The sequence below is a fragment of the Leucobacter sp. 7(1) genome, from assembly GCF_900163635.1.
Lineage (GTDB): Bacteria > Actinomycetota > Actinomycetes > Actinomycetales > Microbacteriaceae > Leucobacter.
The window spans coordinates 1-57,372 of record NZ_FUID01000004.1 but is presented as its reverse complement, the minus strand read 5'-3'; the positions used below and the strand labels follow the sequence as shown (position 1 = coordinate 57,372).

52 protein-coding genes and 7 tRNA genes (1 of these 59 only partly in view) are annotated in these 57,372 nt (G+C 65.0%); 40 read left to right on the top strand and 19 right to left on the bottom strand.

The window, feature by feature from the left end; genetic code table 11:
- On the top strand, positions 1–238 hold the 3' portion of the coding sequence (locus FM113_RS01160; RefSeq protein WP_254908808.1) for an AAA family ATPase. 257 nt of this gene lie to the left of the window's left edge; 238 of the gene's 495 nt are visible here — the last part of the coding sequence; the start codon falls outside the window, past its left edge; its stop codon occupies positions 236–238.
- A 361-nt stretch (positions 239–599) separates the two neighbouring features.
- On the opposite strand, the gene FM113_RS01155 is transcribed toward FM113_RS01160, so the two are convergent.
- The 3 genes from FM113_RS01155 to FM113_RS01145 all read right to left on the bottom strand — a co-directional run bounded on the left by FM113_RS01155 (position 600) and on the right by FM113_RS01145 (position 897).
- Positions 600–671 (bottom strand) — tRNA-Val (locus FM113_RS01155).
- A 26-nt stretch (positions 672–697) separates the two neighbouring features.
- Positions 698–768: transfer RNA gene (locus tag FM113_RS01150), tRNA-Cys, on the bottom strand.
- A 57-nt stretch (positions 769–825) separates the two neighbouring features.
- Positions 826–897: transfer RNA gene (locus FM113_RS01145), tRNA-Gly, on the bottom strand.
- Positions 898–1,067: 170 nt separating this feature from the next.
- Between FM113_RS01145 and FM113_RS01140 the strand changes: the two genes are divergently transcribed.
- The 7 genes from FM113_RS01140 (at position 1,068) to ruvC (ending at position 6,834) form a co-directional block, all read left to right on the top strand.
- Positions 1,068–2,087: a hypothetical protein gene (locus FM113_RS01140; protein ID WP_087010633.1), complete on the top strand. Its 1,020-nt coding sequence runs from the start codon at positions 1,068–1,070 to the stop codon at positions 2,085–2,087.
- A gap of 72 nt (positions 2,088–2,159) precedes the next feature.
- Positions 2,160–2,232, top strand: a tRNA-Val gene (locus tag FM113_RS01135).
- A 98-nt stretch (positions 2,233–2,330) separates the two neighbouring features.
- A complete protein-coding gene (locus FM113_RS01130; RefSeq protein WP_217895932.1) occupies positions 2,331–2,774 on the top strand; it encodes a DUF6713 family protein in 444 nt (147 codons plus the stop codon).
- 104 nt (positions 2,775–2,878) lie between these two features.
- Positions 2,879–4,846, top strand: a complete 1,968-nt coding sequence (gene thrS / locus FM113_RS01125; protein WP_087010632.1) for a threonine--tRNA ligase — start codon at positions 2,879–2,881, stop codon at positions 4,844–4,846.
- Between the two features lie 41 nt (positions 4,847–4,887).
- Entirely contained in the window at positions 4,888–5,391 is a 504-nt protein-coding gene (locus FM113_RS01120; RefSeq protein WP_087010767.1) for an HIT domain-containing protein, read from the top strand.
- 55 nt (positions 5,392–5,446) lie between these two features.
- Positions 5,447–6,211, top strand: coding sequence for a YebC/PmpR family DNA-binding transcriptional regulator (locus tag FM113_RS01115; RefSeq protein ID WP_087010629.1), 765 nt, complete (start codon positions 5,447–5,449; stop codon positions 6,209–6,211).
- A gap of 29 nt (positions 6,212–6,240) precedes the next feature.
- The gene (gene ruvC, locus FM113_RS01110; RefSeq protein ID WP_087010627.1) at positions 6,241–6,834 is read left to right on the top strand and encodes a crossover junction endodeoxyribonuclease RuvC; all 594 of its coding nucleotides are present in this window, start codon (positions 6,241–6,243) and stop codon (positions 6,832–6,834) included.
- Here the strand turns inward: ruvC and FM113_RS01105 are convergent.
- Complete coding sequence (locus FM113_RS01105; protein WP_369676678.1) at positions 6,831–7,751, bottom strand: trimeric intracellular cation channel family protein; 921 nt, start codon at positions 7,749–7,751, stop codon at positions 6,831–6,833. The two genes, ruvC and FM113_RS01105, sit on opposite strands and share 4 nt — an antisense overlap.
- A gap of 52 nt (positions 7,752–7,803) precedes the next feature.
- Here FM113_RS01105 and recO point away from each other — a divergent pair, with 52 nt between their 5' ends.
- The 14 genes from recO (at position 7,804) to clpX (ending at position 20,363) form a co-directional block, all read left to right on the top strand.
- On the top strand, positions 7,804–8,526 hold the full coding sequence (gene recO, locus FM113_RS01100; protein ID WP_087010625.1) for a DNA repair protein RecO: 723 nt from the start codon (positions 7,804–7,806) through the stop codon (positions 8,524–8,526).
- Between the two features lie 10 nt (positions 8,527–8,536).
- Complete coding sequence (locus FM113_RS01095; RefSeq protein ID WP_087010623.1) at positions 8,537–9,331, top strand: isoprenyl transferase; 795 nt, start codon at positions 8,537–8,539, stop codon at positions 9,329–9,331.
- A 29-nt stretch (positions 9,332–9,360) separates the two neighbouring features.
- Complete coding sequence (dusB, locus tag FM113_RS01090; protein WP_087010621.1) at positions 9,361–10,548, top strand: tRNA dihydrouridine synthase DusB; 1,188 nt, start codon at positions 9,361–9,363, stop codon at positions 10,546–10,548.
- Positions 10,541–11,800 (top strand): deoxyguanosinetriphosphate triphosphohydrolase, encoded by a 1,260-nt coding sequence (locus tag FM113_RS01085; protein ID WP_087010619.1) that lies wholly within the window; start codon positions 10,541–10,543, stop codon positions 11,798–11,800. The genes dusB and FM113_RS01085 overlap by 8 nt, the downstream gene beginning before the upstream one ends.
- A 45-nt stretch (positions 11,801–11,845) precedes the next feature.
- Entirely contained in the window at positions 11,846–13,714 is a 1,869-nt protein-coding gene (gene dnaG / locus FM113_RS01080; RefSeq protein ID WP_087010617.1) for a DNA primase, read from the top strand.
- Positions 13,715–13,819: 105 nt separating this feature from the next.
- Positions 13,820–14,668 carry an ATP-binding cassette domain-containing protein gene (locus FM113_RS01075; RefSeq protein WP_087010615.1) on the top strand — a complete coding sequence of 283 codons (849 nt, stop codon included), beginning with the start codon at positions 13,820–13,822 and terminating at the stop codon, positions 14,666–14,668.
- An 80-nt stretch (positions 14,669–14,748) separates the two neighbouring features.
- Positions 14,749–14,821 (top strand) — tRNA-Asn (locus FM113_RS01070).
- A 56-nt stretch (positions 14,822–14,877) separates the two neighbouring features.
- Positions 14,878–15,480 (top strand): gamma carbonic anhydrase family protein, encoded by a 603-nt coding sequence (locus FM113_RS01065; RefSeq protein WP_087010613.1) that lies wholly within the window; start codon positions 14,878–14,880, stop codon positions 15,478–15,480.
- Positions 15,481–15,505: 25 nt separating this feature from the next.
- Positions 15,506–15,579 (top strand) — tRNA-Gly (locus FM113_RS01060).
- Between the two features lie 312 nt (positions 15,580–15,891).
- A tRNA-Pro gene (locus tag FM113_RS01055) sits at positions 15,892–15,969 on the top strand.
- A gap of 59 nt (positions 15,970–16,028) precedes the next feature.
- Positions 16,029–17,537 (top strand): trigger factor, encoded by a 1,509-nt coding sequence (gene tig, locus FM113_RS01050; protein ID WP_087010611.1) that lies wholly within the window; start codon positions 16,029–16,031, stop codon positions 17,535–17,537.
- A gap of 128 nt (positions 17,538–17,665) precedes the next feature.
- Positions 17,666–18,277, top strand: coding sequence for an ATP-dependent Clp protease proteolytic subunit (locus FM113_RS01045; RefSeq protein ID WP_254908812.1), 612 nt, complete (start codon positions 17,666–17,668; stop codon positions 18,275–18,277).
- 27 nt (positions 18,278–18,304) lie between these two features.
- The gene (locus FM113_RS01040) at positions 18,305–18,976 is read left to right on the top strand and encodes an ATP-dependent Clp protease proteolytic subunit (RefSeq protein ID WP_254908807.1); all 672 of its coding nucleotides are present in this window, start codon (positions 18,305–18,307) and stop codon (positions 18,974–18,976) included.
- A 115-nt stretch (positions 18,977–19,091) separates the two neighbouring features.
- Complete coding sequence (gene clpX / locus FM113_RS01035) at positions 19,092–20,363, top strand: ATP-dependent Clp protease ATP-binding subunit ClpX (protein ID WP_087010607.1); 1,272 nt, start codon at positions 19,092–19,094, stop codon at positions 20,361–20,363.
- A 31-nt stretch (positions 20,364–20,394) separates the two neighbouring features.
- On the opposite strand, the gene FM113_RS01030 is transcribed toward clpX, so the two are convergent.
- The 7 genes from FM113_RS01030 to FM113_RS01000 form a co-directional block, all read right to left on the bottom strand.
- Entirely contained in the window at positions 20,395–20,733 is a 339-nt protein-coding gene (locus FM113_RS01030) for a Fe-S oxidoreductase (RefSeq protein ID WP_087010605.1), read from the bottom strand.
- A gap of 2 nt (positions 20,734–20,735) precedes the next feature.
- Complete coding sequence (valS, locus tag FM113_RS01025) at positions 20,736–23,339, bottom strand: valine--tRNA ligase (RefSeq protein ID WP_087010603.1); 2,604 nt, start codon at positions 23,337–23,339, stop codon at positions 20,736–20,738.
- A gap of 130 nt (positions 23,340–23,469) precedes the next feature.
- Positions 23,470–23,955 (bottom strand): GyrI-like domain-containing protein, encoded by a 486-nt coding sequence (locus FM113_RS01020; protein ID WP_087010601.1) that lies wholly within the window; start codon positions 23,953–23,955, stop codon positions 23,470–23,472.
- Between the two features lie 54 nt (positions 23,956–24,009).
- Positions 24,010–24,909 carry a glycine betaine ABC transporter substrate-binding protein gene (locus FM113_RS01015; protein WP_087010599.1) on the bottom strand — a complete coding sequence of 300 codons (900 nt, stop codon included), beginning with the start codon at positions 24,907–24,909 and terminating at the stop codon, positions 24,010–24,012.
- Positions 24,910–25,030: 121 nt separating this feature from the next.
- A complete protein-coding gene (locus FM113_RS01010) occupies positions 25,031–25,921 on the bottom strand; it encodes a glycine betaine ABC transporter substrate-binding protein (RefSeq protein WP_087010597.1) in 891 nt (296 codons plus the stop codon).
- Positions 25,922–25,998: 77 nt separating this feature from the next.
- On the bottom strand, positions 25,999–26,883 hold the full coding sequence (locus FM113_RS01005) for a proline/glycine betaine ABC transporter permease (protein ID WP_087010595.1): 885 nt from the start codon (positions 26,881–26,883) through the stop codon (positions 25,999–26,001).
- Positions 26,880–28,181 carry a glycine betaine/L-proline ABC transporter ATP-binding protein gene (locus tag FM113_RS01000; RefSeq protein WP_087010763.1) on the bottom strand — a complete coding sequence of 434 codons (1,302 nt, stop codon included), beginning with the start codon at positions 28,179–28,181 and terminating at the stop codon, positions 26,880–26,882. The genes FM113_RS01005 and FM113_RS01000 overlap by 4 nt, the downstream gene beginning before the upstream one ends.
- A gap of 744 nt (positions 28,182–28,925) precedes the next feature.
- Between FM113_RS01000 and ileS the strand changes: the two genes are divergently transcribed.
- From ileS to FM113_RS00985, 3 genes are read left to right on the top strand one after another with little or no spacing between them, the layout of a single operon-like run.
- Entirely contained in the window at positions 28,926–32,327 is a 3,402-nt protein-coding gene (gene ileS, locus FM113_RS00995) for an isoleucine--tRNA ligase (protein WP_087010593.1), read from the top strand.
- A complete protein-coding gene (locus FM113_RS00990; RefSeq protein WP_087010591.1) occupies positions 32,324–33,670 on the top strand; it encodes a folylpolyglutamate synthase/dihydrofolate synthase family protein in 1,347 nt (448 codons plus the stop codon). Before ileS ends, FM113_RS00990 begins: the two co-directional genes overlap by 4 nt.
- On the top strand, positions 33,667–34,140 hold the full coding sequence (locus FM113_RS00985; protein WP_254908806.1) for a DUF4233 domain-containing protein: 474 nt from the start codon (positions 33,667–33,669) through the stop codon (positions 34,138–34,140). Before FM113_RS00990 ends, FM113_RS00985 begins: the two co-directional genes overlap by 4 nt.
- A 40-nt stretch (positions 34,141–34,180) precedes the next feature.
- On the opposite strand, the gene FM113_RS00980 is transcribed toward FM113_RS00985, so the two are convergent.
- A complete protein-coding gene (locus FM113_RS00980) occupies positions 34,181–35,218 on the bottom strand; it encodes a magnesium and cobalt transport protein CorA (RefSeq protein WP_254908805.1) in 1,038 nt (345 codons plus the stop codon).
- A 112-nt stretch (positions 35,219–35,330) separates the two neighbouring features.
- On the opposite strand from FM113_RS00980, the gene ndk reads away from it, so the two are divergent.
- Entirely contained in the window at positions 35,331–35,747 is a 417-nt protein-coding gene (ndk, locus tag FM113_RS00975) for a nucleoside-diphosphate kinase (protein ID WP_087010587.1), read from the top strand.
- Between the two features lie 21 nt (positions 35,748–35,768).
- Positions 35,769–36,983 carry a winged helix-turn-helix domain-containing protein gene (locus FM113_RS00970; protein WP_087010585.1) on the top strand — a complete coding sequence of 405 codons (1,215 nt, stop codon included), beginning with the start codon at positions 35,769–35,771 and terminating at the stop codon, positions 36,981–36,983.
- Between the two features lie 10 nt (positions 36,984–36,993).
- Here the strand turns inward: FM113_RS00970 and FM113_RS00965 are convergent, their stop codons facing one another.
- The 4 genes from FM113_RS00965 to dctP are packed head-to-tail and all read right to left on the bottom strand — an operon-like array spanning position 36,994 to position 41,805.
- The gene (locus FM113_RS00965; RefSeq protein WP_087010583.1) at positions 36,994–38,898 is read right to left on the bottom strand and encodes an FAD-dependent monooxygenase; all 1,905 of its coding nucleotides are present in this window, start codon (positions 38,896–38,898) and stop codon (positions 36,994–36,996) included.
- Positions 38,899–38,951: 53 nt separating this feature from the next.
- Positions 38,952–40,241: a TRAP transporter large permease gene (locus FM113_RS00960; RefSeq protein ID WP_140393258.1), complete on the bottom strand. Its 1,290-nt coding sequence runs from the start codon at positions 40,239–40,241 to the stop codon at positions 38,952–38,954.
- A complete protein-coding gene (locus tag FM113_RS00955) occupies positions 40,238–40,762 on the bottom strand; it encodes a TRAP transporter small permease (RefSeq protein WP_087010579.1) in 525 nt (174 codons plus the stop codon). Before FM113_RS00955 ends, FM113_RS00960 begins: the two co-directional genes overlap by 4 nt.
- 8 nt (positions 40,763–40,770) lie before the next feature.
- Positions 40,771–41,805, bottom strand: a complete 1,035-nt coding sequence (dctP, locus tag FM113_RS00950; protein WP_176387029.1) for a TRAP transporter substrate-binding protein DctP — start codon at positions 41,803–41,805, stop codon at positions 40,771–40,773.
- A gap of 324 nt (positions 41,806–42,129) precedes the next feature.
- On the opposite strand from dctP, the gene FM113_RS00945 reads away from it, so the two are divergent.
- Positions 42,130–43,065: a LysR substrate-binding domain-containing protein gene (locus FM113_RS00945; RefSeq protein ID WP_176387028.1), complete on the top strand. Its 936-nt coding sequence runs from the start codon at positions 42,130–42,132 to the stop codon at positions 43,063–43,065.
- On the opposite strand, the gene FM113_RS00940 is transcribed toward FM113_RS00945, so the two are convergent.
- A complete protein-coding gene (locus tag FM113_RS00940; protein ID WP_087010573.1) occupies positions 43,062–43,766 on the bottom strand; it encodes a GntR family transcriptional regulator in 705 nt (234 codons plus the stop codon). The genes FM113_RS00945 and FM113_RS00940 overlap by 4 nt on opposite strands.
- Positions 43,767–44,204: 438 nt before the next feature.
- On the opposite strand from FM113_RS00940, the gene FM113_RS00935 reads away from it, so the two are divergent.
- From FM113_RS00935 to FM113_RS18045, 10 genes are all read left to right on the top strand, one after another.
- Entirely contained in the window at positions 44,205–44,456 is a 252-nt protein-coding gene (locus FM113_RS00935) for a hypothetical protein (protein ID WP_087010570.1), read from the top strand.
- Positions 44,456–45,301: a hypothetical protein gene (locus tag FM113_RS00930; protein ID WP_087010564.1), complete on the top strand. Its 846-nt coding sequence runs from the start codon at positions 44,456–44,458 to the stop codon at positions 45,299–45,301. Before FM113_RS00935 ends, FM113_RS00930 begins: the two co-directional genes overlap by 1 nt.
- Before the next feature lie 72 nt (positions 45,302–45,373).
- On the top strand, positions 45,374–46,426 hold the full coding sequence (locus FM113_RS00925; RefSeq protein ID WP_087010562.1) for a dihydrodipicolinate synthase family protein: 1,053 nt from the start codon (positions 45,374–45,376) through the stop codon (positions 46,424–46,426).
- A complete protein-coding gene (locus tag FM113_RS00920; RefSeq protein ID WP_087010560.1) occupies positions 46,423–47,007 on the top strand; it encodes an amino acid synthesis family protein in 585 nt (194 codons plus the stop codon). The genes FM113_RS00925 and FM113_RS00920 overlap by 4 nt, the downstream gene beginning before the upstream one ends.
- Positions 47,004–48,206 (top strand): amidohydrolase family protein, encoded by a 1,203-nt coding sequence (locus FM113_RS00915; protein ID WP_087010558.1) that lies wholly within the window; start codon positions 47,004–47,006, stop codon positions 48,204–48,206. The genes FM113_RS00920 and FM113_RS00915 overlap by 4 nt, the downstream gene beginning before the upstream one ends.
- Before the next feature lie 66 nt (positions 48,207–48,272).
- Positions 48,273–49,409 (top strand): S9 family peptidase, encoded by a 1,137-nt coding sequence (locus FM113_RS00910; protein ID WP_087010556.1) that lies wholly within the window; start codon positions 48,273–48,275, stop codon positions 49,407–49,409.
- A 65-nt stretch (positions 49,410–49,474) separates the two neighbouring features.
- Positions 49,475–50,089: a hypothetical protein gene (locus FM113_RS00905; RefSeq protein ID WP_087010554.1), complete on the top strand. Its 615-nt coding sequence runs from the start codon at positions 49,475–49,477 to the stop codon at positions 50,087–50,089.
- Positions 50,086–50,325, top strand: a complete 240-nt coding sequence (locus FM113_RS00900; RefSeq protein WP_087010552.1) for a helix-turn-helix transcriptional regulator — start codon at positions 50,086–50,088, stop codon at positions 50,323–50,325. The genes FM113_RS00905 and FM113_RS00900 overlap by 4 nt, the downstream gene beginning before the upstream one ends.
- A gap of 466 nt (positions 50,326–50,791) precedes the next feature.
- A complete protein-coding gene (locus FM113_RS00895; protein WP_087010550.1) occupies positions 50,792–52,573 on the top strand; it encodes a sodium:solute symporter family protein in 1,782 nt (593 codons plus the stop codon).
- A gap of 22 nt (positions 52,574–52,595) precedes the next feature.
- Positions 52,596–52,733 (top strand): putative transporter small subunit, encoded by a 138-nt coding sequence (locus FM113_RS18045; RefSeq protein ID WP_176387027.1) that lies wholly within the window; start codon positions 52,596–52,598, stop codon positions 52,731–52,733.
- Positions 52,734–52,775: 42 nt separating this feature from the next.
- Here the strand turns inward: FM113_RS18045 and FM113_RS00890 are convergent, their stop codons facing one another.
- Positions 52,776–53,621, bottom strand: a complete 846-nt coding sequence (locus FM113_RS00890; protein ID WP_087010548.1) for an SDR family NAD(P)-dependent oxidoreductase — start codon at positions 53,619–53,621, stop codon at positions 52,776–52,778.
- Between the two features lie 111 nt (positions 53,622–53,732).
- Here FM113_RS00890 and uvrB point away from each other — a divergent pair, with 111 nt between their 5' ends.
- Entirely contained in the window at positions 53,733–55,823 is a 2,091-nt protein-coding gene (gene uvrB, locus FM113_RS00885; protein WP_087010760.1) for an excinuclease ABC subunit UvrB, read from the top strand.
- 17 nt (positions 55,824–55,840) lie between these two features.
- The gene (locus FM113_RS00880) at positions 55,841–56,620 is read left to right on the top strand and encodes a helix-turn-helix transcriptional regulator (protein WP_087010546.1); all 780 of its coding nucleotides are present in this window, start codon (positions 55,841–55,843) and stop codon (positions 56,618–56,620) included.
- A 1-nt stretch (position 56,621) separates the two neighbouring features.
- On the opposite strand, the gene FM113_RS00875 is transcribed toward FM113_RS00880, so the two are convergent.
- Positions 56,622–57,026: a VOC family protein gene (locus FM113_RS00875; protein ID WP_087010758.1), complete on the bottom strand. Its 405-nt coding sequence runs from the start codon at positions 57,024–57,026 to the stop codon at positions 56,622–56,624.
- Positions 57,027–57,372 lie beyond the last annotated feature (346 nt).

The following is a 57,372-nucleotide window of genomic DNA, read 5'->3' as shown; positions in this document are numbered from 1 at the left end:
ACGCAGTTTTGCCCGGAAGTCGCTGTGGAACGGGAACCGAGAGGGGAGTGTGTGGCGCATGTTCTCGCGCAACCCCGAGCGGAACATCCTCGCCTGGCAGACCAAGACGATGCACTCCTGGCGCGCCAAAATGCCGGCTGCCCTCGCCCGCAACCCGCACCTCACCGTGGTGCGGCTGCGTACCCCGAGGGAGGCGCGGAACTGGCTAGCGGGTCTCCCCATTCGTGACCCACGGTGAATCTGCAGCGTTCGCGAGTGCCGCGAGGCCACTGGGTCAGGTCTGCTCCTTGGGGGAATGAAAAAGACCCGGCCTGGGCCGGGTCTTTGGGAGTGCGCGATACTGGGATCGAACCAGCGTGGCACTCTCGGGGCGGACGCGAAGCGTTCGCGAGAGCCGCGAGGTCACTGGGTCAGATCTTCTCCTGGGGGAATGAAAAAGACCCGGCCTGGGCCGGGTCTTCGGGAGTGCGCGATACTGGGATCGAACCAGCGTGGCACTCTGGGGCGGACGCGAAGCGTTCGCGAGTGCCGCGAGGTCACTGGCTCAGAGCTCTCCTGGGGGAATGAAAAAGACCCGGCCTGGGCCGGGTCTTCGGGAGTGCGCGATACTGGGATCGAACCAGTGACCTCTTCCGTGTCAGGGAAGCGCGCTACCGCTGCGCCAATCGCGCCTACATGAGGCTATTCATTTATTGAGAGGTGGCGACGGGATTCGAACCCGTGTATACGGCTTTGCAGGCCGCTGCCTCGCCTCTCGGCCACGCCACCGTATGGTGTTGCCACCTATTCATATTGCAAGGCAGTTGGCCAGAAGCCTACTCCCAGAGCGGATGACGAGATTCGAACTCGCGACCCTCACCTTGGCAAGGTGATGCGCTACCGCTGCGCTACATCCGCACGTTCACGTTGCCGTGTACTTGAATGACTATAGGGGGTGCCCGGTAGCCCACGCAAATTCTGATCAAGCGCCCGGGCGTGCCGGGTTCGGGACGCCCGGAATTTCCCCTTTTTCCCGCCGATCCGCATTTTTTGGCCCGAGTGTCGGTGGTGCCGGTTACTGTGGACGCATGGTGAAGAACGCCCGCTCCACGCTCTGTCGGGGCCTGTGGATCGCGTTCTTTGGGGTGCTCATTGTCGCGGTCTGCCTGGCGGTGAGCTTCCGGCAGCACATCAAGGATCACTTTGCGGCGATTGCGTTCGAACCGAGTTCGCGCGTCTCCGAGGTCCTTGATGACCTCCGGTTGTCAGAGGCGGGGGAGCGCGTGTTCCTGGCGACGCATCCCACGGTGGACGGCAGTCAGCACTTCAATGCCCAGTGTGCGGGCGTTGATCATTCGGAGCAGGGCCATGTGCTCGGCTGCTTTACGCAGGATCGAATCCACCTGTACGACGTCACGGATGAGCGGGTGACGGGCATTGTGGAGGTGACGGCCGCCCACGAGTTGCTGCATGCGACCTTTGCGCGTCTCGGGGAGGGGGATCGTGCCGCCCTGACCGCGAAGCTCCGGCAGGAGTACGACCGCCTCAGCGTTGACGACGCGGAGTTGCGCGAGCGCATGTCGGTGTACGAGCACCTCTCCGATAGTGCATTTGCAAATGAGCTGCACTCCGTGCTGGGGACTGAGGTTGCGGCACTGTCGGAGGATCTTGAGGCTCACTACGCGAAGTGGTTCCAGGATCGCGGGGCGATTGCGGATACGTTCGCGAGGTATCACGCCGTCTTCGTGGACCTGCAGCGGCAGGCGGACGGGATCCAGGATGAGATGACGACCCTGCGTGAAGACGTGGAACGCCGCAAGGTTGAGTACGGCACTGCCGTCGAACAGTTCAACGCCGATGCCGCTGACTTCAGTGCGCGGAACGAACGCTTCGAGTTCTCTGATTCGCCGTCCGCGTTCGAACAGGTGCGTGCCGATCTCGAGTGGCGTCGCACTGAGCTTGAGGCCACGTTGACTGCGCTCCAAGGGGACATTGATCGCTATAACGCGCTCCGTGATCAGCTCACCGCGTTGAGCGAGGTGAGCTCCGCATTAGATCAGCACCTCAACAGTGATCTGGCCCCTGTGACGACACGCCCGACAGAGTAGTGGCGTCACGTGGCGTGATCAATCCGTGTACTATCGGTCAGGTTGGCGCAGCACGGAAACGAGCAGCGAAACGGGCGATTGGCGCAGTTGGTAGCGCGCTTCCTTCACACGGAAGAGGTCATCAGTTCGAGTCTGGTATCGCCCACACAGAGAAACCCTCGGCTCACCTAGCCGGGGGTTTCGTCGTTCTCCCGCGATCAGTTCGGTTTCTCCGGGGCAGCATCGATGCGAGATACTGACGCCATGCCTCCCAGCGACAGTTCCCTCCCCGCACACTCCGAAGCGCAACACGCCACACAACGTGTTTCTGCGGGGACAAGCCACTGGTACGCGGTGACGATGCTGTTGCTCGTGGTGCACCAGATCGACGCAGCCTACTGGCAGGAGTGGGCCATGTTTGGTGTGCCCGGGGGAGTCCAAGGGTTCCTTGTGTTCAATGCGCTTGCAGTTGGCGTACTGATTCTCGGGTATCGGGAAGTTCTCATGGGTGGGCGCCGCGCGGCACTCAGCGTGGCGGTGTGCGGTGGGCTCGGCATTGTCACGGCGATGCTGCATCTTGGCTTTGCACTGTTCGGCCGCGAAGAATTTCACCTCCCACTCTCGATCGTCGTGATCGTGGGCTGCGGGATCGCCGGCGTGGTGCTCGCCTGTCGATTGCCGCGCCTGGTTTCCGCGGCCCGCCCGTAAATAGCGGGGTGTTTCCAGGACTCTGGGGCATGGTGCCATCTCGGGACGCGCTCCCGCGATAGAATTGCGGGGTCCGTGTCACCGTATTGAAGGAGTGTGCCCCTGTGGCCGATGGCTTCTCCCTGTTTACCGATCGCTCGATTGTCGCAATGCGACTCAATGGCGAGCTCCGCGACCTGGCAACGGAGGTCACGGAAACGGACACGGTTGAGCCCGTTTCGGTCGATTCCGAGGACGGGCTGAGTATCCTGCGTCACTCCGCGGCGCACGTGCTCGCGCAGGCAGTGCAGCGAATTGACCCGGAGACTACGCTCGGCATCGGGCCGCCCATCACCGATGGCTTCTACTATGACTTCGATCCCGCTGAGCCGTTTACGCCAGAGGACCTGAAGGCGATCTCCAGTGAGATGCAGAAGATCGTGAAGCAGGGCCAACGCTTTGTGCGTCGAGTTGTGACCGAGGATGAGGCACGCGCAGAACTCGCGAACGAGCCCTACAAGCTCGAACTGATTGGCCTCAAGGGCGGTGCCGCCGAGGGCGGCGACAACGAGAGCGTTGAGGTCGGCGGTGCCGAGCTCACGATCTACGACAACGTCGACCCCAAAACAGGCGAAGTCTGCTGGAAGGATCTGTGCCGCGGCCCGCACGTGCCGAGCACTCGCGTCATTGGCAACGGCTGGGCTCTGATGCGCAGCGCCGGGGCATACTGGCGCGGCAGCGAGGCGAACCCGATGCTGCAGCGCATCTACGGCACCGCCTGGCCGACAAAGGACGAGCTGCGCGCCTACCAAACGCGCCTCGAGGAGGCCGCGAAGCGCGACCACCGCAAGCTGGGCGTCGAGATGGATCTGTTTAGCTTCCCCGACGAGATCGGTTCGGGCCTCGCGGTGTTCCATCCGCGTGGCGGCATCATCCGCCATGAAATCGAAAACTTCATGCGTACGGAGCTGCTGAAAAACGGCTACGAGGTCGTGAACAGCCCGCACATCACCAAGGGCTCACTGTTTGAAACCAGCCAGCACCTCAACTGGTACAAGGACGGTATGTTCCCGGCCATGCACCTCGATGAGGTCGTGGACGCAGAGGGCAACGTCACAAAGCAGGGCCAGGACTACTACCTGAAGCCCATGAACTGCCCGTTCCATAACCTGATCTTCCGTGCCCGCTCGCGCAGCTACCGCGAGCTTCCCCTTCGCCTGGCCGAGTTTGGCACGGTGTATCGCTACGAGAAGTCGGGCACCCTGTCTGGCCTGACCCGAGTGCGCGGCCTGACGCAGGACGACGCACACATTTACGTCACCGACGAGCAGGTCAAGGGCGAGATCAAGACTCAGCTCGAGTTCGTGTTCGAGACGCTGCGCGCCTACGGCCTGAATGATTTCTACCTGGAGCTCTCGACGCGTGACTCCGAGAAGTCGGTGGGCACGGCGGAGCAGTGGGCTGAGGCCGAACAGACGTTGCGCGAGGTCGGCGAGGAGTCCGGGCTCGAGCTCGTCGCGGATCCGGGGGGCGCTGCGTTCTACGGCCCGAAGATTTCGGTGCAGGCGCGCGACGCAATCGGCCGCACCTGGCAGCTGTCGACCGTGCAGCTCGACTTCAATCAGCCCGAGTTGTTCGAGCTTGAGTACGCTGCAGCGGACGGGACCCGGAAGCAGCCGGTCATGATTCACCGCGCCCTGCTGGGCTCGGTCGAGCGGTTCTTTGCGATCCTGCTTGAGCACTACGCCGGCGCCTTCCCGGTCTGGCTGTCGCCGACTCAGGTTGTTGGGATCCCGGTCGCCGAGCAGTACGGCGAGTACCTGGACGGCGTGATCGCGCAGCTGCGGGCCCAGGGCGTTCGTGCCGAGGTTGATCACAGTGACGACCGGATGCCGAAGAAGATCCGCAACCACACCAAAGCAAAGGTGCCGTTCCAGCTCATTGCGGGCGAGGATGATCGCGCGGCGAACGCCGTGTCGTTCCGCTTCCGCGACGGCACACAGCTGAACGGTGTTCCGGTTGCCGAAGCCATCGAACGCATTACCGGTGCGATCGCGGCGCACGAACAGGTGTCGACGGCGTGGACCGCATAGAAGATCTCAGCTCCACCGCTGCGGTGGGCACCCCGGACGATATGGAGCGTCTGTGGGTGCCGCACCGTATGGTGTACGTCAAAGATCATCACCAGCCTGATCACCGGGACTGCCCGTTCTGCGAGGCTCCCACGAAGTCCGACGAGGACGCGTTGATTGTGGCGCGTGGCACGACGGCGTATGTGATCCTGAATCTGTTCCCCTATAACACTGGGCACATGCTTGTATGCCCGTATCGGCATATCGCCGGCTACGACGAGGCGAACCCGGAAGAGGTCGCCGAGATCGGTGCCCTCACCCAGCGGGCGATGCGGATCGCTCGCGAGGTGATGGGCTGCGACGGTTTTAACCTCGGGATGAACCAGGGCGCGATCGCCGGGGCCGGGGTCGCCGCGCACCTGCACCAACACATCGTGCCCCGGTGGGGCTCGGATGCAAACTTTTTCCCGATTATCGCGAAGACGAAGGCGCTGCCGCAGCTCCTTGGAGAGGTGCGCGAGAAGCTGGCGACGGCCTGGGCTGACCCCCCGGATTCCGCCGAGTAGCGCCACGTACCTATCCTGAAATTCACCGCAGTATTTTCATCGAGAAGGAGTCCCCATGTCCGGACACTCCAAGTGGGCGACCACGAAGCACAAGAAGGCAATCCTCGACTCGCGTCGCGCGAAAGCGTTCGCGAAGTACATTAAGGTCATCGAGGTTGCTGCCCGCATCGGCGGACCCGATATGCAGGGCAACCCGGCGCTTGTGGACGCTGTACAGAAGGCAAAGAAGAACTCCGTTCCCGGAGACAACATCGATCGCGCGATCAAGCGAGGCGCCGGACTCGATGGCGAGGCCGTCGAGTACACGACGATCATGTACGAAGGCTACGGCCCGAATGGCGTCGCGCTGATGATCGAGTGCCTCACCGATAACAAGAATCGCGCGGCCGCCGAGGTGCGGACGGCGTTGAACCGCAACGGTGGAACCCTGGCCGATCCCGGCTCGGTTGCATACAACTTCGCGCGGAAGGGTGTGCTCACGGTTCCGGCTGAGGGCACGACCGAGGACGATGTGCTCATGGCTGTGCTTGAGGCCGGCGCAGAAGAGGTCACCCCGACGCCCAACGGTGAAGCCTTTGAAGTGTTGACGGACCCGTCTGAGCTCGTGGCGGCTCGCACCGCGCTCGTCGAGGCCGGAATTGATTACGATTCCGCTGACGCGGAGTTCGTGCCGAACGTGAAGATCGAGATCGATGCGGACACTGCCCGCTCCGTGTTCCGACTCATCGACGCGCTCGAGGACAGCGACGATGTACAGAACGTCTACTCGAACTTCGACCTGACCCCCGAGGTTCAGGCCGAGCTCGCGAACGACGAATAGTCGACACGGACGCGTTCCGCGGAGCCGACGTGCGCATCATCGGGATCGACCCGGGTCTCACCCGCTGTGGCATCGGTATTGTCACAGCGGGTGCCGGGCGGCGCGTGGAGTTTCAGCACGTTGAGGTTCTGGGGAGCCCGGCTGGAGCACCGCTTCCGGCCCGGCTGCATCAACTGGGATCCAGCATCAAGCGCTTGCTCGATGGTGAGCGCCCTGACGGGATCGCGCTCGAACGCGTCTTCGCGCAACAGAACGTGGCGAGTGTTATGGGTGTCGCACAGATTAGCGGGGTTGTCATGTACCTGGCTGAAGAGCGCGGGATCCCCGTCGCGATGTACACCCCGAACGAGGTGAAGTCCCAGGTCACCGGGTATGGTGCCGCGGACAAGGCTCAGGTGACCACAATGGTGACCCGCCTCCTGGGGCTCGCCGCTCCGCCCAAGCCCGCGGACGCTGCGGATGCGCTTGCGCTCGCGATCACGCACGCATGGCACCTTGGCCGTGGTGGTGCCGCCGACAGGCAGAACGCTGCCGCCGCACCGGCCGGAGAAACACCCGCTCAGCGCGCCTGGCGTGAAGCCGAGGCGAAGGTCGGCCGCCGACGGAGCGGTCCGCGCGGCTAAGCCTCGGGATCCCGGGCCGGCGGCGTATCGTCCGCCGGATTCGGCCGCATGTTCCACAGCGGATCCGGATGCACGTCTGGGCTGCGTCGCTGACCAGAACCAGAACCCGAGACAGCGGTGCCGGATCCTGCGCTCCCAGCCCGTGGCCCCTCCGCCTCACGCGTCGAGAAGTCGTCGTCCTCGCCGAGATCTTCCAGATGGGCCAGGTCGATGGGCAGCGTGATCGCTCCCGTGTGCAGAGCCTCCTCGATGACCTGCTCCACCTGGCGTTGGCGGCGCAGTCGAATCCGACTGAGCGCACGCTGTTCGGGCAGGCTCCAGCCAAAGCGGACGGCAAGCAGGCGAAGTACTGCGGTGACGATCACGCACACGATGCCTGCGATCAGGACCGGAACTCCGAGGGCCACGAGCGTCGCGAGTGTGGCGACACCGACGAGGCTTGCCACCGCGTAGAGCGAGCCAACGTGCATGAGGGCGATCGGGATGTTGAGCATCACGTCGCGCAGCACACCGCCGCCGACGGCGGACACTGTCCCGATGAACAGGGCGGGAATTACCGGCATGCCCATGGCAAGTGCTTTGGTTGTTCCGATCGCCCCAAACATGCCGATGCTGAGCGCATCGAGGACGGTGATGACCGGATCCACTTTCTGGAGCAACCGGGGGAGGAGCATGCCAATGAACGCCGCACCGGTCGCCACGACAAGGTACAGATTGTCCGAGAACGCGGCCGGGGTGACGCCGAGCAGGATATCGCGTAGGAAGCCGCCGCCGATGCCGGAGGCGATACCGATGATCGCGACTCCGAGGAGATCGATTCGTTTGAATCCGGCGGCGAACATCGCACCCTGCAGACTGCCCACGCCGACGGCCACGAGGTCGAGTGGGAGTGGGGTTTGGAACGTCTCGTCAATCACCTCGCTATTGTCCCATCCGACGCGGGATCTGGAGATGCGGGATACTAGGGGGGTGCCTCTCTATCGTGACCAAGGTGTGGTGCTCCGCACACACAAGCTGGGCGAGGCCGATCGCATTGTGACGTTCTTTACTCGCGGTCGGGGGCTCCTCCGCGCGGTTGCGAAGGGGGTGCGCCGCACCTCGTCGAAGTTTGGGGCTCGCCTCGAGCCGTTCATGGTTGCGGACATCCAGTGCTTTGAAGGCCGAACGCTTGACACAGTGACGCAGGCCGAAACGCTGGGCGCGTACGGGCCTGCGATCAGTGCAGACTACGAACGCTACCGCTCTGGCTCGGTCATTGTGGAAACCGCGGAGCGCCTGGCGGAGGGCGACCCCAGCCCCGCCCAGTACTCGCTCCTCGTGGGTGCCCTGCGCACACTCGCCGCGGCGAAAATCCCGGCCGAGCTTGTGCGCGATGGCTACCTCCTCCGTGCGATGTCGGTTGCGGGCTGGACGCCTGGACTCGTGGACTGTGTGCGCTGCGGCGCGCCCGGTCCGCACACCGCCGTCAACGTGCAGCTCGGCGGCGTGACTTGCGAAGCCTGCCGCGCGCCCGGATCTCCGCGGTTGGATCCGGGCAGCGTGCTTCTGCTGCGGGCGTTGCTCGCCGGCGACTGGGATGACGCGCTGGCCGCGTCGGAACGGGAGCGCGGTCAGGCGGCGGGGATTACGGCGGCGTACACGCAGTGGCACCTGGAGCGCGGGCTGCGCTCGTTCAGCACCCCGCGGCTTTAGACTGCTGGGTATGCGCGCTGCCCCCGATACTCTCGTCCCGGTCAACTGGACGGGCGAAACGCCGCCACGGTTCGCGGGCCCCGTGCCGAAACACGTCGCGATAGTGATGGACGGGAACGGGCGCTGGGCAAATCAGCGGGGCCTCACTCGGGTCGAGGGGCACCGGGCGGGCGAGCAGGCGCTGCTCGACGTCGTCGCCGGCGCGATCCAGGCGGGCGTCACCCACCTCTCCGTGTACGCGTTCTCCACTGAGAACTGGCGCCGGTCGCCCGACGAGGTGCGCTTCCTCATGGGCTTCAACCGCGACGTGCTGCGACGCCGACGGGCACAGCTCCACGCCTGGAACGTCCGGATGCGCTGGGCCGGCCGCAAGCCAAAACTCTGGGGCTCCGTGATCAACGAGTTGCGCGCCTCGGAGCGGGTGACTGCGGCAAACACAGGCCTGACGCTCACGATGTGCGTGAACTACGGGGGCCGCAATGAGCTCGTGGACGCTGTGCGAGCGATTGCCGCCGACATTGAGTCGGGTCGGCTCACCCCTATGGGGATCACCGAGCGCACGATCGAACGCCACCTGTACGTGCCGGAACTGCCCGACGTCGATCTGTTCCTGCGAAGCTCAGGGGAGCAGCGCACAAGCAACTTCATGCTGTGGCAATCCGCGTACTCCGAAATGGTGTTCCTTGACACCCTCTGGCCGGACTTCAGCCGGCAGGAATTATGGCGCGCCATTCAGGTCTACCATGATCGGGATCGGCGCTTTGGTGGGGCCACCGACGCGCCCACGCCGGGCACCGCGAAGTAGTCCGCGCCGCATGAGAGAATGGGAGCGATATGACTTCCCAGACTCTCCGCGATTCCCGGCTGCGGATCGGGCCGCTCGAGCTCGACGTGCCGGTGGTGTTGGCCCCCATGGCGGGCATTACGAATACGGCGTTCCGTCGCCTGTGCCGTGAGTACGGCGCTGGTGTATACGTGAGCGAGATGATTACGAGCCGCGCGCTCGTAGAACGCACGCCCGCGTCGCTGCGCCTGATCAAGCACCACGAGAGCGAAACGCCGCGCTCGATCCAGCTCTACGGTGTCGACCCCAAGACAGTGTCGGAGGCGGTGAAATTCCTTGTTGATGAGGATCTCGCCGATCACATCGACCTGAACTTCGGCTGTCCCGTCCCGAAAGTGACTCGCAAGGGCGGCGGATCAGCCCTGCCTTGGAAGAGCGACCTGTTCGAGGCGATCGTCTCGGGCGCGGTGCGCGCGGCGGGGGACATCCCCCTCACGATAAAAATGCGCAAGGGCATCGACGAGGATCACCTCACCTATTTGGACGCGGCGCGTGCCGCGGAAGGTGCTGGCGTCGCCGCCATTGCCCTCCACGGGCGCACCGCGAACGAGTTCTACTCGGGCCACGCCGACTGGTCGGCGATCGCGACGCTCAAGGAAACGATCACGAGTGTGCCGATCCTCGGCAACGGCGACATCTGGGCCGCGGATGACGCGATCCGCATGATGCGAGAGACGGGCTGCGACGGTGTCGTGGTGGGCCGCGGTTGCTTGGGTCGTCCGTGGCTGTTCGGCGATCTCGCCGCTGCGTTCCGGGCCGAGGCTGGGGAAATCAGCGCCGCCGAGGCTGAAGCAGCGATCGCGCGGCCGCCGCTTGGCTTCGTGATGGCCGCGATGCGCCGACACACGGAACTCCTCGTTGAGTTTTTCGACGGCGAGGAGGATCGCGCCTGCCGCGACATCCGCAAGCACGTCGCTTGGTACTACAAGGGCTATGGTGTCGGCGGCGATACCCGTCGCGCCCTGGCCGCGGTGGAGTCACTCGAGCAGATGGATGAGATCTTCGCGACGATGGACGGCTCGATCCCGTACCCCGGTGAGGGCGCCGAGGGGCAGCGCGGCCGCGCAGGATCACCGAAGCGGGTGCACCTGCCGGACGGCTGGCTGAACAGCCGCACAAGCGACAGCATCAACTACGCGGACTTGGCCGAGGCCGAGCGAGACGATTCCGGTGGGTAACCTCGGGCTGCCGCCGGGCTATGGCCCCGCGGACGCCGAACGCTTTGCCTCAGAGACTCACAGTGGCGTGCGCAGCGACTTCGCACGCGATCGCGCCCGAGTGCTGCACTCGAGCGGCTGGCGCCGCTTAGCGGCGAAGACGCAGGTACTGAGTCCTACTGCGGGGATCGATTTCGCGCGAAATCGCCTCACTCACTCGCTCGAGGTCGCGCAGATCGGCCGGGAACTTGCGGTGACTCTGGGCCTCGCCCAGGATGTTGTCGACACGGCATGCCTGGCCCATGATCTCGGGCACCCGCCGTTTGGGCACAACGGCGAGAAGGCACTCAATGAGTGGGCGGCTGACGCGGGGGGATTCGAGGGGAACGCGCAGACACTGCGCGTGCTGACGCGACTCGAACCCAAGCGCGTCGCGCCTGACGGATCAAGTCTGGGGCTCAACCTCACACGGGCCACGCTCGATGCAAGTTGCAAGTACCCGTGGAGCCTGCCAGAGGCGGTGCCCGGGAGCATGAAGTTTGGGTACTTCGCGGACGACGAGCCTGTATTTGCGTGGCTGCGCGCGGGCGCTCCGGACCGGGTCAAGTGCGCTGAAGCTCAGGTGATGGACCTGTCGGACGACATCGCCTATTCGGTGCATGACTTTGAGGACGCGATCGTCAGCGAATTCATCGACCCGGAGATCCTCACGGCGCGTTCCGGTCACGACTCGCTGATCCGTGCGGTTGCGGAGTGGGCTGGCGGCGACTTTTCCGGAGACGATCTCGGTGCCGCCTATGACCGGATCTCCGAGACCCAGACCTGGTTGACGCGGTGGGACGCTTCACGCGGCCACCAGGCCCAACTGAAGAATTTCACGAGTGACATGATCGGCCGCTTCGCCCGCGCTTCCGTCGCCGCGACGCTCGAATCTGCTGATGGCACACCGCTTGCCCGCTACGGGGCGCCGATCGTGGTGCCCGCGGAGATCCGCGCGGAGATTGCAGTGCTCAAGGGCATCGTCGCAGCGTTCGTGATGTCGAGCGGCCGTCGTCAACCGACCTATCGGCGTCAGCGTGAGTTGCTTTCCGAGCTGCTCGAGGCGCTCTGGGCCGCTGGTGCGGAGGGCTTGGAACCGGCGTTTGCCGCCGACTTCCGGGCGGCTGCAGATGAGGCGGGGGCGCGGCGCGCGGTTGTCGATCAGGTGGCCTCGCTCACCGACCAGTCGGCGATCGCTTGGCACAAGCAGTTCTGCGACATTCCGCTCGTCTAGGCGGCTGTGCGTGGTCACCGGGCCCGCGGCGCTAAGCTGGCGGGTATGGCAGGCCGGATCCGCGCGAGCGACGTAGAGGAAGTGAAACGACGCACCAACCTGGGCGACCTCGTGGGCGACTACGTCACTCTGAAGAACGCGGGAATCGACTCGATGAAGGGGCTCTGCCCATTCCACGACGAACGCAGCCCGAGCTTTCACGTCCGCCCGGCGCTGGGGTATTACCACTGCTTCGGCTGTGGTGAATCCGGTGACGCCTTCACGTTTTTGCAGCGGATGGACCACCTCACTTTCGCGGAGTCGGTGGAGCGCCTGGCCGCACGGATCCACTACGGTCTGACCTATGAGGAGGGCGGCTACGCGCGTGAGGAGGGCCCCAACCGCGCGCGTCTGCTCGCGGCGAATCAGGCTGCCGCAGCGTTCTATGTGGGGCAGCTCGCCGGCGAAGAGGGCACCGCTGGCCGTACCTTCCTTGAACAGCGAGGTTTCGACGCCGCCGCAATCGAACGCTTCGGTGTGGGCTACGCACCGCGCGGCTGGAACGGCCTGACGGACTATCTGAAGTCTCAGGGCTACACGCCGGCCGAACTCACCCAGGCGGGCTTGGTATCGGAGGGGCAGCGCGGGGTGTACGACCGCTTCCGCGGGCGTGTGGTGTGGCCGATCCGGGACACGAGCGGCCAGACGCTCGGCTTCGGTGCGCGGAAGCTCTACGAGGACGATAGCGGCCCCAAGTACCTCAACACACCCGAGTCGCCGGTGTATCACAAGTCGCAGGTGCTCTACGGGCTCGACCTCGCTAAGAAGGCGATCTCCCGCGGCAAGCGCGCGGTCGTCGTGGAAGGGTACACCGACGTGATGGCCTGCCACCTCGCGGGCATCGACACCGCCGTTGCAACCTGTGGCACCGCCTTCGGGAAGGATCACATTTCGATCCTTCGTCGGATCATGGGTGACGATTCTGCCGCCGAGGTCGTGTTCACCTTTGACCCCGACGAGGCCGGCCAAAAGGCCGCATTGCGCGCATTTAGCGAAGAAAAGCGGTTCACTGCCCAGACCTACGTGGCGGTCGCCCCGGAGGGCTTCGATCCGGCGGATCTCCGCCTGCACCGGGGTGACGAGGCCGTGCGCGAGTTGTTCACCCGGAAACAGCCGCTGTTCGAGTTCGCGCTGCGTCAGGCGGTCGCCCGCTTTGATCTGAATTCAGTTGAGGGACGTGTGTCGGCACTGCGCACCGCGGCCCCCATCGTTGCTGAGATCAAGGATCCCTCGCTGCGGCCCGGGTATGCGCGCGAGCTCGCGCGCATGCTCGGCGTCGAGCTTGCAGAGGTGCAACAGGCGGTGCGCACTGCGGAACGTGATCCGCGGAGCACGCGCGAACTGCCGCCAGAACCGCCGCGGTCGAGTGGCGCGCCCGGGGCGGCAGCGCCACCTGGCCCGGTACTTGGCCTCTCGGCGCTCCGCAACAGCGCCACGACTCGACTCGAGCGTGACGCGCTCATGGCGATGCTGCAGCAGGGCGATGCTGTCGGCCTCGAGCTCGTGCACCAGGCGGTGACCGCGCAGGTGTTCGAGCCGAACCTCCGGGTCGTCCGGGACGCGCTCGGGGCGGCGCTGCCTGCGCTAGGGACCCCATCCTGGGTGGATCAGGTTGTCGCGGCAACCCCGGAGTCGCACCAAGGACTGGTGCGCGAACTCGCGGTGGTCCCCATGCCCGAACGACGCGCGGATCAGCTCGCCGTCTACGCGAAGGACGTGATTGTGTCTCTCCTCGACCGGGATCTGGTGGGCCTGAAACAGGAGCTCCTGGCGCGGATGCAGCGCATTGGGGACTCCTCGGATCCGTCCTCCCGCAGGCTGCAAGAACAGCTCGTGGCCCTCGAAGCCGCGCGACGCGGACTCCGCGACGAATAGTGCGGCATACCGGCGCACACCCCGACAGCGGACTCGGCGGTCGATAGTGTGGGCACACGCGGAAACGCGTGACCCCGATTCGCCACACCCCGAGGAGCAAGTCATATGGCTCACCCCGACCTCGACACGGACACTGCAATCCGTGTTTCTGACCTTTCGCTGTCATACCCCGCTCACGCCGGTGGTCGGGAGTTCGAGGCCGTCGAGGGAGTGAGCTTCGATGTGCCCCGGGGCGAGGTCGTGGCGCTGCTGGGAGAGAGCGGCTCCGGAAAGTCGACCCTTGCGCGGTTCCTCGCAGGGCGCGCGGCTGACACGGGGGAGAAGTCCGCACGAATCAAGTTGACGGGTGGGGCGGCAACAGTGTTTGACGTGCCGATGCGTCGTCTCGGCCGACGCGCCCGTTCCCAGCTCACCGCCTATGTGGGACACCTCTCGCAGGATGCGGGGGCGAAGCTCACCCCGGAACTGAACGTCGGCGACATTCTGTTCGAACCCATCGTCGAGCGGAGCAAGCACTTCGACCGCGAAGAACTCGGCGAGCGCATCGCGGAGATGATGGACATCGTCGCGCTGCCGCTCGCGAAGCTGCAGGAGTACCCCTACGAACTCTCAAAGGGACAGCGGCAACGGGTCGCCGTCATGCGCTCGCTCATGCTCGATCCGGCGCTGCTTGTCGCCGACGAGCCCACGCTGGGCGTTGATGCGAACAACCGGCCCCGGATCGTGGAGCTTCTGCGCTGGTACCGGGAGCGGACCTCCGCGACGATGCTGCTCATCAGCCACGACATCGGCATGCTCGAAGCGCTCGTGCAAGACGTTCTCGTGATGCAGGAGGGGCACCTCGTCGGGCATGGTGAGATCAACGAGATTTTCCGGAACGCCGACCACGGCTACGTGCAGCGACTCGCCCAGGCGCTTCGGGCGACCGCGTACGACGAGATCGCCGAGGAGTAGGGCGGCGCGCCCGGACGGGCGACTCGGATTTGCACCGGCTTCCGCGGAGTTGGTACAGTAAACGAGTTGCAACGCAATGATCCCCTGTAGCTCAGTTGGCAGAGCGCTTGACTGTTAATCAGGATGTCGCTGGTTCGAGCCCAGCCGGGGGAGCGAACAAAACCCCCACCGAATCGGTGGGGGTTTTTCGTTTCTCAGGAGGGTGTCAGATGAACGCACAGCAGGGACAGGGCTCCGGCGGGCCGCAGGGGCTGGTGATCGCCCTCGACGCGGAGCGCACGCCAGTCGTGGCCGAGAGCGCCTGGCTAGCCCCCGGGTCCGTTGTGGTGGGCGCCGTGCGCATCGCTGAGGATGCGAGCGTTTGGTATCACTCTGTGTTGCGTGGCGATTCGGATGCGATCGAAATTGGCGCGCGTGCGAACCTGCAGGACGGTGTCGTGATCCACACGCACCGCGGCGGGCACCCTGCAATTATCGGCGCAGACGTTTCGATCGGCCACAACGCCGTGGTCCACGGTGCCACCATCGAGGACGGCTGCCTGATCGGGATGAGTGCCACCGTCCTGAACGGTGCCACCGTGGGCACCGGATCGCTCGTCGCCGCGGGGGCACTGGTGCCGCAGGGGGTTGTAATCCCGCCTCACTCCCTCGTCGCCGGTCTCCCAGCCCGAGTCGTGCGGGAACTGAGTTCGGACGAGCGCGACTCGCTCGCGGAGAATGCCGCGGCCTATCTCGGTTACACCGAGCTGCACCGGGCCGCGACACGCGGCACGAGCGACGAGATGGAAGCGGCCGCACCCGATGCACTATGATCGGTGAGGTGCGAAACGCACACACGGGGATGTAGCTCAATGGTAGAGCCTCTGTCTTCCAAACAGATTACGCGGGTTCGATTCCCGTCATCCCCTCCATGTACAGGGCCTCGCAGACGCGGGGCCCTGTGGTGTTTCACCCTCTGCTTGTCACATTCTCTGCTCACCCCTCTTTCCTCCGAGACCGCAGTATTGTGCGTTGCTGGGGGACAAACGGTGCGAGAGTGCGGAGTCGGTGCCTATAGACGGGCAGGGCCCGGCAAGGGCCCGCAAGGAACAGCCCGCAACGCTCCGGAGTTCTTGGCGAGATCCACGCCGAGCCGCGCCTGTGTGCACCGAACAGTCGATTTCAGCTAGACTTGCTCAGGTTGCGCGCGGAGACGTGCGTTTCGCAGAGGAACCTGACGGTTTCGGGGCGTAGCTCAGCTTGGCTAGAGCGCCCGCTTTGGGAGCGGGAGGTCGCAGGTTCGAATCCTGTCGCCCCGACCAGGGTCACCCGACCCGACGAGCTGGTATTGCAGCACGATTTCGATCATTGAGAGGCCAAATTGCCGAAGACGACAGCTGAGAAGCTCACTCCGACCCGCGCCAAGTTCAGCGTGGAGGTCACGCTCGACGAGCTGGAGCCCTACCTCAAGCAGGCGTACAAGACGATCTCCGAGCAGGTCTCGGTGCCCGGATTCCGCAAGGGCAAGGTCCCGGCTCCGATCATCGATCAGCGCGTCGGCCGTGAGGCAGTCATCCAGGAGGCCGTCAACGCCTCGCTCGACGACTTCTACCAGACCGCTCTCGCTGAGTCGAACGAGCGCCCCATGGGTCGCCCGACCGCAGATGTCGCAAACTGGCCCGACGCAGCGGACAAGTCGAGCACGCTCGGCCTGGTCTTCGAGGTCGAGGTTCGCCCCGAGTTCACGCTCCCCAGCTACGACGGCATCACCGTGACCGTTGACAACGCTGAGGTTGACGAGGCAGCGGTTGAGCTCGAGCTCACCAAGCTGCGCGAGCGCTTCGGCACCCTCGTCACCGTTGATCGCCCGGCAGCGAAGGGCGACTTCGTTGAGCTCGACCTGATCGCCAAGGTTGACGGCGAAGAGGTCGACCAGGCAAGCGGCGTCTCCTACGAAATCGGAGCCGGCAACCTGCTTGAGGGCACCGATGAGGCAGTGGAGACGCTCACCGCTGGCGAGTCCACAACCTTCAGCTCGCAGCTGCTCGGCGGCGAGCACGAGGGCCGCGAGGCTGAGGTTTCCGTCACGCTGACCGCCGTCAAGGAGCGCGAGCTTCCCGAGGCAGACGACGAGTTCGCACAGCTCGCGAGCGAGTTCGACACCATCGCTGAGCTCCGCGAGAGCCTGCAGGAGCAGGTCGGCCGTGCCAGCGTGTTCGCGCAGGGCCAGCAGGCGCGCGACATCTTCACCGAGACCCTCATCGAACAGGCCGGTATCCCGGTCTCCGAGGAGCTCGTCGAAGAAGAAGTGCATCGTCACCTTGAGGGCGAAGGCCGCCTCGAGGACGACGAGCACCGCGCTGAGGTCCGCATCTCCTCGGAGAAGCAGATCCAGCTGCAGCTGCTGCTCGACGCGATTGTGGAGGCCGAAGAGGTCACCCCGACCCAGAACGAGCTCTCGCAGTACATCTTCCAGTCCGCGCAGCAGTACGGCATGGAGCCCACGCAGTTCCTGCAGGCAATCAGCCAGGGCAACCAGATGAACATCGTGCTGGGCGAGGTCACCCGCAACAAGGCGCTCGCGATTGCACTCGCGAAGGCCACCGTGGTGGACAAGGACGGCAAGGCTGTCGACCTGAGCGAGTTCACCGCCGTGGACACCGACGACGACACCGATTCGGAGGACGCTCCCGCTGAGGAGGCGCCCGCGAAGAAGAAGGCTCCGGCCAAGAAGGCTGCAGCGAAGAAGGCTGAGAAGCCCGCTGCGTCGGCCGAGACCGCCGATGCTGAGGACGACGAGGCTGCTAAGAAGGCTGCACGCTCGGCCGCAGCGAAGAAGGCTGCCGCAACCCGTGCCGCCAAGAAGGCTGCTGCGGAGGCTGCGGAGTAGTTCTCCCGCCGCATGATCGGAAGCCCTCGCCCGTCGGGCGGGGGCTTCCGTCGTCCGCTGCGTCCCACGCCACGCATGCGCCGACGGCGAACAATCACGCGGGCGGGCCCGCAACTCGATACTCTCGAATCAAGAAACAACGATTGGAGCGCCGAATGGCAGAACAGACGCCACCGAACAGTGTGTTCGAACGCCTGCTGAAGGATCGCATCATCTGGCTGGGATCCGAAGTGCGTGACGACAACGCGAACGAGATCTGCGCGAAGATCCTGCTGCTCGCAGCGGAGGACCCAGAAGCCGACATCTACCTGTACATCAACTCGCCCGGTGGCTCGATCACTGCGGGCATGGCGATCTACGACACGATGTCCTTTGTCCCGAACGATATCGTCACCGTCGGCATCGGCATGGCGGCCTCGATGGGTCAGTTCCTGCTGACCGCTGGCACCAAGGGCAAGCGCTACATCACGCCGAACGCGCGCGTGCTGCTGCACCAGCCCCACGGTGGCTTTGGCGGCACGGCCAGTGACATTCAGACGCAAGCGGCTCTCATCACCTCGATGAAAAACCGCCTCGCGGAGATCACCGCGTCGCAGACGGGGAAGTCGCTTGAACAGATCAACGAGGACGGCGACCGCGATCGCTGGTTCTCCGCAGAAGAAGCTCTGGAATACGGCTTCGTTGACTACATCCGCGACACCGCGACTGACGTCATCGGTGGCGGCGGAACGCAGCGCTAAACCATGGGACAGGAAGCAAGCTTTTCGATGACGACTTCACAGATGCCAATGGCGGGCGGCTCTCGCCTGCAGATGCCCGAATCCCGCTACGTTCTCCCCACTTTTGAGGAGCGCACCGCGTACGGATACAAACGCCAGGACCCTTACGCAAAGCTCTTCGAGGATCGCATCATTTTCCTCGGCGTGCAGGTCGACGATGCGTCGGCTGACGACGTTATGGCTCAGCTGCTCGTGCTGGAAAGCCAGGACCCCGAGCGCGACATCACGATGTACATCAATTCACCCGGTGGCTCGTTCACCGCGATGACGGCGATCTACGACACGATGCAGTACATCCGTCCGCACGTGCAGACAGTGTGCCTCGGCCAGGCGGCCTCGGCCGCAGCTGTGCTGCTCGCTGGCGGCACACCGGGCAAGCGCCTGGCGCTGCCGAACGCCCGCGTCCTCATCCATCAGCCCTCCACCGGGCAGGGTGGTCACGGCCAGGCCTCGGACATCGAGATCCAGGCGCGCGAGATCATGCGCATGCGCGAGTGGCTCGAGGAGACACTGTCGAAGCACTCGAAGCGTTCGATCGAGGAAGTGCACCGGGATATCGACCGAGATAAGATCCTGAGCGCACAGGAAGCGCTGGAGTACGGCCTTGTGGATCAGGTCCTCACCAGCCGGAAGAACCCGCAAGCGGTTCTCCCGCAGTAGTCACGACGGGCCCCGGGGGACACACCCCGGGGCCCGCGGCGTGCCGCAGCCGAATGTCGGAGGTGGCCGCTAGTCTCGAAAGAGTCCCCACAACCGAGTGTGAAGGAGCCGCAGGATGGCGAAGATCGGCGAAAGCAGCGAGCTGCTGAAGTGCTCCTTCTGTGGGAAGTCTCAGAAGCAGGTGCAGCAGCTCATCGCGGGACCGCAGATCTATATCTGCGACGAGTGCGTGGCGCTGTGCAACGAAATCATCGAGGAGCGCGTCGCGGAAACGCAGACGAGCGAGTCCTCCGATTTCACGCTGCATAAGCCGCGTGAAATCTCCGATTTCCTCGACGAGTACGTGATCGGCCAGGAGCGTGCCAAGCAGTCGCTCGCCGTTGCGGTCTACAACCACTACAAGCGGGTACGTTCGGCGGCAACGCTCACGAGCGCTGACGTGGCCTCGGAACAGGTGGAGATCGAGAAGTCGAATATCTTGCTGATCGGCCCCACCGGCTGCGGTAAAACGTACCTCGCACAGTCACTCGCACGCCAGCTCGGCGTTCCCTTCGCCGTCGCCGACGCGACGGCCCTCACCGAGGCCGGGTACGTGGGCGAGGACGTGGAAAACATCCTCTTGAAGCTCCTCCAATCCGCTGACTTCGACGTGCAGCGCGCGGAGACCGGCATCATTTACATCGACGAGATTGACAAGATCTCGCGCAAGGCGGAAAACCCCTCGATCACTCGTGATGTTTCCGGCGAGGGTGTGCAGCAGGCACTTCTCAAGATCCTCGAAGGCACCGTCGCCTCGATCCCGCCCCAGGGCGGACGTAAACATCCCAATCAAGAGTTTCTGCAGCTCGACACCACCAACATCCTATTTATCGTTGCGGGCGCGTTTGCCGGTCTCGAGGAGATCATCGGATCGCGCCTCGGTAAGGGAGGCATCGGTTTCGGTGCGCCCGTGTCGAGCCGACGCGATGACGACAGCCTGTTCGCCAAGGTCGAGCCTGAGGACCTGCACAAGTTCGGGCTGATCCCCGAGTTCATTGGGCGGCTTCCGGTTGTGGCGACTGTCGATCCGCTTGACGTCCCCGCGCTCACTCGGATCCTCGTGGAACCCCGCAACGCGCTCGTGAAGCAGTATCAGCGAATGTTCGAGCTCGACGGCGTCGGCCTTGAATTTGAGGACGCCGCACTTGAGGCTGTCGCGGAACTCGCCGTGGAGCGGAAAACAGGTGCGCGCGGACTCCGTTCGATCCTGGAACGCGTGCTCGGCGACGTGATGTTCGACGTGCCCTCCAGCGAAGAAGTCGCGAAGGTTATCGTGACCCGTGAAGCAGTGTTGGGGGAGGCCCCGCCGCGGGTGCTCCAGGCACACGGCGGCCGCGAAAGCGCCTAACCGTTCCGCTTCGACCTTCCGAGCGCTGAGTTCAGCTCAGCCAGTCGTCGTCGTCGTCGTCGTCGTCGTCGTCGTCGTCGTCTTCGTCTTCGTCTTCGTCACCCGGATCGGTGGTCGTCGCCGCGGATTGCTGAGCGTCTCGCAGCTCCGAGCCACCAGTCAATGACGCGACGCTCACGCGACCCGCAGCGTCAATGGAGACGAGCACCAGATCATCGAGGGCGCACCGGGGGCGCCCCTCAAGAAACGTGAGTGTCCAGGAGTGAGATCCCGGGTGCGCGGCCTCCTGGGCCGCGATCGTGTCGTGCAGCAGCGGGGGCACGCCGCGGTGCGGTGTCTCGCCCACGCGCCAGCGTGCCCCCAACTGCATGACTAGCCTTCCGCCTGCTCGAGCTGGATCTCGGCGACGATGACCGAGTCGACCTCGGCCGCGTCGATCCGCAGCTCGGCGATCCGGCCCACCGCGGCGAGGTCCGGAGCCGCGAGCACGAGGCGATCGCGATCCCCCGCGGGTGCGTGGACCACTGCGAGCGTGACGGGGGTCTTCTGCGAGGCCTTCGCATCCGTCTTTGCCCCGCGGATTCCGATGAGGGCACCGCCCACGAGCGCCAGCAGACCCGGGTCTGCGTCAGCGCCCGCGAGTTCGCGGGTGTCCGCGGCGACAGGCCAGGCCGCCTGGTGCACGGAGCCGGACTCGAACCAGGACCAGACCTCCTCGGTCGCGTAGGGGAGGAACGGTGCGAGTAGGCGCACGAACACCGACAGCGCGGCGCGGAGCGCCGTGACCGCCGAGGCGCGGGGCTGGCCGGTGCCGTCGTCTCCCGCAGCGCCGTGCGCGCGTTCCTTCACAAGTTCGAGGTAGTCGTCGCAGAAAGTCCAGAAGTACGACTCAGTCAGCTCGAGCGCCCGCGCATGATCGTAGTTCTCGAATGCGCGCGTGGCGTCTTCGACAACAGTTGCGAGCCCCGCGAGCATAGCTCGATCGAGCGGCTCGGACACCGTTCCGACGCCGCTCGTGTCGAAGCCAAGCGTGAACTTCGCCGCGTTCAGCAGCTTGATCGCGAGGCGACGACCGATCTTGATCTGGGTCGGGTTCTGCGGGTCGAAGGAAGCATCGGTGCCGAGCTTGGCCGATGCAGCCCAGTACCGGACCGCGTCGGAGCCGTGCTGCTCGAGCATTCCGGCCGGGGTGACCACGTTGCCCTTGGACTTCGACATCTTCTTGCGATCCGGATCGAGGATCCAGCCTGAGATGCCGGCGTTCTTCCAGGGCAGCTGACCGCACTCCAGTTCGGAGCGGAGCAGCGTGGAGAACAACCAGGTGCGGATGATGTCCTGGCCCTGGGGCCGCAGGCTGTACGGGTACACAAGATCGTAGAGCTCCTGGTCTCGCTCCCACCCGCCCGCGAGCTGCGGGGTTAGCGAAGAGGTCGCCCAGGTGTCCATCACGTCGACCTCACCCTGGAAGCCACCGGGGACGCCGCGCTGCTCCTCGGTGTAGCCGGTGGGAACATCGCTCGAGGGGTCGACGGGCAGCGCCGCCTCACCCGGGATGATCGGCTCGTCGAAGACGGGGTTGCCCTCAGCGTCGAGCGGATACCAGACGGGGATCGGGACTCCGAAGAAGCGCTGGCGCGAGATCAGCCAATCACCGGACAGGCCCTCGACCCAGTTCTCGTAGCGCACGCGCATGAAGTCGGGGTGCCAGTTCAGTTCCCGGCCATGTGCGAGAAGCCGCTCACGGAGCTGCTCATCGCGGGCGCCGTTGATGATGTACCACTGGCGGGTTGAGACGATTTCGAGGGGCTTGTCGCCCTTCTCGAAGAATTTGACGGGGTGGGAGATCTTGCGGATCTCACCCGTCAATTCGCCCGAGGCCTGCAGCAGCTCGACTATTGTCTGCTTCGCGCTGAATACGGTCTTTCCGGCGATCTGCGCGTAGGCGTCGCGGCCGGCTTCGGAGGTGATCACCTCGGGCGCGTCCTGCAGCACGCGGCCGTCGAAACCGAGGATTGCGCGGTTGGGGAGATCGAGTTCGCGCCACCAGATCACGTCGGTGACGTCACCGAAGGTGCAGATCATCGCGATGCCAGTGCCCTTGTCTTGCTTCGCGAGGTGATGCGCCACGATGGGCACCTCGACATCGAAGATCGGCGTACGCACTGTGGTGCCGAACAGCGGCTGGTAGCGTTCGTCGTCCGGGTGGGCTACGAGCGCAACACAGGCTGCGAGCAGCTCGGGACGTGTCGTGTCGATCAGGATATCGCCGGCACCGTCGGTGCGGTGGAAGGACAGTGTGTGGTACGCGCTCGGCTGCTCGCGGTCCTCGAGCTCGGCCTGGGCGACGGCGGTGCGGAACGTCACGTCCCACAGCGTCGGGGCCTGGGCCTGGTATGCCTCGCCGCGCTCAACGTTGCGGATGAAGGCGAGCTGCGAGGCGCGAAGCGAGTCCTGCCCGATCGTGCGGTAGCTCTGCGTCCAGTCCACGGAGAGCCCGAGGGTGCGCCACAGTTCTTCGAACTGCTTCTCGTCTTCGATCGTGAGTCGCTCGCAGAGCTCGATGAAGTTGCGGCGGGAGATCGGCTGCTGATCTGCAGCCTTGATGCTCTTCCCGTCGCCGCCCTCGTGCGGCGGCACGTACTCGGCGACGTAGGGGAGCGACGGATCGCAGCGCACGCCGTAGTAGTTCTGTACACGACGCTCAGTCGGGAGGCCGTTGTCGTCCCAGCCCATCGGGTAGAAGACGCGCTTGCCCTGCATGCGCTGGTAGCGCGCCACCGTGTCGGTGTGCGTGTAGGAGAACACGTGGCCGACGTGGAGCGACCCCGAGGCCGTGGGCGGGGGCGTATCAATGCTGAAGACCTCGGCAGCCGTGGCACCCTCACGCGGGAAGGCGTAGGTGCCGGAGGATTCCCAGACCGCCCCCCACTTCGCTTCGAGGCCTTCTAGTGCCGGCTTGTCGGGGATGGCGCTCATTGCAGCTGCTCCGTGTCTCGACGCGAGGTCGTTCGATGTGGGCGGCACCGCGTAGTCGGCCGCTCGCGTGTCACCGCGCGCGGCCTGGTGCCTGAGTGTCAACCGCTCTAGTCTACCCGGCCCGATCGGATCAGGAGAGATGCACGGCGAGCAGCGTTTCGTTCTGTGCGGGATCCCCGTCTGGCGTGGGCTCGGTGAGGTACTGCTCCCAGGCAACTCCACTCGGAGTTTCGCCGGAGGATGCGAGCCAGGCATACAGGTGCTCGTACGCGGCGCCGAGCAGGGCGTAGTCGCCACGCACGAGCAGCGTTGCCACGCGGCCGCCCGGCAGGATCTCGCTCCGCACCTCGCCGGTGTCGGCGGTGGGAAGCGGGGCCGCGACCGGCACGGCCACGCCCAGGTCGAGTTCTGTCCCCGGCTCGCCCCGGATCACGCCGCAGGGCGGCGCGACCGGCGCAAGTCCAAGCCGATCCAGCGTCGCAAAGATGAGCGGGAACGCCCGATCATAGAGTTCGGGGATCGCGTCGAAGGCGACCCGCTCGCGGACCACGGCAAGGTCTTGGGCGGGCACCTCGACGATCTCTGGCGCGGGGAAGGGGCTCGGTGTGGCGCTCATAGGGGAATCGTGTCACGCCGCCACCGAGCCGTCAATGCCCGATCAGGGGCGGCATTACGCTGTGAGTGCGCGCATGAACTCGGGGTTCGCCTTCGCCCACTCCGCAACACCAACCGCGGGCTTCTCGTCGCCGTGCACGACAAACACCTGGCGCTCCAACTCCATGAGCTCCTCGGTTGTCATACTGAAGTCCTGGAGCCACTGCGCCACCTCCGGCTGGCCCTCGGCAAACGCGGTGCTCGCGTACACGTGCTCCGCCTCGGTCTCCCCGAGCAGACCCTTCGGGTCCTCGAGGTTCTTGATCGGGTACTCGAGATAGGCCCAGTGCGGCTCCCAGAGTGACACGGCGATGTTCGCACCGGTGTCCGTAGCGCCCTTGAGTGCCGAGAGCATCGCCGCAGTGGAGGAGGTCACGAAGTTCATATCCTGCAGCCCATAGCCGGGAATCACGGTCTCCTCCATCAGGATCGTCTGCCCGGCACCGGCCTCGATTCCGACGAGCTGGTTCCCGAAGGCGTCCGCGTGGGCGGCGAGCTCGGTGAGGGAGTCGATGGGAGCGTCAGCGTTCACGGCGACCGTAATACGGGTTTCGTCGTACCAGGCCCCGAGGTCAACGAGGTCGTCGCCGTACTCATCAACAAAGGCTCGGTGGATCTGCGGGAGGGTGACCTGGGTAGCGAAGTCGAAGCTCCCGTCTGCGAGTCCCATGAACACCGGGCTCACGTCCGCGGCGGTGATCGTGACGTCGTAGCCCTCGTCTTCGAGCGCGAGCTTCCACAGTTCGCTGGTGACGATGGATTCACCCCACCCGGCAAACTGCGCAATATGAACTTCGGTGCTTCCCGCGTCGTCTCCGGGGGCGCTGCACCCTGTGAGGGCGAGCAGTGCGGCGACGCCCCCGGCGAGCAGTGCGGTGGTCCGTCGAGCCAGTGTGGTGGCGCGGTGCGTGGTCATGGTCTCCTGTTCGTTTCCCCCGCGCGGATGCGCCGCGCGGGTCGTGTTTCTGTGGAAGAGGGCGCCGCCCCAACTCAGGAATGAGTGGGATGGCGCCCTCTGGATTGTGCGGCAGGGGTGGTTACGCGGTGAGCGAGTCCACGTACTCCTGGTTTTCGCTGATCCACTTTTCGATGATCGGCTCGTAGTCGCTGCCGTCATACTCGTTGAACATCGCGTCCTCGAGCGAGTGCAGCAGATCGGAATCCATCTTGAAGTCCGTCAGCCACTGCGCAACCTCGGGGAACTTCTCCTTGAAGTCGGTGCTGCCATACGAGTAGATGCTCTCGGCTTCGCCGAGGGTGCCCTTCGGATCCTCAAGGTCCTTCAGGTCGTAGGCGTTATATGCCCAGTGCGGCTTCCAGAGTGTGACGGCGACATCGTCACCGTTTTTCATTGCGGTGTCGAGCTCAGTGAGCATCGCCGGGGTCGACGAGATCACGTAGTCGAGCTTTTCGAGGCCATAGCCGGGGATCACGGCGTTTTCCGTGGTCTCGGTGAGTCCGGCGCCAGCCTCGATGCCCACGAGCTTGTTTCCGAACACGTCAGCGTTGGCCGCAAGCTCGTCGAGCGAATCGATAGGTGCATCCGCGTTGACCGCGATTGTCAGCTTCGCCTCGTCGTTCCAGGCACCGAGTTCAACGATGTCGTCGCCGTACTGCTCAATGTAGCTGGCGTGCGTGAGCGGGAGCCAGACGTCAAGCATCGCGTCGTAATCACCGTCGGCGACGCCCTTGTACACGGGTGCCGGGTCCGCGGTCTCGATCTTGACCTCGTAGCCTTCCTCTTCCAGGATGGCCTTCCAGAGGTTGGTGACCGCGATGCCCTCATCCCAGTTGAACATGCCGAAGGTGACGGTACCCTTCGAATCGGCGTCGCCACCGCCGGCACCCGCGTCGCTTGAGCAGCCCGTCAGCGCGAGCGCAGCAGCGGCTCCGAGCGCGAGGACTCCGGTCATCATGCGTGTCTTCATGGTGTTCCTTTCGTGTGGATTCGGGGGTGGTGTGTGGGGTGCGCGTCGCACGCTGAGGCGACACGCACCCGCGAGTCTTAGGCGGCGACGTCAACCGCGGCCGGGGCCGCTTCGGCGTTCCGCTTGCGCTTGCGTGAACCGAGCGAGCCGAGAGCGCCTGTGGTTCGGTCGAGGATCATTGCGAGGATCACGACCGAGACGCCGGCTTCGAAGCCCAGGCCGATATCAATCCGGTTCAGTGCCTTCACGACCTCGCCACCGAGTCCGCCGGCACCGACCATGCCGGCGATAACGACCATCGAGAGCGAGAGCATGATCACCTGGTTCATGCCCGCCATGATGGAGGGGAGGGCGAGCGGAAGCTGGATCTGGCGCAGGATCCGGCCGGGCTTCGAACCGAAAGCGTATCCGGCCTCAACGACCTCGGGGTCGACCCCGCGAATGCCGAGCTCGGTGAGCCGCACACCGGGAGCGAGAGCGAAGACAATTGTTGCCACGATGCCGGGCACCACGCCCACGCCGAAGAACATGAGCGCCGGAATGAGGTACACAAAGGCGGGCATTGTCTGCAGGAAGTCCAGCAGCGGCCGGATGATCTTGGACGCCGTATCATTTCGCGCGGCGAGGATGCCAAGCGGAATCGCGATCACGAGGGCGATGATACTTGCGAGCAGGACAAGCGCGAGGGTGTCCATCGCGTTGCCCCACTGGCCAACACCCACGATCACGCCGAGGCCGATCGCGGTGCCGAGGGCGAGCTTCCAGCCCTTGGCAAGCCACGCGAGTGCAACGATGACGAGGATGACAACCCAAAACGGAGGGGTTGCCAGGATCCAGTCGAGCCCAGCGTAGGCCCCCTTAAAGAGGGTGCTCAGGACATCGAACAGGCCTCCGGCCGAGTCCGTCAGCCAGTTGACGACGGCCTCCGCGCCCTGGCCGAGGGGAAGTGTGATGTCGTTCATGCCTGCACCTCCTCAGGGCTGCCGGTCGGGGCTTCGGGCGCGACTCCCGGGCGGGTCTGCGCGAGTGTTTCCGTGATCACGGCCATGGGGACGTCAGGGGTGGGCTCGATAATGGGTATCTCCGTGGTGACGGCGGGAACGTTGGCGAGCGACGCAAGGAGCGTGACGCGCGGCACCACCCCGATCAGCCGGTCCTGGTCGTCCGTGACCGCCACGGGCAGCGGGCTCTCAACAGCGAGCTCAAAAAGGTCGGCAATGAGCTGATCGCGGTGCACGATCGACGGTGTCGGGCGCAACTTGTCGGTGAGGTCCGTGCCGCCGGCGCGCACCTCACGGAGCATGTCACGGTCGCGTACGACGCCCAACAGCTTGCGGCCGTTGGTGACGACAAAGCACGCCGAAGTCTGCAGATCCCGCATGAGGCGCAGTGCAGCCCGGGGGCCCGCAGACGCCGGGATCACCGCGCGCGGCGGCTCCATGACGTCGCCCGCGGTGAGCACGCGTGCTCGGTCAACGTCTTGCACAAACTGGGCAACGTAGTCGTTTGCTGGGTCTGTGAGGATGTCGTTCGGGGTTCCGACCTGCACGATCTTCCCGTCGCGCATCACCGCGATCCGGTCGCCGAGGAACATTGCCTCGTTCAAGTCGTGAGTAATGAAGACGATCGTTTTCTTCAGCTCCTGTTGGAGCTCCACAAGCTGCTCCTGCATCTCACGGCGGATCAGCGGATCCAGCGCGGAGAACGCCTCATCCATGAGCAGGATGTCAGTATCTGCCGCAAAGGCGCGGGCAATGCCGACACGCTGCTGCATGCCGCCGGAGAGTTCGCTCGGGAGCCGGTCCTCCCAACCCTGTAGTCCAACGCGCTTGAGCCAGTACTTTGCCCGGTCTCGACGATCCGCAAGGCTGGCACCCTGCAACTCAAGGCCGTAGGCAACGTTGTCGATCACGGTGCGGTGGGGCAGCAGCGCGAAGTGCTGAAACACCATGGACATCCGGTCGCGGCGGAGCTTGCGCAGTTCCGGCGCACCCAGCTTCACGACCTCGGTTCCGAACACCGTGATTGAGCCCTCGGTGGTATCGTTCAGGCCATTCAGCATGCGGATGAGCGTCGACTTGCCGGAGCCAGACAAGCCCATCACGACGAAGATCTCGCCGGGCTTGACCTCAAAGTTTGCGTCGATGACCGCGGCCGTGCCCTGGCCGCGGAGCTCGTCGCGGCTCGCGCCGCCGCGGAGCCGTTTGACAACCTCGCGTGGGCGGCGTCCAAAGACCTTGTACGCGTGTGACACTGTAATTGCGGGGGGAGTGGCGGCGGCCGAAGCGGCCGTGGGGCCGTGGGAGCTCGGAGCTTCCGAATTTTCGGGGGCCGGGGATCCGGCCTGTTCAGTTGTATGGGTCACTCAGTACTCCTCCATCTGGTGCTACGACGATGCGAGGGGAAGCGCGCGCCGCGCACGGAAGCGCGGCAGGGCACACGGCTCCCCGGGGGCCATTCGACTGGCCTGATCTCGTATTGCGGGGCGGAACTCAGTGGGCACCGCTGCACTGACTCAGGCCGTCGGCTCTCGACGGTGGACCTGGTTGGCAGTCGGCGCGCCAAGGCTGAATCGCACTCAACGCTGTCATTGACGCTAACAAGGTTTCAATGAATAGTGCAAGGTTCCAAAGCGCGAACTACGTCCATATTCCCGAAACAAGATCGCTCTGATCAGGGGTTTTGGCTACAGGGCTTCGTTACGGCTTCGTTATCTGCCGCGCTCCTTTTGCGTGAAAGCTGGCACCCCGGCTGCATTCAGGGGCTCCACCGGGAGCTGCGCTACACTGGCTATATCGACTGCGATCCGGCTATCACCGGGGAGTTTTCGGAAGAACCGCACCGCCCTCGGGCCATGCGCAGTAGAACCGAACGTCTGGGCCCGTTATCGCCCGAACGAAGGGGTCACTTCTCTCTGGAGGGGTGGCAAGCAGGGTGGTACCGCGGGCCTCACGGCTCGTCCCAGCAGTGAGTGATCGTAGCCACGCCGGACCAAAGGACCCCGATGCCGTACCCTCAGCAGCCCACCGGAGCTTCCGCATCTCAGCAGGATGCCGCGCAGCCCGGCAGCGCATTTGGCGTTGCGCCTTCCCCGCAGCTTCCCGCCCTCGAAGAACGCGTGCTGCAGTTCTGGGCCGCGGACGACACCTTCCAGGAATCGATTCGTCAGCGCGAGGGTGCTGACGAATGGGTTTTCAACGACGGACCGCCGTTCGCGAACGGTCTCCCGCACTACGGGCACCTCCTCACGGGCTACGCGAAGGACGTGTTCCCGCGCTTCCAAACAATGCGCGGCCGCAAGGTGGAGCGTCGCTTCGGGTGGGACACCCACGGGCTCCCCGCGGAGCTCGAGGCGATGAAGCAGCTCGGGATCACCGAGAAGGCCCAGATCGAGGAGATGGGCGTCGCGGCCTTCAACGAGCAGGCGCGAGAATCCGTGCTCAAGTACGTCGGCGAGTGGGAGAACTACGTCACGCGGCAGGCCCGCTGGGTCGACTTCGAGCACGGCTACAAGACGCTGAACCTGGGTTATATGGAGAGCGTCATCTGGGCGTTTAAGCAGCTCTACGACAAGGGACTTGCCTATGAGGGCAAGCGGATCCTGCCCTACTGCTGGCGCGACGAGACTCCGCTCTCCAATCACGAGCTGCGGATGGATGACGACGTCTACCAGATGCGCCAGGATCCCTCGGTGACTGCGACGTTCCCGCTTACAGGTGAGCGCGCCGCGGCGCTCGAGATCTCCGGGGTGCGGGCGCTCGCCTGGACAACCACCCCCTGGACCCTGCCCACGAACTTTGCGCTGGCCGTCGGGCCCGCCATCGCCTACGCAGTTCTCCCCGCCGGCCCGGCTGGCGCGCACGACGGCGGCGAAGCGGGCAGCTCGCGCTACCTGCTCGCGATCGACCTTGTTGGTGCACACGCGAAGGATCTCGGCTACGACTCGGCCGAGGAAGCGAACGCGGCCGTCGAGCGCACGATCTCGGGTGCCGAGCTTGCAGGAGTCACCTACGAGCGCCTGTTCGACTACTACGCCGACACCGAGGTGTGGGGCACGGAGCATGCCTGGCAGATCCTTGTTGATGACTACGTGTCCACAAGCGACGGCACTGGCATCGTGCACCAGGCCCCGGCCTACGGTGAAGACGATCAGCGCATCGGATCCGCCGCAGGGATCCCGACAATTGTGAGCGTTGATGACGGCGGACGCTTCCTGAACGCCGTGACTGACGTCGCGGGCGAGCTCTGGATGGACGCGAACCGTCCGATCATCCGGCTGCTGCGCGAGCGCGGTCGGCTGCTCCGCGAGGCCAGCTACGAGCACTCCTACCCGCATTGCTGGCGCTGCAGGAACCCGCTGATCTACAAGGCGGTCTCGAGCTGGTTTGTCCGCGTGGCCGAGATCAAGGATCGGCTGCTCGAGGTGAACGAAGACATCACCTGGGTCCCCGAGAACGTCAAGCATGGGCAGTTTGGGAAATGGCTCGAGGGCGCGCGTGACTGGTCGATCAGCCGCAACCGCTTCTGGGGGAGCCCGATTCCGGTCTGGAAGAGCGATAACCCTGACTTTCCGCGGGTCGACGTCTATGGCTCGATCGCAGAGCTTGAAGCCGACTTCGGTACCCTGCCGCGCAACGCGGCGGGCGAGGTCGATCTGCATCGCCCGTACATTGATGATCTGACGCGTCCGAACCCGGACGACCCGAGTGGCGCATCCACGATGCGCCGGATCGAGGACGTCCTCGACGTCTGGTTCGATTCCGCCTCGATGCCGTTTGCCCAGGCACACTACCCGTTCGAGAATCAGGACTGGTTCGACACCCACCAGCCCGCAGACTTCATCGTTGAGTACATCGGGCAGACCCGCGGCTGGTTCTACGTGCAGCACGTGCTGGCCACAGCCCTGTTCGACCGACCCGCGTTCAAGAATGTGATCAGTCACGGCATCGTGCTCGGCTCCGACGGCAACAAGATGTCGAAGTCGCTGCAGAACTACCCGGACGTCAACGAGGTGTTTACGCGCGACGGATCCGACGCGATGCGTTGGTTCCTCATGGCGTCGCCCGTGGTGCGTGGGGGCAACCTCATCGTCACGGAGGAGGGGATCCGTGAGGGCGTTCGGCAGTTCATCCTCCCGCTCTGGAGCAGTTGGTACTTCTTCAGTCTGTACGCGAATGCGGACGGCGTCACCGCAGAGCGCCGCACCGACTCCACCGATCCGCTGGATCGCTACATCCTCGCGAAAACAGGCGACTTGGTTCGGGACACCGAGCGGCACTACGAGGGACTCGATACGACCTCCGCTGCCGAGTCGCTGCGGGCCTTCGCCGAGGTGCTGACGAACTGGTACGTGCGGCGATCCCGTGACCGGTTCTGGGAGGGTACGCAGGGCGAGAATGGCACACCAGAGAACGCGCAGGCCTTCAATACGCTGTTCACGGTCCTGGAGACCGTGGCTCGGGTGGCCGCCCCGCTGGCGCCGCTCGTGACAGAGGAGCTGTGGCGCGGGCTCACCGGTGGCCGCTCGGTGCACCTGACCGATTGGCCGGACGCTGCGGAGTTCCCGAGCGCTCCTGAGCTTGTCGACGCGATGGATGAGGTGCGTCAGGTCACCTCCCAGGCGCTGTCGCTGCGCAAATCGCGTCGTCTCCGTGTGCGCCTACCGCTCGCCGAGCTGACCGTCGTCACCGCAAATCCCGCGGCCCTCGAGCCGTTTACCCAGATCCTCCGCGAAGAACTCAATGTGAAGGCCGTGCGGTTGATCGCGCAGACACCCACGAGCGCTGCCGATCACGGGATCGTCCACACCCTCGCGGTGAACGCCCGTGCTGCGGGTCCGCGCCTCGGCAAGCAGGTGCAGGCCGCGATCAAGGCGGCGAAGTCTGGCGACTGGTCAGAGACCGACGGCGTGGTTGTTGCGGGCGGAATCGCCCTGGAACCCCACGAATACGAACTCACACTGCGCGCCGGCGACGACACTGACGCTGGCCCCGCGCTCGGGCTGCTCCCGGGTGGCGGCTTCGTGCTGCTCGATACCGAGACCACGAGTGAGCTCGAGGCCGAGGGGATCGCCCGCGACGCGATCCGTGCGGTGCAAGAAGCTCGCAAGCAGGCTGGCCTTGATGTGAGCGACCGGATCGTCCTGGCGCTCAACGCGGAACCCGAGCACGTCGACGCGCTGCGGACCCATGCGCAGCTCATTGCGGCCGAGACGCTTGCTTCCGGCTTTGCGGTGGAGGGGACATCCGGCATCGAGTTTGTCGTGAACGATCTCGTCTCCCCGGGCGGCGGTGTCTTCATCACGGGGGCACAGGCCCTCGGAGCCACGAAGGCCCCGCTCATCATCACGATCGACACCACGGGCCTGGACGCGCCCGAGGGCTGGACCCAGGGAGACGCACGATGACTCAGGACCCCGCAAGCCGCGTCTACGCAGAACTGCTCGAGCGTGTTGGTGAGGCGAATCCGCGACCCCGAATCGAGCCTGTACGCCGGCTCGCCGAGCTCGCGGGATCGCCGCAGCTCTCCTTCCCGGTGGTGCAGGTAGCCGGCACGAACGGCAAGACTTCGACGGCCCGCGCGATCGAGTCTCTGCTGCGCGCGCACGGCCTGCGCACTGGGCTCTTCACGAGCCCGCACCTTGTCGATTTCACCGAACGCTTCCAGCTCGACGGCTCGCCGATTGCCGCGGAGCCGCTCGCCGAGGCTTGGGCCGAGCTCCAGGCTCCGCTCGCACTCGTGGACGCAGAGCTGAGAGCTGACGGGCAAGGCCCGATCACGTTTTTCGAGGCCCTTGCGGTGTTGGCGTTTGCCGCCTTTGCCGACGCCCCCGTCGACGTCGCCGTGATCGAGGTCGGAATGGGTGGCGAATGGGACGCGACGAATATCGCCACTGCTCAGGTCGCGGTCATTACCCCCATCGACCTCGACCACACCGCAATCCTTGGCCACGATGTCGAGACGATTGCGCGCACAAAGGCTGGAATCATCAAGCCGGGCAGCATCGTGGTGACCGCAGCGCAGGATCCGGCGGCCCTCGCCGAGTTGCGCGCCGCGGCAGAGCAGCACAGCGCCGGCATCGCGGTCGCGGGCGAGCAATTTGCGCTCCTCGACGACAAGCTCGCCGTCGGCGGTCGGGTGATCACGGTATCCGGATTGACCGGGGGGAGCTACGCGCCCACCTTTGTGCCGCTCTTCGGCCATCACCAGGCAGAGAATGCCGTGCTCGCGATTGCCGCGGTTGAGGCGTTCTTCGGCGGGGAACGAGCGATCTCGGAGGAGGTACTCGAAGAGGGCTTCGGGCAGTTGGTCTCGCCCGGACGTCTGCAACTCATCGGCACGGAGCCCGTCGTCTACGTTGATGCTGCGCACAACCCGCACGGCGCTGAAGCGCTGGCACGGGCAGTCGCGGAATCGTTCAACTTCGAGGAGCTTGCGCTGGTGGTAGGGGTGCTGGCTGAGAAGGACGCCGCGGGCGTGCTCCGCGCCCTCGCACCGATCGCGCATCGGGTCACCCTCACGCCCGTCGATTCGTCGCGCTCGAGCAGCGCGTCGGAGCTCCGGGAGATCGCGCTCACCGAGATTCCCGATACGCCGGTAGAGCTCGCGGAGTCGCTGCCGGAAGCCCTCGACGAGGCTCGCGCGTGGGCGGGCCGCTCGCCCGGACGCGGCGTGCTCGTCGTCGGATCGGTTGTGCTCGCTGGCGAGGCAATCGCCTTTGCCCGCGCCGAGGGATGGGGGACCGCATGAGTGGCACGCAACGCCCCGGCCTGCCGGAGGATCCGAACGAGCCGGAGCTTGTGCTCTCGCCGTCCGAGACGATGGCCCACAACTCCGCGATGCGGATCTCCGGATCCACCCGTGGTGGAACCTCGACACAACGCTCGCTCGCCTCAATTGTGCTCGGATTCGAGCTCATTGTGGTTGTGCTCATTGGGCTGACGCTGTACGGTCTCGGCACGCTTGAGCCGCGGGAGCTTGGCCTGTATTTGGGCGGCGGGCTCGCCGTGGTGATCATCCTCGGCCTGGCGTTGATGCGCCGCGACCGGGTCGGCATCACGATCGGCTGGGTGGTGCACGGGCTGATGCTCGCCACCGCGTTCCTGCTCCCGATGGCTCTGATCGTGGGGATCCTGTTCACCGCGCTGTGGGTGTACTGCATGGTGAAGGGCAGCCAGATGGATCGAGACCGGGCCGCCTGGATCGCGGCCAACAGCTAAGGCTACGCTCGTGGGACGGGCGGAGCGTCCGTCCCACGAGCTACATCCATTTCTTCAATTTGAACACGGCGTACAGGGTCCCGCCCAGCGCCGCCATCGCCCCAAGCGCGAGCGGGTAGCCGAGCGCCCAGTGCAGTTCGGGCATGACATCGAAGTTCATGCCGTAGATCGCACCGATCAGTGTCGGGGCAAACAGGATTGCCGCCCAGCCCGAAATCTTTTTCATGTCCTCGTTCTGACGCTGCGCCACGAGGGTGCCGTTCACGTTGAGGATCTGCGAGAGGGCTTCGCGCAGCTCCGCAACGCGGGTCGATACGCGCGCCAGATGATCGGCGACATCCTGCACATACGTCTGCAACGGGGTCGGCGTGCTGTGGCGGTCAAACCCCGCCCGGAGCGAGGCGATGATGTCTGCAAGAGATGACGACGCGTGTTGCAGTTCGATGACCTCGCGACTCAGGTGATAGATCCGCTCCGCGGCCGCGGTGTCACCACCGAATACTTGGGACTCTATCTCCTCACGATCGACGGTGAGTCCCCGCAATACCGGGTCGTACCCGTCAACGATGGCACCCAGGAGGCGGTACAGCACCGCTTCAGGCCCCAGCATCAGGAGGCGCGGATCATCGAGTAGCGTCTCATCTCCGCGCGCCACGGTATCCACGGTGTTTTCTGGCAGATCGGCTGCGTCGCTCCCGTCGATCCACCGCCCGTCCTGGCACACGACGGCGATGGTGCCCGGCCGTACCAGCACGTGAAACTCCGACAGCTTCACGTCTTCCGAAGCATCGATGTAGTGTGCGGCACGGACCACCACGAAGAGCACGTCCCCGTATCTCTCGAGCTTGGGGCGCTGACCCGCGTCCCGCAGATCCTCGGCGAGCAGTGGATGGAGGTGCCAGGCAGCCGCAAGCTCCGCGATCTCCTGCCCTGTGGCCCGTGGAAACAAACACAGCGCGGTGCCGCCGGGTGTGCGCTCGGCAAAGGTCAGGGCTTCTGTGATGCTGACGTCCTGTGGCGCAGGCGTGAGGTGCCCGTCAACGATGTAGCGGGTTCTCCGGGTGGTAGTGCCAAACATAGCCTCAGCGTAGGGCATCCGCCGCACGTGGTCCGGCTTGGCGACGAGGCCACGACTAGACTGGACGGTGGGGCGCGGTGCGCCCACGACACTTTCGCACACGAGGAGCTGCATGTCCGCTGAAGAAACCCTCATCCTTGTCAAGCCCGACGGCGTGGCCCGTGGCCTGAGCGGCGAGATCCTTCGCCGCGTTGAAGCGAAGGGCTACCGCATCACAGATCTGCGCATGGTCACCGCGAGCCGAGAGTTGCTGGCCGAGCACTACGCCGAACACGAGGGTAAGCCCTTCTTCGCGCCGCTGCTCGAGTTCATGTCCTCGGGCCCGATCGTCGCCGTGCGCGCCGAGGGTGACCGGGTCATCGAAGGCTTCCGCTCACTCGCGGGTGCCACCGATCCGACGACCGCCGCTCCCGGCACGATCCGCGGGGATCTGGGTCGCGACTGGGGCGTTGCGGTGCAGCAGAACCTGGTGCACGGCTCCGATTCGACACTGTCGGCTGAGCGCGAGCTCGCCCTCTGGTTCGCCTAAGCCCCCACACCAACGCTGTCGATGAGTCGCGATACGCTGAGCGCCGCTGAGGCCCGCCGCGTCGCGCTCGCGGCGCAGGGGTTCACGCAGACTCCGCGGTTGCGACAGCGCCGGCCGTTCGATCCGGCGCTGTCGCGCCTGCACGTGCTGCAGATCGACTCCGTCAACGTATTTGCGCGGAGCCACTACTTACCCGTCTTCTCCCGCCACGGTGTGTACGATCCCGGTGCGCTCGACCGGCTGCTGTGGCACAGTGGCGAGTTCACTGAGTACTGGGCACACGAGGCCGCCTTCATCCCTGTCGGCGACCGCCCGCTCTTCACCTGGCGGATGGCTGACTTCCGTGAGCGCGCTGAGCGGACCGGTCGGGCCACAGAGCTCGCTCCGGCCCTCGCCCGGGTGCGCGAACAGCTCGGCGATGGCGGGCCGAGCCTGGTCCGGGACCTCGAAGACGGCCCTCGTGCTGTCCGGGGCCCGTGGTGGGACTGGAGCGAAACGAAGCACGCTGTCGAGCTGCTGTTCGCCACGGGTGAGGTCGTTTCGGCCGGGCGCGAGGGATTCCAGCGGCGCTACGCGCTCGCGGAGCAGGTGTTGGCACCGGAGCTCCTCGTGAGCCCGCCCAGCCGGGCGGCGGCACAGCGCAGACTCGTTGCTCAGGCCGCTCGCTCACTGGGTGTGGCGACGCTACACGATCTTGCCGACTATCATCGGCTCAAAACTGCCGAGGCGCGTGTCTCCGTGCGCGCTCTGGAAGACCTCGGGGAGCTCGTGCCCGTGCGGGTCCGGGGCTGGGACGACCGTACCGGGAAGCCGCAGGAGGCCTGGCTGCACCGTGACGCTCGCGTGCCTTCCCGCCTCACTCCGGACGCACTCCTCACGCCGTTTGATCCGGTGGTCTGGTTCCGGCCACGCGCCGAGCGAATGTTCGACTTCCACTACCGGATCGAGATCTACACGCCGCAGGCCCAACGGCAGTTCGGGTACTACTGCCTCCCGCTGCTCGTCGGCGGCGTGCTGGCCGGGCGGATCGATCTGAAAGCCGATCGAGCGGGCGGCGCGCTCCGTGTCCAGGCTGCCTGGCAAGAACCCGGCGCCCCGGCTCGAGCCGGCGAAGCCGCCCGCGCGCTATTGGCTCAGGCCGCCGCCTGGCAGGGGCTCAGTGAGGTCCGCGTGTCCGGGGTGGGGAATCTCCCGCTCCCCCCTCGCTTCGAGGCCGCAGCGCCCCCTGCGGCCTGAGGGCCCCGTCTCAGACGGCCGCACCCACGGAGGCGGGCTGTGCTGCGCGGTCCGTGAGGACGGTCCGGAGGAACGTGGCAAGCTCCTCGGGACGGTTCAGCGGCACGATGTGCGACACGTACTGATCAGGCCGGACAAGCACCGCGACTCCTCCGCGGTCGATCCCGCGCTCCGCGAAAATGTCCGCGCCCGGCTGCGCGGCGTAGACCTTCTCGTAGTCGATCAGCCCGTACGGTCCGGAGCGGGGCAGGAAGAGGTCGGGAACCGCGCCCAGATCAACCGCGTGATGCTCCTGGGGGTAGATCACTTTGATATCGAGCACGGCGTCCAGGTCCGTCCCGGCAACCCGGCTGCGCTGCACAGGCGACTCGGGTGAGTCGCGCATCCACCGTGCCCACGCGGTGAGATTGTCACCCTGAGCGTCAGCAAAGGCGTAGATCCGAAAGCGACCGTCGGCCCGATGGTGGTGGCCGAGGTGGAGGCTCACGCCGTCGGCGACGCGTGTGGTGAGCGCGGACTTGAAGCGCTTTCCCAGTGGGAACCCTGCGGCGAGTGCCTGATGCCGGTTGGGGCCGGTGAGGAGCGGGTCCCGGTACTGCGTCATGAAACCGAACGGAAACTCCGCTGTGGCGACGTAGAAGTCTTCAAGCTCGGAGGGCGACGCGAATTCGTGTGGCTTCTTCGCCATCATCGTGGACCACTCGCGGTCGAAGGTGATGAGGTCCTGCGCGATCACACGGCGCTCGGCCGCGTAGCTCTCGAGCAGGACTTCAGGACTGCGTCCCGACACAACGTAGCCGAGTTTCCACCCGATATTCCAGCCGTCCTGGATCGACACGTTCATGCCCTGGCCAGCCTTGGCGCTGTGCGTGTGGCAGGCGTCCCCGGTGAGGAAGACGCGTGGCGTGCCGTCGGGAGAGGTCGCCGCGTCGTCGAAGCGATCGGCGAGGCGGTGCGCTACCTCGTAGACGCTATGCCAGGGCACGTCACGCACCTCTAGTGTGTACGGGTGCATGATCGCGCGGGCGCGATCCAGGATCTCTTCGAGCGGGGTCTGCCGGATGGCGCCGCGGTCCTCGGGGCCGACTTCGCCCAGGTCCACGTACATTCGGAACAGGTAATTTCCCTCGCGCGGGATCAGCAGGATGTTGCCCCCGTCCCGCGACTGGATCGCGCACTTCTTCCGGACGTCGGGGAAATCCGTGATCGCCAGCACGTCTGCGACCCCCCACGCATGGAGTGAGCGGTCGCCCACGAGTTTGGCGCCCATCGCGTGGCGCACGCTCGAAGGCGCCCCGTCGGCGCCGACAACATACTTCGCGTGCACTGTGCGAAGTTTCCCCGGGAGATCCGGTGATTCGTGGCGGAGCACGACCCGGATCGGGTAGTCGCCCTGGTCGAGTACTTCCAGGTCCACGAGCTCATAGCCGTAGTCGATGTCCCCGCGGGCGGGGGATCGCCGGGCGAAATCCGCGAAGTAGTCGATGACGCGGGCCTGGTTGACCGCGACGTGGGGGAACTCGCTCATGCCGTGCTCGTCATCGATGGTGACTGCCGCGCGCGAGACCTCGCTGAGGGCGTCCGGGTTTGGCTTCCAAAAGGCCATTTCGGTGATCTGAAACGCTTCTTGCCGCACCTGCTCCGCGAATCCAAAGGCTTGAAAGGTTTCCAGACTCCGCGCCTGGATGCCGTCCGCTTGGCCTTGCTGCAGGCGACCATCCCGGCGCTCAATCGTGCGGGTGACCACGCCCGGAAACTGGGCGAGCTGTGCGGTCGCGATAATTCCGGCCGGCCCGGAGCCCACGATAAGTACGTCGATCTCCGCGGGGAGTTCAGGGCTGCGGGTGAGTCCGATGCCGCTGGCAGGTTCAAGTCGGGGGTCACCGGAGACATATCCGTGGTGGTGAAACTGCATGATTCTGCTTCCTTGTTCGGGCCGACAGGGACGCCGGCGAGATGGGGCCGTGCTCAGGCTGCGAAGGTGATGAGCCCCGGCCAAGCAATGAACGCGGCGATAACTACCGCGTAGGGGATGTAGTAGGGCAGCACACCGCGGAAGACGTCGATGATGCTGACGTCGCGCGAGATACCCGCCACGATGAACGCGTTCACGCCCACGGGTGGTGTGACCGCGCCAAACGTGGTGACAAGCACCACAATGATCGTTGCCCAGACAAGGTCGTAGCCGAGCGCCGCGAGGAGCGGGTAGAAGAGCGGAATGCTCAGCACGAGAAACCCGAGTCCGTCCATCAGCGCACCGCCGAGCAGGTAGATTCCGAGCACAAGCAAGAGCACAACGATGGGGGCGACGGGGATATCCGCCGCCCAACTCGCGAGGTCGAAGGGCAGCCGCGTGATCGTCAGGAACCGGCCGAAGATCACGGCTGAGACGATCAGCATGACCACAAACGCCGTGATCCGGAGTGTCTCCAGCGTGGCGCGGCGAAACTTCTCCCAGGTGAGTTGCCGGGTCACCACGCCGATGAGGACTGCGCCCCCGGCGCCGACCCCCGCCGCCTCAGTGGGGGAGAACCAACCGAGCAGCATGCCGACGACCGACACGCCAAAGAGCACCACGATCTCGACAGTGCCGCTGAGCGAGCGGAATCGCTCGCCCCAGCTCGCCCCTGGGCCGCGCGGCGCGAGACCCGGGGTGATCCGTACTCTGAGCAGAGCGGTGATCACGAGCAGCGCGGTAATCAGGAATCCGGGGAGCAGTGCGGCTCGGAACAGTGCGGCAATTGACTGCTCGGCCTGCACAGACACGATGATCAGCGCGGTGGATGGTGGGATGAGGATGCCCAGCGTCCCGCCAATCGCGACGGTGCCGCTCGCAAAGCGCTTGTGATACCCGTACTTCTTCATTTCGGGGAGGACAATGGCCCCGATCGTGGCGGTGCCCGCTGAATTGGAGCCTGAAACTGCGGAGAAGAGTGCGCTCGACACGAGCGTCGTCGCAGCCAGGCCGCCTGGGATCGCGCCGAACCAGGTGTAGGCGGCGTGGAATAGCTTTGTGCTCATTCCGGTGTGGAACACGATCTGGCCCATGAAGATGAAGAGGGGGATCACGGCCATGCTCAGAGTACTGAACTGGCGAAAGACGTCCCCTGCGATCAGTTGCATCGCGGACTCGGTGCCCGAGAGCACGATCATTCCGAGCAACCCGACGCCCGCCATTGCATACGCGATGGGCATCCGGAGAGAGATCAGCACAAAAAAGAGCAGGATCCCCGCTAGGGCAATCAATTGTGCGCTCACCACGCCTCCTTCCAGTCAGGCTCAGCGGTGCGGTGTGCCGGGCGAAGCGCCCGCTGGGTGCTGCGAATCAAGTCCACCGCGAGCACACTCACGAGCAGGAAGATCCCGAAGATCAGTGCGGCGAGTGCCGGCCACGTGGGGATCCGGAGGATCTCTGACGCGGTCGCGGCCTGCACCTGAAGTGCGGCGTAGCGCAGCAACGCTACGGCGATCATGGTGAACACGATCACTGAGAGCGCCGTGGTGAGCGCGACGAGGCCCGTCTGCACCCGCGGCGGGAAACGTGCGGTGACAAGGTCGATGGCGACGTGCTGCTTCTCCCGCTGGGAGTCTCCGAGGCTAAGCCCGAGCAACACGACCGTGCACGCGGTGAGCACCTCGTAGAGCCCGAGGATAGGGCGATTCAGCAGACGCAACACCACGTTCGCCACGAGCAGCAGCATGACCACGTTGAGGATCACGCCAGACACCGTGACGCTGAGCAGCGTGATCCCGCGGATCACCCGGGTGAGTCCCCGCATGACGGGGCTCACTCGTTCTCGGCGGCGAGCTCGCGCGTGCGTTCGAGGACCGCGCGAGCGTCGAAGGGGGCGCCCGCGTTGTCACGCACCCAGGCTTCCGCCTGCTCATCGAGGATCGCTTGCCACGCCGGGGCGTCAGCGCCAGCAACCGTCACAGTTTCCACACCTTCGCTCTCCGCGAGTTCCTCGGACTCAGCGATTTCGGCGAGGTGCTGCGAGCCCGCGAACTCCGCCATCTCTTCACGGAGCTCAAGGATCACCTCCTTCACGTTCTCGGGGAGCGCATCGAACTTGGCCTGGTCCATCACCGCAACAAAGCTGTTCCCGATCCCGAGCGGGAAGTCCGTAATTGCCGACACTTGCTCGGCGAGGCCAAAGCCCTTGAGCACCTCACGCGACGCTGCGTACCCGTCGATCACTCCGGTACTGAGCTGCTCGCTGACCTCGTTCATGGGCAGGCCGACCGGGCTGATCCCGAGCTGTTCCAAGACGGGGATTGTGGCCGCGGAGCCGCGCAACGTCATCCCCTTGGCCTCGTCGCGCGTGGTAACAGGCTTCGTGGTCTGCAGGTAGGCTGCCTCGGTGGTGAACGCGGTAATGATCTGAAAATCATCGTACTCCTCGGGTTCGAACTCAAGCAGCAGATCGAGGAACGTGTGGGACGCAGCGACGGGGTCGCTCAGCCCGAGGGGGACCGCGATCACGCTGGAGAGCGGGAACCGGCTGGTGTCATACGCGGGGGAGTCGAGGCCCACATCGGCAACACCCTGACTCACCCCCTCGTAGATGTCCCCGGAGCCCAGCAGGGTGCCGCCGTAGAAGAGGTCGACCTCAACCTGGCCATCGGTACGCTCCGTGAGCAACCGCGCCCACTCGGCCATTTGGACCGAGGGGAACGACACCGCCGGTGCGAAGTATGCATAGCTGAGGGTGATTGTGTCACCTCCGGACTCGGCGTCATTCGGGGCACTCGCGCACCCCGCAAGCGTCAGAGCGGTCACGCCCATCAGGGTGAGCGCGAAATTGCGTCGTCGATGCATCATTGTGTTCTCCTTTGAACAGAGCGGGCGGCGCTCGCGAGCGGTCAGATTCCGCACTCGCTTGGCAGCGAGGCTAGTCCCGAATGTCGACATTCTTCAAGCGCTTTCACTCAGCTGAGGGGAATCCCGTCATCCAATGGTGGGAAAGCGCACGTTGCGTGTCAGCGTGGAGGATTTCGGTACGGACGTCAACGATTCCGCGCTTGAGTAAGGGCAGCACTCCGCGGTTCCTTTCACTGAGGACACGAGATCAGCCCTCAACTGTCGACATTATCGGAGGGCTGTGGCAGGATGACCGCACTGGTCCGCGACCCCGGAGGCCCACACATGTTGAACTTCACACTCCGTCAGATCGAGTACTTTCGCGCTGCCGCTGAGCACGGCAGCATCAGCGCCGCCGCTGAGAAGGAACGGGTATCCCGCTCGGCGCTCGCTGCTGCAGTCTCCGATCTTGAGACCGCGCTTGGGTACCGACTATTCACCCGGCAGAAGGCAAAAGGGGTGGCCCTCACGCCCTACGGAACACAACTGTTTGAGCTCAGCACCGAGATGATGGAGAGTGCGGGGCGGATAGCCACGTCGCTTTCTGGGACCCAGCTCACCGGGCGCCTCGGGATCGGCTGTTTCACGTCTTTGGGACCGACGATCATGCCGACACTGTTCGACGCGTTCAGGTCCCGGTTTCCGGGGGTTCGCTTGGACGTGCGCACCGGGCGCGCAGAGGAGCTTGGCGGGTTGCTTCGTGCCGGGGAAATCGAGCTCGCGGTGGGATATGGCATTCAGCCAGATGGCGACATTGACACAGAGGAACTGAGCCAGGACACCATGCATGTGATCCTCGCCGCCGATAGCCCACTCGCCACCGAAGAACGCGTGCGCCCGGAACAGCTCCGCGCGGAACCGTTGATCTTGCTTGACGCCTCGCCCGGCCCCGAGAATGTGCGAGTGTATTTCGCCGCGCATGGAATTGCCCCCAGGCCGGCCTTTCGCTTTCAAGACTTTGAAGTTGTCCGCTCCCTTGTTGCGCGGGGTATCGGCTACTCGCTCGTTATCCAGCGCCCAGTGTCGGATCTGTCGTATGAGGGGCTCCCCGTCGTGGCGCGGCCACTCGACCCGGCCCCGTACCCCACGCCTGTCTCGTGCGCCTGGCTGCGCGGACGCGCGCTCACCCCCTCCGCTCGCGCGGCACGGGCCGCGCTCCGCTCCCTGGTTCGACCGGCTCTGACTCCGGGGCCACCGGGAGCTCGCGCGGCGGGGGCCTAGTTTCGGCTGGACTGCAGTACCGCACCGCGCGCCTGCGCCGCGAGCACAGGCAGCGTTGCCGCCGCAGACGCATGCACATGGTCAACGCACGCCTGCTTGGCGCCGGCCGCGTCTCCGACAACTACTGCGTCGACGATGCGCTGGAGTGCATCGAGCGTCGGAACCTTGCGTTCCGGCATGGACAGGGACACGCGCCGAATCTGATTGATCCGCACGTGCAACCCCTCGACAAGGTTGTGTAGTTCTGCGTTGCCCGAGCCACCGAGGAGGTGGGCATAGAAACTCTCGCTGGTGATGAGGATTTCCGCGAGATCCGCACCCTCGTGTGCGGCGCGGATCGGATCGAGAGATGCCGCGAACTCGACTCGTTCGCGTGCCGTGCCCCGCACCGCGAACAGCTCGCCGGCGAGCCCCTCAAGAACGCTCCTGACCTGATAAATGTCCGCCGCCTCCGCGTAGTTCAGTTCCCGCACCCGCGCTCCGCGATTCTCAGTGAGCACGAGAATGCGCTCCGCGGCCAGGTGGCGGATCGCGTCCCGCACGGCTGTGCGGCCCACGCCGTACCGGTCCGCGAGCTCGCGCTCAACGAGCTTCACGCCCGGAGGGTACTCACCGAGTGCGATCGCGCGCCTGAGTGTTCCGGGAAGCGAGGCGGAGTTTCGATCGGGCTCATCCGAGCTCACGGGGGCAACACGATCCATTGCGGGGGACCTCCTGACTCGCTGGGCGGTGTCCAATGAGTGTATCGAGAGTCGCCCCGCACGTCAGCCATTGCGGCTATATTGTCGACATTGTGACAGTGCTTGTGTGTCAGTTGAGCGCGTTCTGACTTTTCCCCGATCAACAAAGATGTTCCGACGTTGAGCGTGCGTCATTGCTGTCGCCTTCCCCGGCATCAAAGCGCTGAATTTCCGGATCCTCCCTGGAACTTGCCTCGGGTCGTTGATCTTTGTCGACATTTGTTCCTAGGCTGACCTCACTGCCCGATGCCGTGCGGAACCCGAGTCAACTTGGCCCGACCTCCGGGGACACGCCCCGTCCAGGAACTCACGGCACGCGCAGACCGTTTCCGGAGCACTTCCGGGCGGTGCCCGTGAGGGGGTCGTGGCGCGACGCCCTCGACAAACGAGGAGGTTCACGTGTACAAGCTGCACCAATTGTTGTGGGACATCCGTAAAGATCCTGATCTCGCACTGCGTTTTCGCAAGAACCCGTACCCGACGCTCGACGCGTATGGCGTGACCGGTGAAGCCCGTGAGGCGATGCTCGAACTCGACTTCCAGAAGCTTCATGAGATCGGCGCAAACCCCTACCTGATCTACTTCTGCGCCATCCAACTGCAGGTCGACCGCGCGGACTACTACGCGCAAATTCGTGAGGAGAAGAACTAATGGGAACAATCGTCGGCGCGTTTGCTGCGTCACATTCACCGGGCGTGACTGGCTGGCCCGAACGGGCCGAGCCACGAAAGCGGGAGATCATCGAGGCTGCCTACCGGGAGGCGAGCCGGCGCATCGAGGCGCTTCAGCCCGACGCCATTGTCGCGATCTCAGTGGAACACTTCACGAACTTCAATTTTGGAAATCTTCCCGCTTTCGCTATCGCCACGGCGGATTCTTACCTGGGCCCTGTGACCCCCGAGATGGCCGAGTTTCTCAAGGTTCCGCAGCACCAGTACCCGGGCAACGGTGCGCTTGGCCGCCACATTTACGAGTACGCGATCGCGCACGAGTTCGATCCGGCGCTCGTCGAGGGCGGACTCGACTTCGACGAGAACTTCTGCGTCCCCCTGAAACACCTGGATCCCGCATCCCGATACCCGCTCGTGCCCATCATCGTGAACGGCGTCAACCCGCCCTGGCCCACGGCCAAGCGCAGCTATGAGTTCGGGGAGATGATCCGGCGCGCGGTGGAGGCGCAGACAGAGGTTGAACGCGTTGTGGTCCTCGGTACCGGCGGCCTCTCGCACTGGGTTGGCCTGCCCGAAGCCGGTCAAGTGAACGAGGAGTTCGACCGCGACTTCATCGCTCGTATCGAAAGCGGTGATCCTGCGCAGTTGAAGAGTTACTCCCCGCAGGAAATCGATGCTGCCGGGAACGGTGCGCACGAGGTGCGTACCTGGATCGCGGCCGCCGGGGCCATCGGGGCACCCTTCGAGGTGCTGGCCTACGAGCCCGTTCCTGAGTGGCTCACTGGGACCGCCGTCGCGGCGGCGACACCGGGTCTTCCCGGGTAGTGACCCGATGCTTCACCCTTTCCCGGGTGCCGCATTCGCGGTTCCCATTCACCTCAGAGAGAGCAGGACACCATGAGTACCCTTCCCCGGATCACCGGCCGCGACTTGCGCGGCGTGATGTCCTATCCGCCCACCCCCGCGCTCCCGGGTGCAGATCAGGTGGAAGCGCAGAACACCGTCGATCTCGTCGAGAGCGAGCGGATGATTCGACAGCTCATTGCGGATGGCGTCGATGCGATTGCGTTGAACGGCACGCTCGGCGAGATGGCCACCCTCACACTCGACGAGTGGAAAGCGTTTGCTGAGTGCACCGTTCAGACCGCCCACGCGGTGGACCCCGACTTCCCCATCTTTGTTGGCGCCACCACACTGAGCACGCGCGAAACGATCGCACGCACGCGGTTCTTGGCGGAGCTCGGGGCCACCGGCACCCTGTTGGGACGTCCCATGTGGGGCGAAATGGTCGCCCCGGTCATGGAGAAGTTCTATCGAGACGTTGCGGAGGCCGTGCCCGAGATGGCGATGGTGGTGTACGACAACACCGCGGCGTTCGGGGGCATCATCCCGCGCACCGTGTACCGCACGCTCGTGCAACTGCCGCAGGTTGTCGCGGTGAAATACGCTGGTGGGGCTTCCGTGGGCTTCCGCTACCACAACGACATGGCGCACACCGGAACCCGGTTCCCGCTGATGCCGATTGAAACCGACTGGTTTCCGGCCTGGGAGATGTACGGCGAAGAACTTGTCGGTATGGCGTGGTCCTCGACAACCGCGATGGGGCCGGACCCCGTGCTGCACCTGCGCGATGCGCTCCAACAGGGGCGCACCGAGGACGCGCGCTGGCTTACCGAGCGGTTGCGGTGGGCGCACGAACCATTCATCGTGGGCCAGGACTTCTTCGAGTTCGCGAAGTACAACATCCCCCTCGAGAAGATCCGGGTCAACCAGGCCGGCTATATCCACGTGGGTCAAAGCCGTGTGCCCTACACCGAGGACCTTGTGCCGCAGCGCCACTGGGACTCGACCTCCGAGCACGTCGTGCGGTACCAGCAGATCAGTGCGGAGATCGCGGCGCGTCTCGGGACCCGTGCAGCGACAGCCGACAACCCGGCGGGTGCACGATGACCGCATCCGCGCTTGAGATTCGAAAGTCCTTCGCACATGTCGAGGAGATTCGGACGGCCGCAGGAACGACCGATGCTGGTGGCCCCCTGCGCAAGGTTGCCGTGTGCGTCGTGCTCCGCAACCCGTACGCCGGGGGCGGATACGTCGCTGATCTCACTGAGCTGATTGAAAACTCTGCGGAGATCGGCACGCAGCTGGGTGCCGAAGCCCTCCGCCTGCTCGGCGCCCCCGTCGAGAGCTACGGGAAAGCCGGGATTGTGGGTTCGGACGGCGAACAGGAGCACGTCAACGCGGCCCTCACCGCGGTGTTTGGCGACGCATTCCGTGCGGCAATCGGCGGCGGCGAGGCCTGGATCACCTCGGTCACCAAACCCGGGGGAGCGGGCACCGTGATTGACGTGCCGACGGCGTTCAAAGATGAGGTCTGGGTCCGATCACACTATGACGCACTCGAGGTACGGGTCCCGGACGCGCCGCACCCTGACGAGATCGTGGTGATCGCCGCGGTCACCAACCGCGGCAGGATCAACGCGCGGGTCGGCGGGATGTCGCTCGCCGAAACGAGGGAGAAGGGGTTGTGACGGGGTCGCTTGCCGTTACCGGTGCCGGGACGATCCTTTCCGGCGACTGGCGCAGCCCCGTCATTGCCGGGGCGGACACGATCATCGTGCGCGACGGGCTGATCACGGCTGTGGGGCAAGCCGCTGAGCTGGGTGGCGACGTGGAACAGTCCGATGTTCGGGTGGACGCGGCCGGGACGACCGTGGCCCCCGGGTTGATCGACTCCCACTGCCACGTGGTCCTCGGCGACTACACGCCCCGGCAGAAAACCGTCGACTTTCTCGCGAGCTATGTGCACGGCGGGATCACGAGTGTGGTGTCGCCCGGGGAGATTCACGCGCCCGGGCGACCCAGCTCGGCCCGGGGCGTGAAGGCCCTCGCGATCGCCGCCAAGGAGTGCTTTGCGAATTTCAATCCGAACGGGATGACGGTGCATGCCGGTGCGGTTGTGCTGGAACCGACCCTGCACGAGCAGGATTTCGTCGAGCTGCAGGAGGCGGGGATCGTGCTTGCAAAGTTCGGCTTCGGCCGGTACCGGGATCCAGCCGACGGACTCCCGCAGGTGCGCTGGGCGCAACAGTACGGCATCACCGTGATGTGCCACTCAGGCGGTGCGAGCATCCCGGGCAGTCAGCCCATCACCCCAGAACACCTGCGTATCCTGGCACCTGACGTGTGCGGTCACGTGAATGGGGGCCCCACCTCCCTCGATGCCGACGGAGTCGACCGGATCATGGATGAGACCGAGCTGGCGCTCCAGCTGGTACAGGCAGGGAACCTGAGTTCTGCCGTTCGGATCCTCGAGCGCGCGGCGGAACGCGGAGCCATTGACCGGATCGTGATTGGCTCCGACACCCCCACGGGCACCGGGGTGATGCCGCTTGGAGTGCTGAAGACCGTAGCCGAGCTGTCGTCGCTCACAAGCGTGCCTCCCGAACAAGTGTGGGCCGCCGCGACGGGCAACAATGCCCGAGTCTGGAATCTGCCCGCGGGGGTGATCGCTCCTGGCAGGGCCGCGGACCTCGTCGTGTTGGACGCCCCCTGGGGCTCCACCCAATCAGATGCCCTCGGGGCCCTCGCGATCGGTGACATCCCCGGGATCTCCGCGGTGATTACCGGGGGCACCGTACGCACACTGCGCAGCCGCAACACGCCCCAAGCCGCCCAGGCGGCGCACGTCACCCCGCGCATGGAACACCTCGAATCTGGCGCGCACTAGCGTGAGCGCACTCACCCCGGCCTCACCTCACCGAGTCCATATCTCACCACACAGTTGGAGACGCACATGACCACACAATCCACCGGCGACGCCCTCTCGCTCATAGAACTATTCCCTCAAGATGAAGACTGGTCGCTCCAGACGATGCGCTTGTTGTCACAGGTCGCCGTCGGCGGTGCTGATCTATTCGAGTGTGCGCGGACTGCCGCGCGCATCGGCACGGAGAGCACCGATGGCGAGGTCTGGCATCGCGAGTGGAGTCGCACCGGTCACGAGATCGGCGATGCCGCTCGATCGGCACTCGACCGGGGGGACCGCACCACCGCACGTCGCGCGTTTTTCCGCTCGATGAGCTATTTCCGCCACTCCGAGTTTTTCCTCGATTCCGCTGACCCCCGCCGCACCAAGGCGTATGACGCGGGGCGCGAGAATTTCCGCGCTGGCGTTGCGCTCAGCGACGGCCTGATCGAGCAGATTGCCGTCCCATTTGAGGGGCAAGAGATGGAGGGGTACATCGTGCGGCCGGACGCGAGCGGCCTCCCTCGCCCCACCGTGCTGTTTCTCGGGGGCGCGGACTCCTGGGCAGAGGAGCTGTATTTCCTCGGCGGGACCGAGTTCCCGGCTCGCGACATGAACGTGGTGATGGTTGACACCCCGGGACGTGGCAGCTCGCTCCGATTCAAGGAGATGTACAGCCGTCCGGACTACGAGGTCCCGGTCGCCGCTATCCTCGATTTCCTGGAGCAGCGCAGCGACGTCGACCCGGATCGCTTGGGCCTCGCGGGCGTCAGTTTTGGCGGGTACTACGCGCCGCGCGCCGCCGCCTTCGAGCCACGCGTTAAGGCGGTGGCCGCGTGGTGCGGCACGTGGAGTATCTTGACCGACTTCTACGAGTTCTACCCGCCACTCCAGCAGCAGCTGCAGTGGTTAACCGGGTCGAAGGACGATGCGGAGGCGCGAGCGAAGCTCGCGAAGTTCACCCTTGATGGTGTCGCTGACAAGATCACAGTGCCCGTGTATGTGATGCACGGCACCGCCGACATCATCATGGACATCGCCGGGGCACGTCGCTTTATTGCGGCGCTCACCACCGACGACGTGACCGTGGACATTTACGACGGCGCGGGGTCCCTGCACTGCAGTTACGACTACATGTCGGTCGCTGGTGCCCGTCTCGGGGACTGGTTCCGGCACAAGATCTGAGAGCGCAGGGCTCGATCCTGAGCGTATCGCTTGTCGATAGTATCGATAAGCGATACGCTCAGAACATGTCTTCCACAATTCACCCTCTGCGGGCAGAGCGCACCGAGCTGCGGCGCATCAAGTGGGCCGGCATCGTTGCCGCGCTCGGGATCGCGATCTGGGCCGTGTGCAATGCGGTGATTCGCGGTATGAGTGCCACCGTGACGTTCCCGATGCGCGTCAGCGTCGAGGTGCCCCAACCCATTGGCGGACGCGGGGACCTCGTCGGTCACGGCGGCACGCTCACGACGCAGCTCGCAACGTCGGATCTGCCGGGGTCGGCGGTTGTCTGGCTGCGCCTCGGCGAGATCCTGCCCCTGTTCGCGGTCGCGCTCGCGGTCGCCCTTGTCACCTGGCTCGCGCAACGCGCGATCACTCACGGCCTGTTCGATCGCGGCGCGATCCGGCGGCTTCAGCTCGCGTACACGCTTGCTTTCGCGCTTGTGCTCGGTGCCCGCGTTCCACTCAGTGTGGGATCTCGCATCGGGCTCGACGCATTCGGGCTGGAAGCCACACACTGGCCGGCGGGGAGTGAGTTCCCGCTGACCCTGGCCATTCTCCTCCTCCTGGGCCTGGGCTGGTGTGAGGCGATGCTGCGCGCCGGGCAGCGGATCGCCCGCGACCAGGTCGGGACCGTATGACGCCCGTCGAACTTGCCGGGGAGAACGATCACCTCGTCGAGTGCCGGCTCGATGAGCTGCTTGTGCGCCGCGATATGACACTCGCGGAGCTTGCCAGACGCGTGGACATGAGCGTGGTGAATCTTTCAATCCTCAAGAACAATCGTGCCCGCGCCATCCGCTTCACCACGCTTTCCGCGCTCTGCCGCGAGCTTGAGTGCACCCCGGGGGAGCTCTTCTCGATTCGCTCCACATGACACGGAGAGCCAGATCTGAGTCCAGCCGACTCAGCTTGTGATCAAACGTTATGAAGCCGCGTGGATCCCTGCTGTGGGCAGCGATCCACGCTTGTGTGTCACGTCACACCACGGCAGCTTCGAGCTGCTCGACTGGACTCGAGCCAGGAATTCGACTAGGTATAGAGAGGGACCCCACCGTCTGCCGCGCACCTCTCTCGCGGCCCGTGCCGGGTTTCCGTCGGACCGTCCGGCCCACGCGCCAGACCGGGGACGCACCGTGCATCCCGCCCGGGTTCGGCTCATCACGTCGGAAGGAAAATCTATCTCACCCGCGCATCGACCCGCTCGCCTGCGCCGCCAGTGGCGCCTCATCGACCGCTCGCAGCTGTTCGTCCCGAAAAGCTGCATTCCTACTTAGCGTGATCTCCTTCACTTCGGTTCTCCGGCAATGCTGCCGACCTCCGTCACTTGAAAGGATTTCACCATGAATGACCTGCAACAGCTTTCGGGCCCCGTTGTCCTCGGTCTCTTCATTCTCTTCTTCGGCACGAGCCTGATCATCTCGCTCCGAATCAGCCGCAAGCGCGAAAACGCCGACGGCTACATGACCGGCGGCGGTCAGATCGGCTTCGGGATCTCCGCGGCCTCGATGACCGCGACCTGGATCTGGGCCGCTTCGATGTATGCATCCGCCACCTCCGGTTTCCAGTACGGTCTCTCCGGCCCCATCCACTACGGGCTATGGGGAGCCCTGATGATCCTGTTGATCTACCCGTTCGGGCGCCGGATCCGGCAGGTTGCGCCGCGTGCACACACAATCGCCGAGGTCATGTTTGCCCGTCACGGCAGGTCCAGCCAGCTGATGCTCGCCGGGTCAAACGTCCTCGGCAGCATCATCAGCCTGACCTCGAACCTGATCGCCGGCGGTGCGCTGATCGACATGCTGTCGCCCTTCACCTTCACGCAGGGTGTGATCGCCATCGGTGCGGGCGTGCTGTTGTACACGATCTGGGCCGGATTCCGTGCCTCTGTACTCACGGACTTCGTGCAGGTTGTGTTCATGCTCGGCGCCGTTGTCATCATCATCCCCGTGGTGTTCTTTGCGGCTGGTGGCCCGGGCCTGTTTGAGACCGGGGCGCATAACCTTACCCCGCAACAGGGCGACTTCTTCTCCTCGGATGCGTTCTTCAATCAGGGAGCGCCATACATTGCAGCCGTGCTCGCCTATGCAATCGGGAACCAGACGATCGCGCAACGCCTCTTCGCCGTCCGTGAGGACCTCATCAAGAAGACATTTGTCACCGCTACGGTGGGCTACGGTGCCACAATCATCGGCATCGGTATGCTTGGCGTCATCGCGTTGTACGCCGGGATCGAGCCTGTGGGTGGCGATGTCAACAACCTCATCCCGCAGATGGCGGCGACCTATCTGACCCCCGCACTGCTCGCTCTGTTCTTCATCATGATCATCGGCTCGCTGTCGTCAACGGCGGATGCGGATCTCACCGCACTCGCGTCGATTGTGATGGCTGATATCTATGGCCAGAACATTGCGGGGAAAACTCGCGCCAACCCGCGCACGATGGTGCTGATTGGCAGAATCACGATGATCGTTGCGATCACCGCTGGCGTCTTCTTCGCGGGGTCACAGCTCAATATCCTCGATCTGCTCGTCTTCGTCGGCGCACTCTGGGGCGCGCTTGTGTTCCCGGTGATCGCGAGCTTCTACTGGAACCGGGTCACGAACGCGGCGTTCACAGTGTCCGTGATCGTTGCGCTCGCGGCGTTCCTCCCGGTTCGCTTCGAGTGGATTGATCTGAACGGTGGACTGGGGCTCGTGAGCGACGTGCTCGCGACGATTGGCATCGGCGTGGTTCTGGGGCTCATGGCCTTTGGGTTCTTTGGGAAGCGTGCTGCGCTGATCGTTGGCACGGTTTCCACGCTCGCCGCGGCGCCGTTCGCGATCGGATTCCTGCATCAGTACCCTGTGCTCTCCGGATCGCTTGTGGCCTACGCCGTGAGCACGATCGTCTGTGTCGCGCTCACCATGATGAAAAACGAGCGCTTCGACTTCGCGCTCATCAAGGAACGCACGGGTGACTTCGACCCTGTCGAAGCGGAAGCCACCGCGGTCGGTGTCGCCGATCCCGGGACCTCCCGCAGCGACGATGCACTAGACCCCGACGATGCACTGGATCCCGACGATTCACTGGATCCCGACGATTCACTGGATCCCTCAGCGGATCCTGAGCCGGCCACCCGATAACCGCACCCGAAAGGAGCACTCCATGAACTGGAACACCGTATTGCTGACCGTGTACGTCCTCATCTGGCCGGTCCTGGTCACGGGAACGCTGACCGTGATCGTCCGCGCTTTTGTGAAGGAATGGCTCGCCGCACGGCGCGAGGGCCGTTCGATCATTTAGTGTCGTTCACGAAGCGGCGGGGCGCTGTGCCTCGCCGCTTCGTTACGCCGGCCAGGAAATACCCAGCATTTCCGCGCTCTGAGACCAGTGCGTGTCGATCGCAGTGGGATCCGACGCAAGCCGGTGGCTCCGTCCGATCCGTCCGGGGGAGCGGTAGTACGCCCCGGACGTCCAGTCGGTGCCCGGGGAACCCTGAATAAAGTACCCGAGCCGTGCGCCACCGTGCTCGGGTGCCCGCAAGAACCGCGTGAGCGTGCCGTGGTAGAGCCGCTGGAACGTACTGCCCGCGTCCGCGGCGAAGTTCGTCGCGATCATCCCGGGATGAAACGCCACAGCGGCGAGCCCGTGCTCGGCGTATCGGGCATGCAGTCCCTTCGTGAACAGAATGTTCGCGAGTTTCGCGTTGCCGTAGGCGCGTGACGGAGTGAAACCCCGTTGCGTATCAAGGTCGCCGAAGTCGATGTCCCCGAAGAGCCGCGCACCGACGCTCGCCGTGCTCACGATCCGCGCGCGACTCTCCAGAAGAAGCGGCAACAGCAGCCGGGTGAGTAGGACGGGTGCGAGATGATTCACCTGAAAGGTTCGCTCGAAACCGTCGCCAGTCCGGACCGGCCCCGCAAACATCCCGCCAGCGTTGTGCGCGAGCACGTCGATGCGTTCGCAGCGGGAGTGCAGGGTCGCGGCGAGGGACCGGACGTCGTCCAGGCTCCGATAGTCGGCGACAATGTGTTCGGCATGGGTAGCCGCAGCGACTGCCGCCGTTTTTGCGGGCGAACGGCCCACGATGATGAGTCGTGCCGGCCCGCCGGCGAGCAGGCGCGCGGCGGCGGCGCCGATTCCGTCGCTGCCGCCCGTCAATACGATGGTCTGAGGTGCTGTGTGCGTCATAACTTTTGGCTCCTGTGTGTGCCCCGGAAGTGAGACTACGGAACACCGCCGAGAGTTTCCCGGAGGCGAACAAAGTTTCGAATGTCGGCGGATCGGATTATGCTGAGTGGCATGGAACCCACGCGCAGCGTCCGCCCATTCGAGGTGATCAGCGAGTACGAGCCGAGCGGTGATCAGCCCCACGCGATCGAGCAGCTTGCGAACCGTATCAACGCCGGCGAAACCGACGTAGTGTTGCTGGGCGCGACAGGTACCGGCAAATCAGCAACGACGGCCTGGTTGATTGAGGCGGTGCAACGCCCGACGCTTGTGCTTGCCCACAACAAGACTCTCGCCGCACAGCTCGCGAGTGAGTTCCGGGAGCTGTTTCCGAACAACGCGGTTGAGTACTTCGTCTCCTACTACGACTACTACCAGCCCGAAGCCTATGTGCCGCAGACCGACACCTTCATCGAGAAGGATTCCTCGGTCAACGCCGAAGTGGAGCGGCTGCGGCACTCCACCACAAACGCGCTCCTCAGCCGGCGCGACACGATTGTCGTGTCGACGGTGTCGTGCATCTACGGCCTCGGTAAGCCCGAAGAGTATTACGAGGCGATGGTGCCGCTCGTTGTCGGCGATGTGCTGAATCGGGACGTGCTGCTGCGCCGCTTCGTGGACATGCAGTACCAGCGCAACGACATCGAGTTTGTGCGCGGCAACTTCCGTGTGCGTGGTGACACTGTCGAGATCATCCCGATGTACGAGGAGCTCGCGATTCGAATCGAATTCTTCGGCGATGAGATCGAGGCGCTGTACTACCTCCACCCGGTGACCGGAGACGTCATCAAGCAGGTGGAGAGCGTGTCTGTCTTCCCCGGCTCACACTACGTTGCCAGCCGCGAGGTGATGAACCGGGCAATGGGCGCGATTACCGAGGAGCTCGATGGCAGGCTCTCAGAGCTCAAACGCCAGACGAAGCTCGTCGAGGAGCAGCGGCTGCGCATGCGCACAACCTTCGACCTGGAGATGATGGAGCAGATCGGATTCTGCTCCGGTATCGAGAACTATTCGCGGCACATCGATGGTCGACAGCCCGGCGAGGCGCCGCACTGTTTGCTTGATTACTTCCCCGACGACTTCCTTGTCGTGATCGACGAGTCGCACGTCACGGTGCCACAGATCGGTGCCATGTACGAGGGGGACGCGTCCCGGAAGCGCACGCTCGTGGACCACGGTTTCCGGCTGCCGAGTGCGCTCGATAACCGGCCGTTGACCTTTGGCGAGTTCAAGGACCGCGTCGGCCAGGTTGTGTACCTCTCAGCCACACCAGGCAAGTACGAGTTGGCGGAGGCCGACGGAGTCGTGCAGCAGATCATCCGCCCGACCGGCCTGATCGACCCCGAGATTGTGGTGAAGCCGAGCGAGGGCCAGATCGATGATCTGCTTGAGGAAGTGCGAGTGCGCGCCGCTCGCGATGAGCGCGTGCTTGTCACCACCCTGACCAAGAAGATGGCGGAGCAGCTCACCACCTTTATGGAGGAGGCTGGCGTCCGCGTCCGCTACCTGCACTCGGATGTAGACACGCTGCGCCGCGTGGAACTCCTCACCGAGCTCCGTGCCGGTGTCTACGACGTTCTCGTCGGCATCAACCTACTCCGAGAGGGCCTCGACCTTCCCGAGGTGTCACTCGTCGCGATCCTCGACGCCGACAAGGAGGGCTTCCTGCGATCCAGCACCTCGCTCATCCAGACAATTGGACGAGCGGCCCGAAACGTGTCCGGCGAGGTCCACATGTATGCGGATACCATCACGCGGTCAATGCGCGAGGCAATCGACGAGACGAATCGACGGCGCGAGATCCAGGTGGCCTACAACACCGAGCACGGCATCGATCCAACGCCACTGCGCAAGAAGATTGGCGACATTACGGCCATGCTCGCGCGGGAGGCGGCGGACACCGAGGACGTGCTCTCACGCACGGGGGCGCACGCCCAGCGCAAGGCCGGTTCCCCGCAGCGCGCCAAGGGCAAGGCCGCAGCACGGGCCGGGGCGATTGCGGAGGAGGGCTCGGCGAAACTCGAGGAGCTGATCTCGGAACTCAACGAGCAAATGCTCGCGGCTGCCGAGGAGCTCAAGTTCGAGCTCGCTGCGCGCCTGCGCGACGAGGTTTCCGAGCTGAAGCGTGAACTCCGCAGCATGGAAGCCGCCGGGCACCTGTAGCTCAGTCTGGGGGGAGCATGGCACAGCCCAACTACGAGGAATGGGTCGTCCCGGGCGTCGGCGTCGTGTGGCGTGCCGCGGGTGGCGGCGCACCCCGCACGCTTCCCGCGGACGGCAGTGCGGATCTGATCCTGCGCGAGGACATACTCCTCGTCGCAGGGCCTTCGACGCGCGCCTTCACTGGTCAGGGCAGCCGATCCGGCGCAACGATTGGGCTCCGCTTCCTGCCGGGCCTCGCGGGGGCTGCCTTGCAGATGGATGCCGCGGCACTGCGGGACACGCAGGTGCCGGGATCGGCCGCACTTGATCCCGCGGATGCGCGGCGCGGGAGCGAGACGCTGCGGCGGATCCGGGATCTAGCGGAACCCGGTGATTCCCACAGGGAGCTGGGCCGGGGCCGGTCGGCGTCGGTCGAATCGGAGCTCTTGCGGGTAGTGCGCACTGCTGTGGGAACCGGTTTCGGTGATCGCGTGGCGGAGCCAGGGTGGACTCGGCGGGCGCGCCTGGGGGCTTCGCGCGGCGAGAGCGCGACCGAGATCGCCCGGGCGCTCGGATATTCAGATCGCCAGCTGCAGCGGCGCATGAATGCGGCATTCGGCTACGGCGTCGCCACACTGCGGCGGGTGCTCCGCGCCGAGCGCGCACAGCGTTTGATTGCGGCAGGACAGCCGCTGAGCGATGTAGCCTTCCGGGTCGGGTTCAGCGACCAAGCCCACCTGACCCGCGAGTTTTCGCTTGTCGCCGGCACCACACCGGGGCGCTGGGCAGCGGCCCGCACCCCGGGTGTTCCCGTCTGAATTAGGCCACGGTCAACGGCGCGTACAGATCCACAGTGTTGCCGTCCGGATCCTGCACCGTCGCGTAGCGCTGCCCCCAGGGCGCATCCCAGGGGGCCGTGTGCGCGGACGCCTCGCGCGCCGCGGTCACCGCGGCATAGGCCTCGTCCACCGCGGCCGGGCTCGCAGCCTCGCACGCGAAGCTCACGCGTCCCGGCCCCTCGGGGAAGTCGAAGTCAGGGTTGAAGCCGTGGATCGTGCTGAGAGGATCCCAGGCAAGCGTCACTCCGCCCGCGAGCTGGATCTCCACGTGCGGAGCGTCGTCCTGCCCTTCGGGGATGTCGAGCCCCAGGCTGCGGTAGAAGGTGAGCGAGGCACCCAGGTCGCGGGTCACAATGCCAATGAAGTTGAAGGAGAGTGTTGTCATGGACTCAGCGTACGCCCGGTGCTGAGCGTACGGCTTGAACGATTCGGACACGTCGCGCACTCGGCGAATTCAGGTCACTTCCCGCGCCGAGAGGGGCGCGTGCGGTCGAAGCGACTCAGGCGTCCAGCTATTCGAACACACTTTCGAACTGTTATCAAAATGTGGCCTCCTCAAAACGTAGTATGTCCATCAGGGGTTCCTTCCGCGGCCCCACTTTCTGGCCCAACTTCCGCGTGTTTTCAACGGTTTTCGAGGCCTGATTGTCAGTGGCATGTGTTGGAATAGACGCATGACGCTCACCGGAGACGCACCCTTCCCCGAGACCCCCGATGCGGGTGGTCCCGGG

Bases quoted from the DNA above. Each gene is read 5' to 3' on its own strand.
- FM113_RS00965 (WP_087010583.1), bottom strand. From the start codon at position 38,898: ATGCAGTTTCACCACCACGGATATGTCTCCGGTGACCCCCGACTTGAA.
- FM113_RS18045 (WP_176387027.1), top strand. From the start codon at position 52,596: ATGAACTGGAACACCGTATTGCTGACCGTGTACGTCCTCATCTGGCCG.
- FM113_RS01030 (WP_087010605.1), bottom strand. From the start codon at position 20,733: ATGCAGTTGGGGGCACGCTGGCGCGTGGGCGAGACACCGCACCGCGGC.
- FM113_RS00980 (WP_254908805.1), bottom strand. From the start codon at position 35,218: ATGTTTGGCACTACCACCCGGAGAACCCGCTACATCGTTGACGGGCAC.
- dctP (WP_176387029.1), bottom strand. From the start codon at position 41,805: ATGATGCATCGACGACGCAATTTCGCGCTCACCCTGATGGGCGTGACC.
- ileS (WP_087010593.1), top strand. From the start codon at position 28,926: ATGCCGTACCCTCAGCAGCCCACCGGAGCTTCCGCATCTCAGCAGGAT.
- FM113_RS00900 (WP_087010552.1), top strand. From the start codon at position 50,086: ATGACGCCCGTCGAACTTGCCGGGGAGAACGATCACCTCGTCGAGTGC.
- FM113_RS00940 (WP_087010573.1), bottom strand. From the start codon at position 43,766: ATGGATCGTGTTGCCCCCGTGAGCTCGGATGAGCCCGATCGAAACTCC.
- FM113_RS00910 (WP_087010556.1), top strand. From the start codon at position 48,273: ATGACCACACAATCCACCGGCGACGCCCTCTCGCTCATAGAACTATTC.
- FM113_RS00955 (WP_087010579.1), bottom strand. From the start codon at position 40,762: ATGCGGGGACTCACCCGGGTGATCCGCGGGATCACGCTGCTCAGCGTC.
- FM113_RS01020 (WP_087010601.1), bottom strand. From the start codon at position 23,955: ATGAGCGCCACACCGAGCCCCTTCCCCGCGCCAGAGATCGTCGAGGTG.
- FM113_RS01120 (WP_087010767.1), top strand. From the start codon at position 4,888: ATGGAGCGTCTGTGGGTGCCGCACCGTATGGTGTACGTCAAAGATCAT.
- uvrB (WP_087010760.1), top strand. From the start codon at position 53,733: ATGGAACCCACGCGCAGCGTCCGCCCATTCGAGGTGATCAGCGAGTAC.
- clpX (WP_087010607.1), top strand. From the start codon at position 19,092: ATGGCGAAGATCGGCGAAAGCAGCGAGCTGCTGAAGTGCTCCTTCTGT.
- FM113_RS00905 (WP_087010554.1), top strand. From the start codon at position 49,475: ATGTCTTCCACAATTCACCCTCTGCGGGCAGAGCGCACCGAGCTGCGG.
- ndk (WP_087010587.1), top strand. From the start codon at position 35,331: ATGTCCGCTGAAGAAACCCTCATCCTTGTCAAGCCCGACGGCGTGGCC.
- FM113_RS01075 (WP_087010615.1), top strand. From the start codon at position 13,820: ATGGCTCACCCCGACCTCGACACGGACACTGCAATCCGTGTTTCTGAC.
- FM113_RS00895 (WP_087010550.1), top strand. From the start codon at position 50,792: ATGAATGACCTGCAACAGCTTTCGGGCCCCGTTGTCCTCGGTCTCTTC.
- valS (WP_087010603.1), bottom strand. From the start codon at position 23,339: ATGAGCGCCATCCCCGACAAGCCGGCACTAGAAGGCCTCGAAGCGAAG.
- FM113_RS00890 (WP_087010548.1), bottom strand. From the start codon at position 53,621: ATGACGCACACAGCACCTCAGACCATCGTATTGACGGGCGGCAGCGAC.
- FM113_RS00930 (WP_087010564.1), top strand. From the start codon at position 44,456: ATGGGAACAATCGTCGGCGCGTTTGCTGCGTCACATTCACCGGGCGTG.
- FM113_RS01065 (WP_087010613.1), top strand. From the start codon at position 14,878: ATGAACGCACAGCAGGGACAGGGCTCCGGCGGGCCGCAGGGGCTGGTG.
- FM113_RS00985 (WP_254908806.1), top strand. From the start codon at position 33,667: ATGAGTGGCACGCAACGCCCCGGCCTGCCGGAGGATCCGAACGAGCCG.
- FM113_RS00875 (WP_087010758.1), bottom strand. From the start codon at position 57,026: ATGACAACACTCTCCTTCAACTTCATTGGCATTGTGACCCGCGACCTG.
- FM113_RS01005 (WP_087010595.1), bottom strand. From the start codon at position 26,883: ATGAACGACATCACACTTCCCCTCGGCCAGGGCGCGGAGGCCGTCGTC.
- FM113_RS00925 (WP_087010562.1), top strand. From the start codon at position 45,374: ATGAGTACCCTTCCCCGGATCACCGGCCGCGACTTGCGCGGCGTGATG.
- FM113_RS00880 (WP_087010546.1), top strand. From the start codon at position 55,841: ATGGCACAGCCCAACTACGAGGAATGGGTCGTCCCGGGCGTCGGCGTC.
- FM113_RS01130 (WP_217895932.1), top strand. From the start codon at position 2,331: ATGCCTCCCAGCGACAGTTCCCTCCCCGCACACTCCGAAGCGCAACAC.
- dusB (WP_087010621.1), top strand. From the start codon at position 9,361: ATGACTTCCCAGACTCTCCGCGATTCCCGGCTGCGGATCGGGCCGCTC.
- FM113_RS01015 (WP_087010599.1), bottom strand. From the start codon at position 24,909: ATGACCACGCACCGCGCCACCACACTGGCTCGACGGACCACCGCACTG.
- FM113_RS00970 (WP_087010585.1), top strand. From the start codon at position 35,769: ATGAGTCGCGATACGCTGAGCGCCGCTGAGGCCCGCCGCGTCGCGCTC.
- FM113_RS00990 (WP_087010591.1), top strand. From the start codon at position 32,324: ATGACTCAGGACCCCGCAAGCCGCGTCTACGCAGAACTGCTCGAGCGT.
- FM113_RS01010 (WP_087010597.1), bottom strand. From the start codon at position 25,921: ATGAAGACACGCATGATGACCGGAGTCCTCGCGCTCGGAGCCGCTGCT.
- FM113_RS00920 (WP_087010560.1), top strand. From the start codon at position 46,423: ATGACCGCATCCGCGCTTGAGATTCGAAAGTCCTTCGCACATGTCGAG.
- FM113_RS00945 (WP_176387028.1), top strand. From the start codon at position 42,130: ATGTTGAACTTCACACTCCGTCAGATCGAGTACTTTCGCGCTGCCGCT.
- FM113_RS01140 (WP_087010633.1), top strand. From the start codon at position 1,068: ATGGTGAAGAACGCCCGCTCCACGCTCTGTCGGGGCCTGTGGATCGCG.
- FM113_RS01040 (WP_254908807.1), top strand. From the start codon at position 18,305: ATGACGACTTCACAGATGCCAATGGCGGGCGGCTCTCGCCTGCAGATG.
- dnaG (WP_087010617.1), top strand. From the start codon at position 11,846: ATGGCAGGCCGGATCCGCGCGAGCGACGTAGAGGAAGTGAAACGACGC.
- FM113_RS01095 (WP_087010623.1), top strand. From the start codon at position 8,537: ATGCGCGCTGCCCCCGATACTCTCGTCCCGGTCAACTGGACGGGCGAA.
- FM113_RS01115 (WP_087010629.1), top strand. From the start codon at position 5,447: ATGTCCGGACACTCCAAGTGGGCGACCACGAAGCACAAGAAGGCAATC.